Below are 56207 nucleotides of genomic sequence, written 5' to 3'. Positions count from 1 at the left end.
GACCCGCCTCGCCACCGGCCGCCATCGCGGCATGCATGGCTGCCAGCAAACGATCAGCCAATTGACCAGGCTCGGCCTCGAACGCCTCGACCATGGCCTCAATCACCCGTACGTCGCTGAGCAAATTACCCGCCGCAGCACAGTGCTCGCCTTTCACCGCGTTATGCACGCCCAGCGACTCCTTGCCGCTGAAGCAGGCAATGCGGCCAGATGCATCGATCACGGTAACTTGTCGGTATTGGCTCCAGCCATTGGACGTCAGCGCCTTGTCCAGCGCCGCCTCAGGCTCCAGATGCTGATGCTCCAACAGATCCAGTATCTGCGACCCTAAAGCCGGCAACGTAATGTTCTGCGTAGAGACCGCCCCGACCCCCGCCCGCGCCCAAGGGCAACGCGCACCCACTGCAATGCTTGAAGAGCTGATGGCAATACCGAGCTGCCCGGTTTCAGGGCAGCGCCCGATAATTGAGAACGTCATGGCTCACTCCTTGGGTTTGCTGTGCAGGTGGATGTGTATTCTGTTGATGCACGGGAAAGGGAGAAAGCAGGTTTTTTGTGGCTTTGGGGTAGGAAAAAACTGGGCAGTGCTGATCGGGCACCTGTAGGAACGAGCTTGCTCGCGATGAACCCGAGAACGCCGCGGGGTGTCAGGTTTCCAGCGTTATCGTTGGCGTCCATCGCGAGCAGAGCTCGCTCCTACAGTTTTTTGTTATTTGCGTGGTTTGATGCGGGCGGTAGCTTCAGCCACCAACGGGTCATCGGGCCAGTAATGTTTCGGATAACGGCCCTTAAGGTCCTTTTTCACCTCGGCGTAAGTGCTGCGCCAGAAGTTCGCCAGGTCCTGTGTCACCTGCACCGGCCGTCGCGCCGGCGACAGCAGGTGCAACTTGACCACTTGCCGGCCGCCGGCGATGCGCGGGGTTTCTGCCAGGCCGAACAGCTCCTGCAAGCGCACCGCCAGAATCGGTGGCTGCTCGCTGTAGTCCAGTCGAATTGATGAACCGGACGGCACGCTCAGGTGATGCGGTGCCAGTTCGTCGAGTCGTTGCGGCAGTGGCCATGGCAGCAGGTTATGGACAATGCTCGACAGGTCGAGATTGGCGAAATGGCTGAGCCGCGAGACCTTGCCCAGGTACGGCATCAGCCAGTGTTCGAGGGTTTTGAGCAGCGCGGCGTCGCTGACATCCGGCCACTCGCTGTCGCCTTTGCTGCTCAGGTCCAGCTGGCGCAATAACGCCACCCGCGCCTGCCATTGACGCAGTTCCGGGGTCCACGGCAACAGCTCCAGACCTTTGCGTCGCACCAGATTGACCAGTGCCTGGCTGCGGGCGGTTTCGTCGAGGCCGGTCAGCGGTTCGCGGCTGAGGATCAACTCGCCGACCTTGCGTTGGCGTTCAGCGCGCAGCACGCCTTCGCGTTCGTCCCAGTCCAGCTGATCGACGCAGCGCACCTGCTCGGCCAGCACCGAGTCGAACAGCGCCGGATCGAAATCCGCCGCCAGATAAATTCGTTCTTCACGCTGGCCCTGACGACTGCCGAGGTCAGCGATCACCAGCCATGGCTGTTTCATCAGGCTGTCGGCTTCGGCGAACAACGCGGCGCGTCCGTTGGCCAGGCGATACTCGGCGCCACCGGCACGGCGTTGCTGGGCGACGCGGTCGGGATAGGCCAGCGCCAGCAAAGCGCCGAGCCAGCGCGGATGATCGGGGTCGCTGACGGGTTCTGTCGCTTTGCCGCGCAGATAACCGCGATACTGCCGCGCCAGTTGCCGGGCCCGTTGCACGCCGCCCTGGGCACCGCGAGCGGCCCGCTCTTCGCCGGACAACAACACCAGCCGGCCGTGCAGATCCGCGCCGGCGCCGCGCAGGATATCGCGCTCGCCGAGCAACGCCGCGACGTCGCAGGCCATGTCCGCCAGCCCCAGCGCCTGCCCGCGCAACAGCAAATGGGCGATGCGCGGATGCGCCGGCAGTTCGGCCATGGCCTGGCCGTGACGGGTCAATGTCTCGCCGTCCAACGCGCCCAGGCGTTCGAGCAGATCCTGCGCCTGTGCATACGCGGCGGTCGGTGGCACATCGAGCCAGACCAACTGCCCGGGCGTCACACCCCAGCGGCCGAGCTGCAAGGCCAGTCCTGCGAGGTCTGCCGAGAGAATTTCCGCACTGCCGTACGCTGCCAGTTGTTCGTGCTGATCCTGCGACCACAAGCGATAACACACGCCAGGCTCCAGTCGCCCGGCACGGCCCGCGCGCTGGGTGGCGCTGGCCCTGGAAATCCGTTGCGTGTCGAGACGGGTCATGCCGCTGCCGGGATCGAAACGCGGCACCCGCGCCAGCCCGGCGTCGATCACCACCCGCACACCGTTGATGGTGAGGCTGGTTTCGGCGATGTTGGTCGCCAGCACCACTTTGCGTTTGCCATGCGGCGCCGGATCAATCGCTGCGCGTTGCGCGGCCAGGTCCAATTCACCGTGCAGCGGGCAGAGCAAAATCTGCGAGTTATCACCCAGCGCATCGGCCAATTGCTGATGGACGCGCCGGATTTCCGCCTGCCCCGGCAGGAACACCAGGACGCTGCCGGTTTCATCGTTCAAGGCTTCGAGCACGGTCTGCACCAGTCGCGGCTCGATGTATTCCCCTGCCTGAAACGGCCGGCCCCAACGCATCGCCACCGGGTACATGCGACCTTCGCTGCGCAGGATCGGCGCATCGTCGAGCAACCCGGCCAGGCGCTCGCCTTCCAGGGTCGCCGACATCAACAGGATTTTCAGCGGCTGGTCATCACGAAACAGTTCCCGGCCATTCAGGCTCAGGGCCAATGCCAGATCGGCGTCGAGGCTGCGTTCGTGGAATTCGTCGAAGATCAGCAAACCTACGCCTTCCAGCGCCGGGTCGTCCTGCAAGCGCCGGGTAAGGATGCCTTCGGTGACGACTTCGATCCGGGTGTTGGGGCCAACCTTGCTGTCCAGCCGAATGCGATAACCCACGGTTTCGCCGACCTTCTCCCCCAGTTCACTGGCCAACCGTTCCGCCGCCGCCCGCGCGGCCAGGCGTCGCGGTTCAAGCATCAGGATGGTTTGCCCGGCCAGCCATGGCTCATCGAGCAAGGCCAGGGGCACACGGGTGGTTTTACCGGCACCGGGCGGTGCTTCGAGCACGGCTTCGTGGCGTGTAGCGAGGGCTTCACGCAGGGCGGGTAAAACTTCATCGATCGGCAAAGAAATCATGCTGGCTCCCAAACAGAGCGGCGAGTATAACGGCGAACTGCGCAGTGTTCGTTGCGGTCTTAATTCATACCGACGATGCTTCGTTTTGAGATGACCAAGGAGATTTCATATGCGTGTTCCCTTTCGCCTGATTGGCGGTGTATTGATCGCGACCCTGCTGACCCAGGTCACCGCGTGCGGTTCGATTTTCTACCCCGATCGCCGCGGTCAGATCGACGGCAAGATCGACCCCGCCATCGCCGTGCTCGATGCCGTGGGCCTGCTGTTCTACATCATCCCCGGCCTGATCGCGTTTGCCGTGGACTTCGCCACTGGCGCGATTTACTTCGCACCCGGCGAACACGCCCAAGTGGCCCCGGAAAAACTCAAGGAAGCCATCGGTGCCGACGGCAAAGTCGATAACCACAAGTTGCAGACTATTCTGGAGCGTGAACTGGGCCGCAGCTTCCCGCTGGACGACCCACGCCTGATCCAGCACAAGGGCAGCACCCAGCAACTGGCCTTGCTGGGCCTGCAACCGGCCGCATAATCGCGTAAGGAAAAGCCGCACCTATGATCTCCAGCTCCGAACACGCCCGCCTGCTGCGGCTGGCGACCCGTGCCTCGGTGGCAGTGGCCTGCACGCTGATCGTCGCCAAAGCCATCGCCTGGTGGTTGAGCGGTTCGGTGAGCATGCTCGCCGGGTTGACCGACTCGGCACTCGACGGCGTGACATCGCTGCTCAACCTGCTGGCCGTGCACTACGCCCTGCGCCCGGCCGATGACGATCATCGCTACGGCCATGGCAAGGCTGAGTCGCTGGCCGGTATGGCGCAAGCGTTGTTCATTGGCGGTAGTGCGGTGCTGATTGCGTTGCAGGCCATCGATCGGCTCAAACATCCGGAACCGGTGGGCGCGCCGTGGATCAGCATTGGGGTGATTGTGTTCTCGCTGGGCCTGACCCTGGCGCTGCTGATGTTGCAGCATCGGGTGGTCAAGGCCACCGGCTCCAACGCGGTGCGCGCCGACTCCCTGCATTACCGCTCGGACATGTTGCTCAACGGCAGCATTCTGGTGGCGCTGGTGCTGGCCGGGCTTGGCTGGCATCAGGTCGATGCCTGGTTCGGCCTGGGGATTGCCGCCTACATCCTCTGGAGCGCAGTGCAGATCGCCCGGGAGAGCTTTGCGGTGTTGATGGATGAAGAGTTGCCGCCGGATGTCAGCCAGCACATGCTGGAGCTGGCCTGCAGCGTACCGGGCGTTTTAGGTGCACATGACTTGCGCACGCGGATTTCCGGCAGTCAGTGGTTCGTACAATTGCACCTGGAATTACCCGGTGAACTGACCTTGTCAGTCGCCCATGGCATCAGCGATCAAGCCGCCGATGCGATTCACGCCGCCTATCCGCGGGCCGAAGTGCTGGTGCACGCCGACCCGCAGGAAGTGGTGAAAGCTGCCAAGGCTCAGAAACTCACCTGATAGCCGCGACTGCTCAGGCAATTGCCCTGTGCCTGGCGGTAGGTTTGTACAACCGACGGGTCCGGTTGATAGGTCGCGGTTCGCGGGTCGAAGCCACTCTGCTGCACCGCGTATTGATAGCACTCATAGCCATCCCGATTGACCTGATCCTGCGACTGCCCGTTGGCCGGATACGCCACTACGTCATAACCGTTGCTGGCCGGTTGTGGCTGCTGTTGCGGCTGCATAGTGCCAAGCGGTGGCTCGACCACTTCGTAATCCTGAGTGCTTTCCTGATACGCGTAGTACGAACCGGCCGCGAGGAACAGCACTGATCCGCCGATCAAGACTTGCTCAGCGTAATCCGGCAAATAGCGGACCCGAATCCCGCGCGGCGGTTCGACCACCACATAGCGTGGGCCCAATGGGCGATACCAGTAACCGCCGGAATAGTAGTAATCCATGCCACGGTAAGGCACGCGATCGTTGCGTTCCGGGAAGCGGTCGATCACATGACCCGGCCGATACTGCGGCCCGGGCCCCCAACCATTGCCATGCCCAGTCGGGCGACCTTGCCAATGATTGTCGTTGGTCGGGGCGCCTATGTAACCGTTCCAGTGCTGGTTGGGATCGTTGCGTCGCGGCTCGTCCTGATAGTAACCACGTCGCGGCTGTTGAGTCTGTTGCACGGTGTCTGGCCGGCCCTGGATCGGCAAGTCATTGGCGGGCAGTTGCGGCGGTGGCGGTGGCGGCCGAACCGGGCTGTTGAAATCGGGCTGTGGACGGCTCTGCCATTGGCCGCCGTTCTGGTGCTGGCCGTTGTGCTCGAACTGGCGGCTGTTGTCGCCACGAATGATGTCGTTGTTCTGCTGGTGCGGCTGGTTTTGTTGCTGACCATTATTCTGCGGATGCGGCTGATTATTGCCGCCATGGCCCTGATTGTTGCCCTGATGTTCCCCGTGCTGCCCGCCTTCGGGGCCCCGGCTCTGCGGCTCATCGGCCAGCGATTGCGCAGTGACACTGACACACAGCAAACCAACACCGGCCAAACGCCAGATGCGCGACTTCATGCTTTTCCTCACTGCGGGTTAGGGCCTGTATGTAAGACTGGGAAAGCCAAGGCCGGTTCTGCAACAGGTTATCAGTCGCGCAACTTTTTTATTGAGGGCCGATGCCAAATTCCAGGCAAGAAAAAGGGGAGACCCGTCGGCCTCCCCTTGAGAACTTCGTCCGTGCTCGACGCTTTTGACGTCGGCTCACCTCACGCCGTCTTCTGGACAGTGTGTAGCTCGGGGGCCGGCACATCCCCTGTGGGGGTGGCGACCGCAGCTGGCCTGTTTGGGCGAGCCGCACTGGACTGTTTGTCCGAGCAGTGATTCTGGTGATAAGAATAGGCTCGGAGGGCCGGCAGAGGATTGCGAAGATTGCTGAAATAAACATTACTTGCGCAATTTTTAACCATGGATAGATAATCTTCCGCAATAGATACGACAAGGGACCGTTTGATGAGCAAACTCGACCGTTACGACCTGAGCATTTTGGCTGAATTGCAGCGCGATGCGCGCATCTCCAATCAGGAGCTGGCCGAACGTATCGGCCTGTCGCCTTCACCCTGCTCCCGTCGGGTCAAGCAGTTGGAAGACGACGGTTACATTTCCCGCCAGGTCGCACTGCTCGACCGCAAGATGCTCGGCCTGAGCCTGACCGCCTATGTGCTGATCGGCATGGATCGACACACCCCGGAGCGTTTCGAGAACTTCGAAGCCGCCATTCGCACCTTGCCGCAAGTGCTGGAATGCAGCCTGGTGACCGGAATGGATGCGGACTATCAGCTCAAGGTCGTGGTACCGGACATGGACCACTATCAGAAGCTGCTGCTGGGGCACCTGACGCGGATTGAAGGGGTGACCAGTGTGCGGTCGAGTTTTGTGTTGAACCAGGTGTTGAACAGCACCGAGTTGCCGCTGACTCATCTGCGTAGCTGAGGACGCCTTCGCTGGCAAGCCAGCTCCTACAGGGTTTTGTGTTGATCGCCATATTGCGGCTGACGCAGAACCTGTGGGAGCTGGCTTGCCAGCGAAGAGGCCAGCACAAGCGACGAATAGCTGCGACACACCGCCGCAGGCCCGCACTGCGCGTAACCGTCATGCCTTATACTCCAGCGCCCTTTTAGCCCCGCCCGCGCTGGAGATGTCCGATGGATCCTGCAGTATTCGAAGAGTGGATGATGACTGGACTTGTCAGCATCCTGATCATTTTCATGGGTTTCATCGTCTGGGATCTGGCGAAGAAGTCCAAGGCCGGCCGCTTTGGTTCCTTCATCCTGTTCTTCGTGCTCGGGCTGGGTGTCGCTGCATTTGTGATCAAAAGCGTGGTGATCGGCCTGATCGAAACCGGCACGTTATAAACGCGCCGGCACTTCCTTCCACTGGCCCTGATCGAGCCCTTCGAGGGTCCAGTCGCCGATCCTGACCCGCACCAGCCGCAACGTCGGCAACCCGACCGCCGCCGTCATGCGCCGCACCTGCCGATTCCGGCCTTCGCGAATCACCAGTTCCAGCCAACTCGTCGGCACGCTTTTGCGAAAGCGTACCGGCGGATTGCGCGGCCACAACGCGGGCTCCTCCAGTTGCCGCGCCTCGGCGGGCAAGGTCATGCCGTCATTCAATTCGACACCGTCACGCAAACGCTGCAACTGATCGGCGCTCGGCTCGCCCTCGACCTGTACCCAATAGGTCTTGGCCAGTTTGTGTTTCGGGTCGGCGATTCGCGCCTGCAACTGACCATCGTTGGTCAACAGCAACAATCCCTCGCTGTCGCGGTCCAGTCGCCCTGCCGGATAAATTCCGGGAATCTCGATGAAATCCTTGAGCGTCGCACGCCCCTCGCCGTCGCTGAATTGCGTCAGCACATCGAACGGCTTGTTGAACAGGATCAGCTTCGGCTCGGCCGGTGGCGCCTTGGCGACACGACGCGGGGCTGAAGAAGGAGGCTTCGCGCCGGGATGGCGGGAAACGGGACGTTGGGGACGGGACATGGCAAAGGGCGCATCTAACGGTCAGGGCTCACTATGCTAGTGGCCTGACCATCAAATGACCATGACAACCGTTAGCGGAACGGCGGCTCGTCGAAACTGCGCAGTTTGCGCGAGTGCAGCGAGTTGAGTTCGGTGCGCAAAAGATCCACCGCTTCAATACCGATTTTCAGGTGCTGGCTGACCGCGCGCTCATAGAAGGCGTTGGCCGAACCCGGCAACTTGATTTCGCTGTGCAGCGGTTTGTCCGATACGCAGAGCAATGTGCCGTAAGGCACTCGCAAGCGATAACCTTGCGCGGCGATGGTGCCGCTTTCCATGTCCACCGCCACGGCGCGGGACAGATTGATCAATGGACGCTCCTGGGCCCAGCGCAGTTCCCAGTTGCGGTCATCGTAGGTCAGCACGGTGCCGGTGCGCAGGCGCTTCTTCAGTTCGTCGCCCTTCTCGCCGGTGATGTTGGCCGCCGCCTGCTGAAGCGCAAGCTGCACCTCGGCCAGGGCCGGTATCGGAATGTTGGGTGGCACCACCCGGTCGAGAATCCCGTCGCGGCGCATGTAAGCGTGAGCCAGCACGTAGTCGCCGATGGTCTGCGACTGACGCAAGCCGCCGCAATGGCCGATCATCAGCCAGCAATGCGGACGCAGCACCGCCAGGTGATCGGTGATGTTCTTGGCGTTGGACGGACCCACGCCGATGTTCACCAGCGTCACGCCGTGACCGTCGCTGGCGATCAGGTGATAGGCCGGCATCTGGTAACGGTGCCAGACTACACCGGCGGCGATCGCCGAGGCCTCGCCGTGATCCATGCCCTTTTCAATGATCACGTTGCCCGGCAACACCATGCGCACGAAACGCGGGTCGCTGCGCAACTGCTCCAGCCCGTGGACGATGAACTGGTCGACGTAACGGTGATAGTTGGTCAGCAGGATCCACGGCTGTACATGACGCCAGTCACTGCCGGTGTAATGCACCAACCGACGCAGGGAGAAATCCACCCGTGCCGCGTCGAAAAGCGCCAGCGGCAGCGGATCGGTGTTTTCCCAATCGTAGAGGCCATCGGCAATGCCGTCGCTCGCTGCCGACAGGTCGGTACTGGGGAATACCCGCGCCAGCACGGCGGCGGTGACGCCGGAGCCGGCCAGCTCATCGCCCTGCTCGACCACGTACGGATAAGGAATGTTCTGCTCACTGACACCGACTTCCACGGTCACGGTGAAGTCGTGCATCAGCGGCACCAACTGTTCCAGCAGGTACTTACGGAAAGCCGAGGGATGAGTGACAGTGACGCTGTAGGTGCCCGGCAACTGGACCTTGGCGTAGGCACGGGTGGTCTGCGGGACTTCGCCCTGGCAGTGATAGGTCAGGCGCAGTTCGGGATAACGAAACATCGCCCGCTGCTCGGCGTCTGGCTCGACGCGATCCTTGAGATAGCGTTTGAGCGCCTGACTCAACGCGGTGGTTGCACGATGGTGCAAGAGCGCAAGCCGGTCCACGGCTTGCTCGGCGGTTTGAACGACAATAAAAGCTTCGGTCACGATCAGCATCCTGTGTTCTGACTTGCAGGGTTTCATCTTGCCTGCATCGACGCCTCACGGGAACAGTTACACAAATACTGGATTCACTAAAGATCAATTGTAGGAGTGAGCCTGCTCGCGAATGCGGTGGCACATTCAACATCAATGTGGCTGAAACACCGCTATCGCGAGCAGGCTCACTCCTACAGTTAGTCGGTGTCATTCAGAAGCCTTGCGGGGTGGAGCGGGCGACGATCGCTTCGACGTCCAGCCCACGCGGCAACGCCCCGTAAACCCGGCCACCGCCATTCAGACGACTGGCAATAAACGCATCACTCACCACTGCATTGCCGGCCTCCAGCAACAGCTTCGCCTGAAGCCCAAGGGCAACGTCTTCAGTCAATTGCCGCGCCCGGTACTGAATGTCGCTGGTGTCCTTGAACGCCGCCTGCAATTGATTGATATGCGCAGTCAGGCGCTTGTCACCATGGCCGTCACCCAATTCGTTGAACAACGCATCCAGCACACCCGGCTCCTTCGACAGGGCCCGCAGCACGTCGAGGCATTGCACATTGCCGGAGCCCTCCCACGTTGAATTCACCGGAGCCTCGCGGTAAAGCCTTGGCAGGATGCTGTCCTCCACATAACCGGCACCGCCCATGCATTCGGCGGCTTCATTGATCATGGCCGGCGCTCGTTTGCAGATCCAGTACTTGCCTACGGCGGTCACCAGTCGGGCGAATTTCGCTTCCTGCGAATCATCCAGATGATCCAGCGCGCGCCCCATGCGCAGGCTCAAGGCCAGCGCCGCTTCGCTTTCCAGCGCCAGGTCGGCCAGTACGTTTTGCATCAAGGGTTGTTCGCTGAGCAATTTTCCGCCGACCCTGCGATGGGCGCAGTGATGGCTGGCCTGGGTCAGTGCCTGGCGCATCAGGGCACTTGAGCCGACCATGCAATCGAAACGGGTCATGGCCACCATCTCGATAATGGTCGGAACGCCTCGGCCTTCTTCCCCGACCATCCACGCCAGTGCGCCACGGAACTCTACTTCGCTGGAGGCGTTGGAGCAGTTGCCGAGTTTGTTCTTCAGGCGCTGGATGTAGAACTGATTGCGCGTGTCATCCGGCCGATGGCGCGGCAGCAGGAAACAAGTCAAACCTTTATCCGTCTGCGCCAGGGTCAGGAAGGCATCGCACATCGGCGCCGAACAGAACCACTTGTGCCCTACCAGTTCATAAGCCTGGCCAGGGCCGCTGGCCCCCACCGGATAGGCCTTGGTGGTGTTGGCCCGCACATCGGTGCCGCCCTGTTTTTCGGTCATGGCCATACCGATGGTGACACCCGCCTTGTGGGCCATGCCGACATTGCGCGGGTCGTATTCGGTGGCGAGGATCTTCGGCAGCCATTTATCCGCCAGGTCCGGTTGCAGGCGCATCGCCGGGACGCTGGCGAAGGTCATGGTCAACGGGCAGCCGCTGCCGGCTTCGGCCTGGCTGTGCAAATACGTCATGGACGCGCGGGCGACATGGGCGCCGTCCTGCGGATGAGCCCAAGGCAGCGAGGTCAAGCCATGCTCGATCGCCGTGCGCATCAGTTGGTGGTAGGCCGGATGAAACTCCACCAGGTCGATACGGTGACCATAGCGGTCGTGACTGTTGAATACCGGTTTGTTCTGATTGGCCAGGAATCCCGCTTCCATCAGCGGCCCGCCGGCCAATGCGCCGTAAGCCTCGATCCGCGACTCGGCCCAACCAGCCCCGAAATGCCGCGACCACTCCTGCAATGGCAAGTCGATGCGATACAGGTTGGCGCCGTCCAGTGAAGGCGGCTGGTTGGTGACTTCGTGGGTTTCGGCGAACTGATGCAGGTTCATGACGGGGCTCCTTTGGTCAGCCAAGGGATTTCAGTTAAGCACCGCCCCTTGGCCGATCAAAGTGTCATATCCGCCTAATTGTCGGCGCTTTCGCCCTGCTTCGGACAGAGCACCCGCCGATAGAGTGCAGCCTGCAAGTCTTCGAATTTCACCGGTTTGCTCAGGTAATCGATCAGCGCGCCGGTGGGACAGCGCTCTCGATCCACACCCTGGGCGATCATGAACACCGGCAACTCGGCACAACCTGGCAATTCCCGGATCTGGCAGCAGACGGACACGCCCTCCATCGGCGGCACCTGACCATCGAGCAATACGGCATCAAAGGACTCACCCTGCAAGAAGTCGAGTGCGGCGATACCGGTGTCAGCGGTGCGCACCCGGAACCCGAGCTTCAGCAACATACCGCGCATCACCAATTGATTGATGCTGTTGTCGTCCACCAACAGCACGGTGCAATCCTGTGGCAGCCGCAGGCGTGGGAAGTCCCGCGTCATGAAGGACACTGACGGGGGCTCGACCGCCGGGAATTCGAACTCGACGTCGAGCTGGAAGCGACTGCCACGCCCAGGCTCGGAACGGTGCGTCAGGCGACCGCCGAGCAATTCGACCAGTTGCCGGCAAATCGCCAGGCCGACCCCCAGACCGCCGTACTCCCGGGTCATCGAACCATCGAGCTGGAAGAATCGCTGATACATCGTCGCTTCACCCAGATCGGTGAAACCGATACCGGTGTCGATCACCGCGAATGACAGTGCCATTCGATCAGGGTTGACGGTTTTGCCGGTCACCCGCAGCGCCAGCCCACCGACCCGGGTGAACTTGATCGCGTTATCCAGCAGGCATTCCAGGCATTGCGCCAACTTGGCACTGTCACCGTGCAAGCGATCCGGCACGCCGGGGGCCACATCGACCTTAAAGTCCAGCGACTTGCTGGAAGCATTGCCGTCAAACTGCATGCGCAATGCTTCAACGACGCCGCGCAGGCTGAAGGTCGATGGGGAAGCCTTGAGCTTGCCGGCCTGCAATTCGGTCAGCGTGAGGATGCCGTTGACCATGCGCATCATGTCCCGCGCCGAACCCGCGGCCGTTTGCTGGTATTGCTCCAGTTCCGGGTCCATTTCAACGGTCTGCATCAGTTCCAGCGAGCCGATCACGCCATTCATGGGCGTGCGTAGCTCATGGGTCAGGGTCGCGAGGAATTCGTCCTTGAGTTGGTTACTGCGCGCCAGTTGCTGGTTGAGGACTTCCAGCTTTTGTCCCGCGTCGAACAGGGTTTGTGCCTGTTGCTCGCGCATGGCATTGATGCGGTCGGCCAGGGCAAGGGACAGCAGCGCCACCTCGATGGCCGAACCGATCTGGCTGGAATACATGGTCAGGAACACGTTCGGCAGATAACCCAGCACCATCAGGGTATTGATGATGCCGCCGAGCAAAAACGCCGACCAGGCAATGATGAAATAGCGCGCGACCCGCAGCCCGCGCAGCCAGGCGAAAATGCCCGCGGCAAAAATCACTACCGTGAAGATCAGCGCCAATGCCGTCGCCAGGCGCAGGGCCAGGGCATAACTGGTCATCAGCGATAACCCGACCACCAGTGCACTAAATACCACCAACGCCAACAATAAACGGTCAAGCCAGCGGCTGTGGGTGGCCGTCTGCAGGAAACGGCGGGCGAACTGACTGCCGAACAGCCCGGCACAGCCAATGAAGAACGGCGTCGCCGCGTTGGCCCACCAGGGATTGTCCGGCCAGAAGTACTGCACGGCCGCACCGTTCACCGACAGCTGATACAAACCGAACGAGGCGATATAGAAAATGTAATAGAGGTAGCTGGTGTCGCGCACGCTGAGGTAGATGAACAGGTTGTAAACCAGCATTCCCAGCAACACACCGTAGATCAGTCCCAACACGTAAAGCCTGACCGGCTGTGCTTCGAGGTACGCGGTGCTCGACCACAGCGTGACCGGTGCCTGTATCGAGCCCTGGCTCTGCAGGCGCAGATAGACGGTTTGTGTTTGGTCGGGGGTGAAATCCAGGTTGAACAGGAAGTTATTCTGACGAATCTCGCGACTGGCGAACGGCAAGGCATCGCCGGTCTGGCGAACCAATTGATAGTTGCCGGCCGCATCGGGCAAGTACAAATCAAGGTGATCGAGGGGCGGATAGGCCAGTTCGAGCAGCCAGGTACGCTGCGCCGCCGGGTTGGTCGGACGGTATTGCAAGTCGATTTTCAGCCAGAACACCGAACGCGAGTAACCCGCGTTGAGGGTGGCTTTGTCATGGGCTTTGAAGTTGCCGGCCGCCGCTTGAGCAAGCACATCCGCGATGGTCGCCTGACCAGCGGCGTCTTCAAGTACTTGCAAGGTTCGGCCCAGGGGGAGGCTTTGAGTGAACTCATCGAATTCGACGGCGTTCGCCAGGAGGGGCAAACACAATAGCAACATCAGCAAATAGCGCATTTATGCCCCAGCGTGGCCTGTCCGGTTCTGTCAGGAAGCCCCCCCATTCCCTTTGAGCAGACGTAAAACCGGTGTTACCTGTTATTGGTTTGGATCCACTCTAGCATAGCCGTTGGTGGCCATTGAGCACTACTGAAATTTTTCCTACAAAGGCTCTAGCACGGGCGTTCCAGCGAAGATAATTGAGATAGAGCTGTTTGATCGATCAAACCCCTGTCTGTAGGAGCGAGCTTGCTCCGGGCGGCGTTCCGACGATGAACTCATAGTCGCCGCGTTTATCCCGTAACCCCGCGTCATCATTGACGACCATCGCGAGCAATCGAGCGTCGGCCGGCTGCTCCTACGGGGACCGTCATGACTCGTCGGTCGACTGGTGGTAAGCTCGCGCACCATGAATATCTACAGCTCTCGCCCCGTTGTCCTCTGTCTCTCCGGCCACGACCCAAGTGGTGGCGCCGGCTTGCAGGCAGATATCGAAGCCCTGCTCGCTCAGGGTTGCCATGCGGCTCCGGCCGTCACCGCCCTGACCGTGCAAGACACGGTCAATGTCACTGATTTCCGCGTCCTCGACCGTGAGTGGGTGCTGGCCCAGGCCAATGCCGTGCTCAACGACTCTGAAGTCGCAGCGGTCAAACTGGGCATGCTCGGTTCACTGGAAATGGTCGACACCGTTGTCGAACTGCTTTCGGCGCACCCGCATTTGCCAGTGGTCTGCGACCCGGTGTTGCGCGCCGGCGGCGGCGGACGACTGGGCAAGGACGAAGTCGGCTACGCCATGCGCGAACGCCTGCTGCCCCTGTCGATTATCGCCACCCCCAACCTTCCCGAAGCCCGGATCCTCGCCGAACTGCCTGAAGGCACCGCGGATGAGTGCGCTGAAAAACTCCTGCCATTCGTCAAACACCTGCTGATCACCGGCGGTCATGGCGACGAAACCGAAATCCACAATCGCCTCTACAGCCGCGATGGCCTGCGCGAAACCTACACCTGCCAGCGCTTGCCTGGCAGCTATCACGGTTCCGGCTGCACACTGGCCAGCGCCCTCGCCGGCCGTCTGGCCCAAGGTGAAAACCTCGCCAGTGCCGTTCAGACCGCGCTTAACTACACGTGGCGCACCCTGCGTGACGCCGAGCAACTGGGTAAAGGCCAGTTCGTGCCACGCCGCCTGCCACTGGACTTCTGTTCGTAACGCCATGAGGGCTGTCCGATGAAATTACGTGGCCTGTACGCCATTACCGACAGCCATCTACTGGACGGTAAATTGCTCGAGTACGTGGAGGCGGCGCTGCAAGGCGGCGTCACCCTGTTGCAATACCGCGACAAGAGCAGTGACGAAGCCCGTCGTCTGCGTGAAGCCGAAGCCTTGCGTGACTTGTGCGAACGCTACAACACCCGGTTGATCATCAATGATGACGCTGAACTGGCCGCACGCCTGAACGTCGGCGTGCACCTGGGACAGACCGACGGCCCGCTGACCCCGGCCCGTGCGCTGCTCGGCTCCAGGGCCATCATCGGATCGACTTGCCACGCGCAACTCGAACTCGCCGAACAGGCCGCCAAAGAAGGCGCCAGTTACGTCGCCTTCGGCCGCTTCTTCAATTCCAACACCAAGCCCGGCGCCCCGACCTGCAGCCTCGAACTGCTCGACCAGGCCCGCCAGCAGCTGCACCTGCCGATATGCGCGATTGGCGGCATCACCCTGGACAATGCCGCCCCGCTGGTGGCTCACGGGGTCGATCTGCTGGCCGTGGTGCATGGCCTGTTTGGCGCCCAGAGCGCGGCTGAGGTGACCCGCCGCGCCCGTGCATTCAATGAATTATTAAAAGTCTGAGAGCCCGATCATGTCTCGTTCCGAAACGCTGTTTGCCAATGCCCAGAAACACATTCCCGGTGGCGTGAACTCGCCGGTTCGCGCGTTCAAGAGCGTCGGCGGCACGCCGTTGTTCTTCAAGCACGCCGAAGGCGCCTACGTCACTGACGAGGACGACAAGCGCTATGTGGATTACGTCGGGTCCTGGGGCCCGATGATCCTCGGTCACAGCCATCCGGATGTGCTGGACGCCGTGCGCAAACAGCTTGAGCACGGACTGTCCTACGGCGCACCGACCGAGATGGAAACCCAGATGGCTGATCTGGTTTGCTCGCTGGTGCCGTCGATGGAAATGGTGCGCATGGTCAGCTCCGGCACCGAAGCGACCATGAGCGCCATCCGCCTGGCCCGTGGTTTCACCGGCCGCGACAGCATCATCAAGTTCGAAGGCTGCTACCACGGCCACTCCGACAGCCTACTGGTCAAGGCCGGCTCCGGCGCACTGACTCAAGGCGTCCCGAGCTCGGCCGGCGTACCGGCGGCCTTCGCCAAACACACCCTGACCCTGCCGTTCAACGACATCGACGCCGTTGAAAGCATGCTTGCCGAAGTCGGCCAGGACGTGGCTTGCATCATCGTCGAGCCAGTAGCCGGCAACATGAACTGCGTACCACCGGCCCCCGGTTTCCTCGAAGGCTTGCGCACTTTGTGCGACAAGCATGGCGTGGTACTGATCTTCGACGAAGTGATGACCGGTTTCCGTGTCGCCCTCGGCGGCGCCCAGGCGCACTACGGCGTGACGCCGGACCTGACCACCTTCGGCAAGATCATCGGTGGCGGTATGCCGGTGGGCTGCTTCGGCGGCAAGCGCGAAATCATGTCGCGCATTGCTCCGCTCGGCCCGGTTTACCAGGCCGGCACACTGTCGGGTAACCCGCTGGCAATGGCCGCCGGCCTCACCACTCTGCGCCTGATCAGCCGTCCGGGCTTCCACGCCGAATTGACCGACTACACCACACGCCTGCTCGACGGCCTGCAAGTGCGTGCCGATGCGGCGGGCATTCCGTTCGTGACCACCCAGGCCGGTGGCATGTTCGGTCTGTACTTCAGCGGTGCCGACGACATCGTGACTTTCGATGACGTCATGGCCAGTGACGCCGCCCTGTTCGGCCGTTTCTTCCACCTGATGCTGGAAGGGGGTGTGTACCTGGCACCGAGCGCCTTCGAAGCCGGCTTCACCTCGATCGCCCACGGCGAAGCCGAACTGAAACTGACCCTGGATGCCGCCGAGCGCGCATTCGCTGCCTTGAAATAATGCTGCAGCGCTGACGTTGGCCATCGCCAGCGTCAGCTTTCACCTACACCCCAGCGCTTTTTCCTACTCATCTGCCAATAATCTCCAGCAAAGTGGGCGATATATTTCCCGTGCAGCAGAAAAACGAGTAAAGACTTTGTAAGGTTGGCCCTGCTTATTTCATAATGCGCGCTTATTGGATCCCCTCGATGGGTCCGCGCGCCCTTCAGAGGTAAGTCGATTCCCATGAACCGCACCGGCCGCGCCCTTTCACTGGGCTGCCTGTTGCTCCTTCAGCCCCTGCTCGCGCTCGCACAAGCAGGCGGTAACTCGTTGTTAATCCCAGCGATGGGTCGCTGCACCCTCAATACCCAGCCGCAAGACCTGGCACAGGCGTTGGCCGCCTGTCAGAAAGCGTCGGATGAAGGGGATGCGCAAGCGCAATACGAGTTGGGTGAGTTCTACTACGAAGGCAAAAACGCGCCGCGCGACCTCAATCAAGCCCTGAGCTACTTCGAAAAGGCCTCGCTGCAAGGCCATGCCCAGGCGCAATTCAAACTCGGCACCATGTTCTTCCACGGCGAAGGAGTCCCGGCCAATAACGTCCAGGCGTACATCCTGTTGAAAATGGCCGCGGTCAACGGCGCTGAAGATGCGCTGGACACCGCCGACGAAGTCACCGAGAAAATGCCCCGCGAAGAGCTCGAAGTCGCCACCCAGGTGCTTGGGCAAATTTTCCGCAAATACCTGATGGAACTGCAGAGCGCCGATGGGCGTACGCCGTTTTCGCCTCTTCCCTAGTTTTTTACCAACCTTTCTGACGCCATCGCGAGCAAGCTTTGCTCCTACAGAGGAGTAACACCGTCCTGTGGGAGCAAAGCTTGCTCGCGATTGGGTCGACTCGGTCTTGAGCCCTATTTCTCAGGCATCGGCATCGGAAACGGCATCACATTGCCGACCGCACCGCGGGCTTCGCTGATTTTCGGGGTGCCCAGGCGCTCGACTTCATCGATGCGCACGATCGAATGCATCGGTACGAAACTGCGCACGACACCTTCGAATTGCGCCTTGAGCTTCTCTTCGCTCGGATCGACGACCACTTGCGTGCGCTCGCCAAAGACGAACTCTTCCACTTCCAGGAAGCCCCACAGATCACTCTGATAGATCTGCTTGGCGTACATTTCGAACACCTGGCCCTGGTTGAGGAAAATCACCTTGTAGATTGGAGCTTCGCGTTTGGTCATGGCGGGCGGACAACACATCGGGGTAAAAATGAGGGCGCGAACTATAGCATAGCCACCGGACGCACAGCGGTAGGAACCTGGGAACATGTTCCCTATAATGCGCGGTTCTTCGAATCACGTGATGACCCTTTTCCATGGCCAAGAAGCTTTACATCGAAACCCACGGTTGCCAGATGAACGAGTACGACAGCTCGCGCATGGTCGATCTGCTGGGCGAACACCAGGCCCTGGAAGTCACTGCTCGGGCAGAAGATGCCGACGTGATCCTGCTCAACACCTGCTCGATCCGCGAGCGCGCCCAGGATCGCGTCTACTCGCAGCTCGGCCGCTGGCGCGAACTGAAACTGGCCAATCCGGACATGGTGATTGCCGTCGGCGGTTGCGTGGCCAGCCAGGAAGGCGCCGCCATCCGCGATCGCGCGCCCTATGTCGACGTGGTGTTCGGCCCGCAAACCCTGCACCGCTTGCCGGAAATGATCGACGCCGCGCGCACCAGCAAGTTGCCGCAGGTCGATGTTTCGTTCCCGGAAATCGAAAAATTCGACCACTTGCCCGAGCCGCGCATCGACGGCCCGAGTGCCTACGTGTCGGTGATGGAAGGTTGCAGCAAGTACTGCACCTTCTGCGTGGTGCCCTATACCCGAGGCGAAGAAGTCAGCCGCCCGTTCGACGATGTGATCGCCGAGATCATTCACCTGGCCGAAAATGGCGTGCGCGAAGTGACGCTGCTGGGTCAGAACGTCAATGGTTATCGCGGCACCACCCATGACGGTCGCCTGGCCGATCTGGCCGAGCTGATCCGGGTGGTCGCGGCCATCGATGGCATCGACCGCATCCGCTACACCACTTCGCACCCGCTGGAATTCTCCGACAGCCTGATCCAGGCCCATGCCGAGGTCCCCGAACTGGTGAAACACCTGCACTTGCCGGTGCAATCGGGTTCGGACCGGATCCTGGCCGCGATGAAGCGCAACCACACCGCACTTGAGTACAAATCCAAACTGCGCAAGCTGCGGGCCGCCGTGCCTGGCATTTGCATCAGCTCGGATTTCATCGTCGGCTTCCCGGGTGAGACCGAAAAAGACTTCGAACAGACCATGAAGCTTATCCAGGACGTCGGCTTCGACTTCTCCTACTCGTTCGTCTACAGCCAGCGTCCCGGAACACCGGCTGCCGATCTGGCCGATGACACGCCGGAAGCGTTGAAAAAAGAACGCCTGAATGCCCTGCAACATCGCTTGAACCAGCAAGGTTTCGAAATCAGCCGACAAATGGTCGGTTCGATCCAGCGCATCCTGGTCACCGACTACTCGAAAAAAGACCCCGGCGAGTTGCAAGGCCGCACCGAAAATAACCGTATCGTCAACTTCCGCTGCGACAATCCGACCTTGATCGGCCAGTTCGCCGATGTGCACATTGATGCCGCGCAGCCACATTCGTTGCGGGGCTCGCTGATCCAATAACACCGTACCTCCCCTGTAGGAGCAAAGCTTGCTCGCGATTGCCACGCCGCGGTCCGCCGGACAGATGGCGTTATCGTTCATCGCGAGCAAGCTTTGCTCCTACAGGAATATTTAAGAGCTTTCGCACCCAGGCCACTGGCGTTATCCTTGATTTCATCACTATTGCCCCAGGGCGGCTAAATACGACCTTGAACGCACCCATCGAACCACATCGTTTCATCCTCGAGCCTTTTGAGGCTCGCCGTTTCGCCAATCTGTGCGGGCAATTCGACGAGCACTTGCGCTTGATCGAACAGCGCCTGACCATCGAGATCCGCAATCGCGGCAACCAGTTCGAACTGATCGGCGAGCGTAAACACACCACCTCCGCGGAAAACCTCCTGCGCCGCCTGTACCGGGAAACCAAGGGTACCGAGCTGTCGCCGGACATGGTTCACCTGTTCCTGCAGGAATCCGCTGTCGAAGAGCTGGACAACCATTCGCCCGCCGACGCCTCCGTCGCCCTGCGCACCAAAAAAGGCATGATTCGCCCACGCGGCGTGAATCAGCAGCGCTACGTGAAGGAAATCCTCGGTAACGACATCAACTTCGGCATTGGCCCGGCCGGTACCGGCAAGACCTATCTGGCTGTTGCCTGCGCGGTGGACGCCCTGGAACGCGAGCAGATCCGTCGCATCCTGCTGGTGCGCCCGGCTGTCGAAGCGGGAGAAAAACTCGGCTTCCTGCCTGGCGACCTGTCCCAGAAAATCGATCCGTACCTGCGCCCGCTCTACGATGCGCTCTACGAAATGCTCGGTTTCGAACATGTGGCCAAGCTGATCGAGCGCCAGGTCATCGAAGTCGCGCCGCTGGCCTACATGCGTGGTCGTACGCTGAACAACAGTTTCATCATCCTCGACGAAAGCCAGAACACCACCGTCGAGCAAATGAAGATGTTCCTGACCCGGATCGGCTTCGGCTCAACGGCCGTCATCACCGGTGACATCACCCAGGTCGACCTGCCACGAGGCACCAAATCCGGTTTGCATCACGTGATCGAAGTGTTGAAAGACGTGCCAGGCATCAGTTTCACCCACTTCCAGCCCAAGGACGTCGTGCGCCATCCGTTGGTGCAGCGCATTGTCGAAGCCTATGAGCGCTTCGAAAATCGTGTGGCTGATGAAGCACCAAAGGACAACCGCCGCGATGCTTGAGCTTGACCTGCAAATCGCGACCGAAGCACCCGCCCCCAGCGAAGCCGATTTCCGCCAGTGGTGTGAACTGGCCCTGCGCCAGCGCACCGCCGACTCCGAAATGACCATTCGACTGGTCGACGAAGCCGAAGGCCGCGAGCTGAACCACACCTGGCGGCAGAAGGATTATGCCACTAACGTATTGTCATTCCCTGCCGATGTGCCGGACGAGTTTCTCGACATCCCGTTGCTGGGCGACCTGGTGATCTGCGTCGCCGTGGTCGAGCGCGAAGCTGCCGAACAGGGCAAGGAACTCAAGGCCCATTGGGCACACCTGGTGATTCACGGCTGCTTGCATCTACTCGGTTACGACCACATAGATGATGAGGAAGCCGAAGAAATGGAAGCACTGGAACGGGCATTGCTTGCAGAACTGGGCTATCCCGATCCGTACGCGGACGACGAAACCGAAACCTCCCCAACCGCCACAACAAAGGATTCAGAGTAATCGCTATGAGCGAAGATCGATCGAGCAACGGGCAGAAGTCCTGGCTGGGTAAGCTCACCCAGGCTTTTGCCCACGAGCCGAAGAACCGCCAGGAGCTGCTGGAGCTGCTGCGCGATGCACACCAGAACAAACTGCTGGACAGCGAAGCGCTGGCCATCGTCGAAGGCGCCATTCAGGTGGCTGACCTGCAGGTACGGGACATCATGGTCCCGCGCTCGCAGATGATCAGCATCAAGGCGACCCAGACACCCCGCGAGTTCCTGCCTGCCGTCGTCGACTCGGCCCACTCCCGCTACCCGGTGATCGGCGAAAGCCACGATGACGTGATGGGCGTGTTGCTGGCCAAGGACTTGCTGCCGCTGATCCTCAAGGAGAACGGCGACCACTTCAACATCAAGGATCTGCTGCGCCCGGCCACCTTCGTGCCGGAATCCAAGCGCCTGAACGTGTTGCTGCGCGAGTTCCGCGCCAACCACAACCACATGGCCATCGTCATCGATGAGTACGGCGGCGTGGCAGGCCTGGTGACCATTGAAGACGTGCTGGAGCAGATCGTCGGCGACATCGAAGACGAGCACGACGTCGAAGAAGACAGCTACATCAAGCCGCTGCCCAGCGGTGATTTCCTGATCAAGGCCCTGACACCGATCGAAAACTTCAACGAATTCTTCGACAGCGAATTCTCTGACGATGAGTTCGACACCGTTGGCGGCCTGGTGATGAGCGCATTCGGACACTTGCCAAAGCGTAACGAAATCACTGAAATCGGCACCTATCGTTTCCGCATCCTCAATGCGGACAGTCGCCGAATTCATTTGCTGCGCCTGACGCCTATCGCCCGGTAAAAACTAAGGATTGAAATGCGCTGGATAACCCGCCCCGGCTGGCCCGGTAACCTGCTGGCCGTGGCGGCCGGTGCAATCACCACCCTGGCCCTGGCGCCGTTTAATATCTGGCCATTGGCCTTGCTGGCCGTCGGGTTGTTCTATGCCGGCCTGCGTGAACTGAGCCCGCGTCAGGCCCTGGGTCGGGGCTGGTGCTTCGGCTTCGGCCTGTTCGGCGCCGGAACCAGCTGGATCTACTACAGCATCCACCATTTCGGCGGCGCCTCGGTCCTGCTGGCCGGGTTCCTGATGCTGATATTCACCGCGGCAATTGCCTGGTTCTTCGCCCTCCCGGCCTGGCTCTGGGCGCGTTGGCTACGGCGCAACGAAGCGCCACTGGCCGACGCCTTGGCTTTCGCGGCACTCTGGGTTGGCCAGGAAGCGTTCCGTGGCTGGTTCCTGACCGGTTTCCCATGGCTTTATTCCGGTTACAGCCAGCTCGACGGCCCCTTGACCGGGCTTGCCCCCGTCGGCGGCATGTGGCTGATTTCCTTCACGCTGGCCCTGACCGCCGCGCTGGTTTACAACGGTTTGCGCCTGGTCCGCAGTGGCCGCAAAGGTTTCATCGTACTCGGCGCCCTGCTGCTGGTCGGCCCATGGGTGGCCGGCATGGCGCTCAAGCATCATGCATGGACCAGCCCGGCGGGCGCGCCGCTGAGCGTCGCGGCCATTCAGGGCAACATCGAACAGAGCATGAAATGGGACCCGGCCCAGCTCAATGCCCAGTTGGCGCTGTACCGCGACATGAGCTTCAGCTCCAAGCGTGTAGACCTGTTGATCTGGCCGGAAACCGCGATCCCGGTGCTCAAGGAGTCAGCTGAAGGCTACCTGGACATGATGGGCAAATTCGCCGCCGAACGGGATTCGGCAATGATTACCGGTGTACCGATCAGGGAAGTCGTTCGTCATGAGAAACGCTTCTTCAACGGCATAACCGTGGTAGGTGAAGGCGATGGCACCTACCTCAAACAGAAACTGGTGCCGTTCGGCGAGTACGTTCCACTGCAAGATGTGTTGCGGGGATTGATTGCGTTCTTCGACCTGCCAATGTCGGACTTCGCTCGCGGCCCCGCCGATCAGGCCATGTTGCAAGCCAAGGGCTACCAGATCGCACCGTTCATCTGCTACGAAGTGGTGTATCCGGAGTTTGCCGCCGGCCTCGCCGCACAAAGCGAACTGCTGCTGACCATCAGTAATGACACCTGGTTTGGTACGTCCATCGGTCCATTGCAACATTTGCAAATGGCACAGATGCGCGCATTGGAAGCCGGCCGCTGGATGATCCGGGCCACCAATAACGGCGTAACCGGCCTGATCAACCCGTTCGGCCAGATCACGGCGCAGATCCCGCAATTCGAACGCGGCATCCTGTACGGTGACGTCGTGCCGATGCACAACCTGACGCCTTACCTACAATGGCGTTCGTGGCCATTGATCATTGTCTGCGTGTTGTTGTTTGGCTGGGCGCTGGTGGCGAACCGGATGGCCAAAACCGTCTGAACCGATGATGCATGAGACGTGTAGGAGCTGGCTTGTCGGATCGCCGCACCGCAGCGAAGGCGCCACCCCTTTCGCCGGCAAGCCGGCTCCTACAGAAAGACCGTAATCATTGGATTATCAATAAAACAACGAATACCCCACCTGTCCCACCGCCTCGTTTATCAACTGCCCGCTACGCCAGATCGCGTTGATTTCCGGCATCCAGCCGCCCAGTGGCTTGCCGTTGTCGTCGGTACCCAGAAATCCCATTGGCGCAGGCACCACTTCAAACCCGGCCTTGCGAAAACTCCAGACCGCTCGCGGCATGTGCCAGGCCTGAGTCACGAGCACCACACGCTTGATGCCTTCGGGCAATAACACCTCGGCACTGAGCTGCGCATTCTCCCAGGTCGTGCGGCTACGCCCCTCCTGCCAACGCACGGAAACGCCGAAATCATCGCGCAACGAATCAGCCATCAATTTTGCTTCGGTTGGCGGAGTGCCGTAATGCAGGCCGCCGCTGGTCAGAATCGGCAAGCCCGAGGCCTTGGCCAGACGTGCTGCATAGCGCTGACGCTCCAGGCCCAGGCCCGTTGGCTGATCTTCACCCCACGCCAGATCGCCCCGCTCGCGGCCCGAACCCAGCACCACGATCGCATCCGCGTGCTGCCCCAACGTCACCCACTCCTCGAGCGCCAACGGCGGTTCACGCTCCAGTAGTGCGGCGCTCCATTGCACCACAATCGGCAGGCTCATCAGCCAGAAACCGCCCAACCCGAGGGCAAAGCAGACGCTGGCAAGCCGTGGTCTTGAGCGGCGCAAGTACCAGGCAAGCAAAAGCAGCAGCAACAGAATGCCTGGCGGCAAGAGAAGTTGTTTCACGAAATAACGAAAAGGCATCAGGCATCCCCTTGAAGATGCCCGAAGCCTATGTGGAATGACACAATGCGACAATCAATACGGAAGGACTATGCTTCAGAAAATCATGGAGCATGGCTCTGTGCCCTATTTGCACTGCAGCGACCGGACCTTTACCGCGTCTCTGCCGGGTGCCTTGTCCTTGAGCCAGATGATCTTGGCCGAACGTGGTGCGTCGAGTTGCTTCACTGCTTCAGACAAGCATCCGTGCGTCTCACGTTCACTGCGATCCAGATACGCCTTGACCAGAGCAAACTCTGCGGGGCTCAGGCCGCGCAGCTCCAGTTCCAGTGGGCGTTCGTCGCGCAGCCGACCAGCGGTTTTTGCCGCTTCCAGGGCCATGCCCAGACGATCGATCAGTCTTTCGTACAGCTCCGGTTTTGTAGCTTTTTGCCGTGACTCAACCATCCCTCACCTCATTGGAAGATAAGACCTACTCCCCAGTTAGAGCTTAGCCTCCATGCACAAACCGGCTGAACGCCGCGACCAACGGCCCTCGCAGCGGTTTTGGCGAGACGCGTGGCAGTAATCAGGGTTTCCCTCGGTCGAGTGCGGTCATGTATGCTACGACGCTTCCTGTAACTCCACTTCCAGCTCGCCTGGACACCGAAACGCCGAATTGGCGCCTTCATCGTCCAGCGTTGCATTGAAGAGGATTAGGCCACCCCTATTCAGTTCAAAAGTAGCCATGCACGAACAATATCAGCCCCGTGAAATCGAAGCCGCCGCCCAGTCGTTCTGGGACGAGCAAAAGTCCTTTGAAGTCAGTGAACAGCCAGGCAAGGAGACTTACTACTGCCTGTCGATGTTCCCTTACCCCAGCGGCAAGCTACACATGGGGCACGTGCGCAACTACACCATCGGCGACGTGATCTCCCGCTATCAGCGCATGCAAGGCAAGAACGTCCTGCAACCCATGGGTTGGGACGCCTTCGGCATGCCGGCGGAAAACGCCGCGATGAAGAACAACGTAGCGCCCGCCAAGTGGACCTACGAAAACATCGCCTACATGAAAACCCAGCTGCGCAGCCTGGGCCTGGCGGTGGACTGGTCGCGCGAAGTGACCACCTGCAAGCCTGACTACTATCGCTGGGAACAATGGCTGTTCACTCGCCTGTTCGAAAAAGGCGTGATTTACAAAAAAAGCGGCACCGTGAACTGGGACCCGGTCGACCAGACCGTTCTGGCCAACGAGCAGGTAATCGACGGACGCGGCTGGCGTTCCGGCGCGCTGATCGAAAAGCGCGAAATCCCGATGTACTACTTCAAGATCACCGCCTACGCGGATGAGCTGCTGGAGAGCCTCGACGAGTTGACTGGCTGGCCTGAACAGGTCAAGACCATGCAGCGCAACTGGATCGGCAAGTCCCGCGGCATGGAAGTGCAGTTCCCGTACAACGTCGATTCCATTGGCGAAACCGGTACGATGAAGGTCTTCACCACCCGTCCGGATACCCTGATGGGCGCAACCTACGTCGCCGTGGCCGCCGAACACCACCTGGCCACCCTGGCTGCCCGGAACAATCCTGAGCTGCAAGCGTTCATCGCCGAATGCAAAAGCGGCAGCGTCGCCGAAGCCGACGTCGCCACCCAGGAGAAAAAAGGCCTGCCGACCGGCCTGTTCGTCGAGCACCCGCTGACCGGCGAAAAGCTGCCGGTATGGGTCGCCAACTACGTGCTGATGCACTACGGCGATGGCGCGGTCATGGCGGTTCCGGCGCACGATGAGCGTGATTTCGAATTCGCCACCAAATACAACCTGCCGGTCAAGTCCGTGGTACGCACCAGCTCCGGTGAGACCAACCCGGCACCGTGGCAGGACGCCTACGGCGAGCACGGTACGCTGATCAACTCCGGCGAATTCGACGGCCTCGACTTCGCCGGCGCTTTCGACGCCATCGAAGTGGCGCTGATCAAGAAGAACCTTGGCGCTTCTCGCACCCAGTTCCGCCTGCGCGACTGGGGCATCAGCCGTCAACGCTACTGGGGCTGCCCGATCCCGATCATCCACTGCAAAACCTGCGGTGACGTGCCGGTGCCGGAAGATCAACTGCCGGTCGTGCTGCCGGAAGACGTCGTGCCCGATGGCGCCGGTTCGCCACTGGCGCGCATGCCCGAGTTCTACGAATGCAGCTGCCCGAAATGCGGCCAGCCTGCCAAGCGTGAAACCGACACCATGGACACCTTCGTCGAGTCCTCCTGGTACTACGCGCGCTATGCCTCGCCGCGCTATGAAGGCGGCCTGGTGGAAAAATCGGCAGCCGACCACTGGTTGCCGGTGGACCAATACATCGGCGGCATCGAACACGCCATCCTTCACCTGCTTTACGCACGTTTCTTCCACAAACTGATGCGTGACGAAGGCCTGGTGAGCTCCAACGAGCCCTTCAAGAACCTGCTGACCCAGGGCATGGTGATCGCCGAGACTTACTATCGTCGCGAAGCCAATGGTGCCTACACCTGGTTCAACCCGGCGGACGTCGAACTCGAGCGCGACAGCAAGGCCAAGGTCATCAGCGCCAAGCTGATCGCCGACGGCCTGCCGGTTGAAATCGGCGGCACCGAGAAGATGGCCAAGTCGAAGAACAACGGCGTCGACCCACAGTCGATGATCGACCAGTTCGGTGCTGATACCTGCCGCCTGTTCATGATGTTCGCCTCGCCACCTGACATGAGCGCGGAATGGTCCGACTCCGGCGTGGAAGGTTCGCACCGTTTCCTCAAGCGCGTCTGGCGCCTGGCTCAAGCGCACGTCACTCAGGGCCTGCCGGGCAAACTGGACGTTGCCAGCCTGAACGACGAGCAGAAAGCCATTCGCCGCTCGATCCACCAGGCCATCAAGCAAGCCAGCCACGACGTCGGCCAGAACCACAAGTTCAACACCGCCATCGCCCAGGTGATGACGCTGATGAACGTGCTGGAAAAAGCCGCACAGAGCACCGAACAGGATCGCGCGCTGGTTCAGGAAGGTCTGGAAACCGTGACGTTGCTGCTGGCACCGATCACCCCGCACATCAGCCACGAACTGTGGAGCCGACTGGGTCACGCCGATCCGGTGATCGACGCCGCCTGGCCAGTGCTGGACGAAAGCGCACTGGTACAGGACAGCCTGCAACTGGTGATTCAGGTCAACGGCAAGCTGCGCGGCCACATCGAAATGCCGGCCAGCGCCAGCCGCGAAGAAGTCGAAGCCGCCGCACGGGCCAACGAGAACGTGCTGCGTTTCGTGGACGGTCTGACCATTCGCAAAGTGATTGTGGTACCCGGAAAACTGGTCAATATCGTCGCCAGCTAATGGGATCAGGCGCCAGGTCAAGCCTGGCGCCGCGTTAAACCTTTCGGGCCGCAAGATCGGCCCACATGGTTTCAAGGGGAGCAACACAATGATCAAACGCAACTTGCTGGTGATGGGCCTTGCGGTCCTGCTGAGCGCCTGCGGTTTCCAGCTGCGCGGCACCGGCACCACCGAACTGGCGATCAAGGAAATCGACCTGAGCGCCCGCAACGCCTATGGCGAAACTGTGACGCAACTGCGTCAGGTACTCGATAGCAGCGGCGTCAAGGTCTATTCCGGCGCACCGTACAAGCTTGTGCTGACGGATGAGCAGGAAACCCAGCGTATCCTCAGCTACGCGGGTGCCGGTCGTACTGGCGAATATCAAATGAACACCGTGCTTAACTACAGCATCCTCAGCCACGGCAACCTGACCCTGATGGCTGACAAGCTTGAAGTCGGGAAGGTCTTCATTCATGACGGCAACAACCTGGTGGGTTCCGACCAGGAGGCTGCCGATGCCCGCCGGGAAATGCATCGCGAGCTGGTACAGCGCATGATGCTGCGCCTGCAACAGATCACTCCAACTCAATTGGAGCAGTTGCAGCAGACTGCCGAGGCCAAAGCCAAGGCAGATGCCGCAGCACTGGAAGCGGCGCGCAAGGCTGAAGCGGATACACCGCGCCAGTCGCCTATCGAACTGCCGCGGCAGTAAGACTTACGGGGCGTTCAGGCGCCCCGTTCGCCCTCTCTTATGAAGCTCGCTCCCGCCCAACTCGGCAAACACCTGCAAGGTGCCCTCGCGCCGGTCTATGTGATCAGTGGCGATGACCCCTTGCTGTGTCAGGAAGCCGCCGACGCCATCCGCGCCGCCGCCCGTCAACAGGGCTTCGATGAGCGCCAGGTTTTTGCCGCCGACGCCAGTTTCGACTGGGGTACGTTGCTGCAGGCCGGTGCCAGCATGTCGCTGTTCGCTGAGAAGCGCTTGCTTGAACTGCGCCTGCCCTCGGGCAAACCGGGTGACAAAGGTGCCGCCGCGCTCATTGAATACTGCTCGCGACCGGCCGAAGACACGGTGTTGCTGATCAGCCTGCCAAAGCTCGATGGCAGCGCACAGAAAACCAAGTGGGGCAAGGCGCTGGTCGAAGGCCAGCAGACACAGTTCGTGCAGATATGGCCGGTGGATGTCAGCCAGTTGCCGAGCTGGATCCGCCAACGTTTGTCCCAGGCCGGACTGTCCGCCACACAGGATGCCGTCGAACTGATCGCCGCCCGGGTCGAGGGCAACCTGTTGGCTGCCGCCCAGGAAATCGAAAAGCTCAAGCTGATGGCCGAAGAAGGCCAGATCACTGTCGAAACCGTGCAGGCTGCGGTGGCTGACAGCGCGCGCTTCGATGTCTTCGGACTGACCGATGCGATCCTCAACGGTGAAGCCGCCCACGCCCTGCGTATGCTCGAAGGGCTGCGCGGTGAAGGTGTCGAACCACCGGTGATTCTCTGGGCGCTGGCCAGGGAGCTGCGTCTGCTGGCCAATATTTCCCTGCAATACAGCCAGGGCACGCCGCTGGACAAAGCCTTCAGTCAGGCCAGGCCACCCGTCTGGGACAAGCGCAAACCGCTGATGAGCAAAGCCCTGCAACGCTATTCGGCGCAACGCTGGGCGCAATTGCTGCTCGAAGCGCAGCGCATCGATGCGCAGATCAAGGGGCAAGCAGCCGGTTCGCCGTGGATGAGCTTGAGCCGGTTGACGCTGTTGATGGCTGGCCAGCGGTTGTCGTTGCCCGCCGAGTAAGGCTCTTCAATTGCATAACGGCCATTCGCGGGCAAGCCTCGCTCCCACAGGTCCGCGCAACTTCTGTGGGAGCGGGCTTGCCCGCGAACGTCAGAAAGGTCCTACACAATGTGGGGACTAGACAGAACCCCAGCTTCGGCCGATGATTCGCCCCGCAATATCCACTCACTCGCGAGAAACCATCATGAGCAAAAAGCCATCCAAACATGGCCCAAACAAGGCCAAATCCATCATCGCCCAGCCACTGTTCCGCAGCCGCCAGGAACGAGCCGGCAAGGGCAAAGGCAGCTACCGCCGCGAAGCCTTCCAGTCTAATAGCTGGGAGGCTTCTTACTTTCTGGCCGCCTGAAAAGGCAAGCATCCGCTCAACATGTTAAGGTCTGTACCTGATTCGTTTTCCCTGGACCCGTGCATGCCCCTTAGTCTTTCCCGTCGTTGGCCCCTGCGCCAATTGATCGCTGCCTCCAGCCTCATTTTGCTAGTCGCCTGCGCGGAAAAGCCCACCGCCGCCGACGCACAGCCGCTTCAGACACCCCCTGTCGCCACCGCCCCTGCCGTCGTTGCGCCCGTGGTGCCGAGCGACGAAAACCTCGATATCCAGCCGACCCAGACCTTTGCCGAATGGCAGGCGGGCTTTCGAAAGGATGCCCTGGCCGCCGGTATTCGTGCCGATTTGTTTGATCGGGCCTTCGCCAATGTCAGCTTCGACCCCAGCGTGATTCGTGCCGATCGCAGCCAGCCGGAATTCGCCCGGCCGGTGTGGGAATACCTCGACGGTGCCCTGTCGCCGCTGCGGGTACGCAAAGGTCAGTCGTTGGTCAGCGAGAACGCCGCCATCCTGCAAAGCATCGAGCAACGCTACGGCGTCGACCGCGAGGCATTGGTCGCGGTGTGGGGCATGGAAAGTAATTTCGGCCAGTTCCAGGGCAACAAGTCAGTGATCAACTCGCTGGCCACCCTGGCCTACGAAGGCCGGCGCCCGGCTTTCGCCCATGCGCAATTGATCGCCGCGCTGCAGATTCTGCAACAGGGTGATATCGAACCCGAGAAAATGCTCGGCTCCTGGGCCGGCGCCATGGGCCAGACCCAATTCATCCCGACCACCTACAACACCCACGCCGTGGACTTCGATGGCGATGGTCGTCGCGACATCTGGGGCAGCTCAACCGACGCCCTGGCCTCGACTGCGCACTACCTGCAAAGCTCTGGCTGGCAGAAGGGCCAGCCGTGGGGTTTCGAAGTTCAGCTGCCGGGCAATTTCAACTATATGTTGGCCGACGGTACTATTCGCAAGAGCGTCGCCGAATGGCGGCAAATCGGTGTCATGCTGCCCAACGGCAGCCAGGTTCCGGCGGGCTCCGAGCAATTGTCTGCGGCGTTGCTGCTGCCGGCCGGTTATCGCGGTCCGGCGTTCCTGGTACTCGATAACTTCCGTGCGATCCTCAAGTACAACAACTCGTCGTCCTACGCATTGGCGGTCGGCTTGTTGTCCGAGCGCTTCCATGGTGCGGGCTTGATTAGCGGGACGTGGCCCAAAGATGATTTGCCGTTGAGCCGCACCGAACGTATCGAACTGCAAAACCTGTTGAGTGCGCAGAACTACGATGCGGGCACCGCGGACGGCATTATCGGCGCCAATACACGCAAAGCGATCCGCAGCGCACAACAGTCGTTTGGCTGGCCGGCGGACGGTTATCCGACGCACAAGTTGCTCGAAGGCCTGCGTAACCGTTAAGAAGCTTCGCTGGCAAGCCAGCTCCTACAGGAATGCGCGCCCCCTGTAGGAGCTGGCTTGCCAGCGAAGGCTGACTGTCAGACAACCAAGCGTTAAGACTTGATCACCACATCCTGCTCCAACACCAACTCCTTGCTCCCCGCATCCAGCCTGACCAGCGCCCCCATAGGCAATGTCAGGTTCGGGTCACAATGCCCGCTGCGCCACCCGGACAACACCGGAATCCGCAACGGCTCGAATGTCTCTTTGAGCAATCGTTCAAGCGCAGGCACCTCAACCCCGGCCATGTCCCCCACCAGCACACCACGCAACTTGCCCAGCGTGCCGGCCAGCCGCAGGTGAGTCAGCAATCGATCGATTCGATACAGCGGCTCATTGATGTCCTCGATAAACAGGATGACACCCTCGGCATCGAGTTCGTAAGGCGTGCCCATGGTCGCGGCGATTATCGACAGATTACCGCCCAGCAAGCGCCCGTGGGCGATGCCTGGTTCGATCGTCGTCAGTGGATAGGCCATGGGGTGTGCCAACACACTGCCCGCCTTCAACTGCCCGCGCAGCATGTTGAAAAACGAAGATTCGGTGGGTTTTTGCTTGTCCCCCAGCAGGTCCGCATTGAGTAGTGGACCATGGAAAGTCACGAAGCCTGCATAACGACTGATCGCCAGATGCAGCGCAGTGATGTCGCTGTAGCCAATGAACGGCTTGGCGTTGTTGCGCAGCAGTTCGAAATCAATGCGATCGAGTAACCTCGGAGTGCCGTAACCACCTCGCAGGCAAATGATGGCATCGACCTCGCAGTCGGCGAACGCGGCATGCAGATCATTGAGCCGCACCTCGTCACTGCCAGCCAGGTAGCCATTCTTCTCGTAGACGCCAGGAAAAATCTTCAGTGAATAACCCCGCGCGCGCATCCATTGCACCGCTTTATCGGTGTCCAGCGGCGCGGGACCGGCCGGCGCGATGACACCGATCAGCCCCTGCGACGGCAAGGCCGGAACCGGAGTGTGAGGACAAAGGGTGTGGGACGGTCGAACGGTCATCCATGAATCTCCCTGGTTGAATACTTCAACACACAGTAGTCAGGAACGGGGACAAACAGAAGAGGGTTTGTCGCCCTGATGGTTGCAGGAAACGGCGGTCATTGCCGTAGGCAATGCAAAAAAATGCCCGCAAGACTGAAAGCCTTGCGGGCGTTTTTCATGACTGGCAATCGATCAGGACGACATCAGCTCGGCCTTGACCAGTTTTGCCTGCTCATCAGCATGGTACGAGGAACGCACCAGCGGACCGGAAGCGACGTTCTTGAAGCCCATCTTGTAACCTTCCTCGGCGAACCAGGCGAAGGTGTCCGGGTGCACGAAGCGTTGCACCGGCAAGTGGCTGCGGGATGGCTGCAAGTACTGGCCCAGGGTCAGCATGTCGATGTCGTGCTCGCGCATACGCTTCATGACTTCGATGACTTCGTCGTCGGTCTCGCCCAGACCCAGCATCAGGCCGGACTTGGTTGGAATGTGCGGCATCATCTGCTTGAAGCGTTGCAGCAGGGTCAGCGACCACTGGTAGTCCGAACCCGGACGCGCAGCCTTGTACAGGCGTGGCACGGTTTCCAGGTTGTGGTTGAACACATCCGGCGGCTCGGCGGCGGTGATTTCCAGGGCGATGTCCATGCGGCCACGGTAGTCCGGAACCAGGGTTTCGAGCTGCACGTTCGGCGACAGTTTGCGGATTTCACGGATGCAGTCGGCGAAATGCTGGGCACCGCCGTCGCGCAGGTCGTCGCGGTCCACCGAGGTGATGACCACGTACTTCAGGCGCAGGTCGGCGATGGCGATGGCCAGGCTCTCCGGCTCGTTGACGTCCAGTGGCTTCGGACGGCCGTGGCCGACGTCGCAGAACGGGCAGCGACGGGTGCAGATGTCGCCCATGATCATGAAGGTCGCGGTGCCGCCGGAGAAGCACTCGCCCAGGTTCGGGCAGGAGGCCTCTTCGCACACGCTGTGCAGCTTGTGTTTGCGCAACAGCGCCTTGATGCGGTCGACTTCCGGAGAGACCGGAATGCGCACTCGAATCCAGTCAGGCTTTTTCGGCAGCTCAGTGGTCGGAATGATCTTTACCGGGATGCGTGCAACCTTCTCGGCGCCGCGCAGCTTTACGCCGGCTTCAACCTTGGGACGCGGGGCCGGGCGCTCGGACACATCGAGCGTCGGGATTACGGTTTGCACTGCATCAGTAGTCATATCAGTCGATTCCGCCCGTGAGGGTCGTCTGCTCAGCATAGTCGAGGTGTTTGACGAGCTGCGCACGCAGCCGGGCACTAACCTCGGCAAATTCAATCGATCCTGCGTGATCGCTCAGCTGGGTCATCGCCAGCCCGGCGTAGCCGCAGGGATTAATCCGTCGAAACGGTTCCAGGTTCATGTCCACGTTCAGGGCCAGGCCATGAAAGGAACAACCGTGGCGGATCCGCAGACCCAGAGACGCGATTTTCGCGCCGTTGACGTAGACACCCGGGGCATCCGGCTTGGCCGCGGCGGTCACGCCATAGCTGGCGAGCAGCTCGATCAGGCACGACTCCATGCGGGTGACCAGGTCACGTACGCCGAAACCCAGCTTGCGTACGTCCAGCAACAGGTAGGCCACCAATTGCCCGGGACCGTGATAGGTCACTTGGCCACCGCGATCGACCTGCACCACCGGGATATCTCCCGGCAGCAGCAAATGCTCGGCCTTGCCCGCCTGGCCCTGGGTAAACACCGGGGGGTGCTCGACCAGCCAGATCTCGTCGGCGGCATCGCTGCCGCGTTCGTTGGTGAAGCGCTGCATGGCATGCCAGACCGGCTCGTAAGCCATCTGGCCAAGTTCGCGAAAGCCCAGCGTGCCGGACATCACAGCACCATGTGCACGAAACCGGTAGCCCGCAGAAAGCTGTTTATGTTGTACAGCTGGTCCTGGTCGGTCGCGACGATGTGCAACTGAATGGTGGTGTACTTGCCGTTGCTGCTTTGACGCTCATCGACACGTGTATCGTTGATCGTCGCGTACTTCTTGACGATTTCGATGATCTTGTCCTTGTTGCCTGCGCCCGTATCGCAAATCACCTTAACCGGATAATCAGTCTGGGGAAATTCGATCTTTGGCGCCTTTACTTCGGTATCGGTCATGGCGTAACGGCCTCGTAAGCGTAAGCCGTGGCGACGGGCATGGCCCCGAGCCGGATCAGCGCGGAGGCCATGCAGGTGCACACTATCAGTTGAACAAGCCGTAGAAGAATAGACGGATGCTATCCCACATGCGACGGAAGATACCACCCTCTTCGACGGCATCCAGAGCGATCAGGTTAGCGCTGTGCACCACCTTGTCGTCCAGTTTGACTTCGACTTTACCGATCACGTCGCCCTTGGCGATTGGCGCAACCAGTTGCGGGTTCATGGTCATGCTCGCGGCGAGCTTTTTCAGCTGGCCTTTTGGCAGGGTCATGGTCAGGTCTTCAGCCAGACCGGCCTTGACCTGGTTGGTAGCGCCCTTCCAGACAGGTGCCTGAGCCAGCTCGGTGCCTTTCTGATAGAAGGTCTGGGTTTCGAAGAAACGGAAGCCATAAGTCAGCAGCTTTTGGGTTTCAGCGGCGCGAGCCACTTCGCTGTTGGTGCCGAACACCACCGCGATCAGGCGCATGCCATCACGTACGGCCGAAGACACCATGCAGTAGCCCGCTTCGTCGGTGTGACCGGTTTTCAGGCCATCGACCGTCTTGTCGCGCCACAGCAGCAGGTTGCGGTTCGGTTGCTTGATGCCGTTCCAGAAGAACTCTTTCTGCGAGTAGATCGCGTAGTGAGCCGGATCTTCGTGGATGATCGCGCGAGCCAGCACGGCCATGTCATGAGCCGACGAGTAGTGCTCAGGGTTCGGCAGACCGGTCGGGTTCATGAAGTGGGTGTTGGTCATGCCCAGGTCGGCAACGGTTTTGTTCATCAGGTCGGCGAACGCGTCTTCGCTGCCGGCGATGTGCTCGGCAACTGCCACACTGGCGTCGTTGCCCGACTGGATGATGATGCCGTGCAGCAAGTCGCTGACGGTCACCTGCGAGCCGACCTTGATGAACATCCGCGAACCGCCGGTGCGCCAGGCGTTTTCGCTGATGGTCACCGGATCGTTTTCACCGATCTGGCCGCGACGGATTTCCAGGGTCGCGATGTACGCTGTCATCAGCTTGGTCAGGCTGGCTGGCGGCAGACGCTGGTCACCATTGTTTTCGACCAGCACGTTGCCGCTGCTGGCGTCCATGAGCACGTAGGCCTTGGCGGCCAATTGCGGTGGCGACGGCATCATCTCGACCGCGAACGCGGCAGGTGAGAGCAGCAGCGGGACTAAAAGGCACAGGCGTTTGGCAAAGGTGGTGATGTTCATCCGTCTCTCGAAATCGCTAATGGAAACTTGCCCGATGGCAAAACTATTCAGACGGCCTTCTAACGGGCCATCGCGTATTCAGTTGCTCACTCTGTAACCCTTGCCGGGTTTTTGTTCTTCGACGAGCCAACAACCTGGTTCATCCCCCAAAACCGCAGATGAACCGTCAATCAAGTCCTACGTATTACTCGGTCACAACACTCGGCGAACCAAGGTTGGCCAGGCGCACACTGTTTTGCACTTGCTGGATTTCACCCGGCGAACCGATCGGTCCCAGGCGAACCCGATGCAGCGTTTGTTGATTGCGCACGATCGAACTGATGAACACCGGAGCGCTCACCATCCCGCTGAGCTTCGACCTCAGGAGTTCTGCAGCGTCCGGGTTGGCGAACGCGCCCACCTGCAGATACTGGCCAGAGGCTGGTGCAGAAGCGTTTTTTTTTGCGTCCGCAATTTGTACGGGGACAACGGCGGCGGCATGTTGCTGCGGCGGTGGCGTCCATTGCTCGACGGTACCGGCCGAGGCCGTCATCGCCGGGGCGCTATTCTGCGCGACTTGTGGCTCGTTGAGCATTAAAGGCGCCGGACGGCCCTTGGCCGCCCAATACGCTTGTGGATCGATACCCTCGACCTTGACCCGTGCGGTGCCGGTTTCGGCATAGCCGAGTTTCTTGGCAGCCGCGTAGGACAGGTCGATGATCCGGTCCGAATAGAACGGTCCACGGTCGTTGACTCGCAGGATCACGGTCCTGTTGTTGTCCAGGTTGGTCACCCGGACGTAACTCGGCAGCGGCAGGGTCTTGTGTGCGGCACTCATGCCATACAAGTCATAGACTTCGCCGTTGGCGGTGTTCTGGCCATGGAACTTGGTTCCGTACCAGGACGCCGTGCCCGACGCCACATAGGTCTTGGATTCCTGCAACGGGAAATAGGTTTTGCCCAGCACGGTGTACGGGTTGGCCTTGTACGGGCCGGTGTGCAAGGTTGGCGTGGCATCCGGGATGCGCGAAACGTCGACGTCCCACCAGGGTGCGCCATCTTTGTGGGCGCGGTTGATGTCCAGCCCCGGCGCCGAGCGCACGGCGGTGGAAGACTTCTGCGTCGGCGAGCGACTGGTCGAACAACTGGCGACCAGCACTGCCAACGCGGCAAATGCCATCAGCTTCAGGGGTTTATTCATAGGCAATGCCCGCATTACTTGACGCCCCGTGCTTGGACCAGCTGTTCAGACAGTTGATGTACGGCCATGGCGTACATCACGCTGCGGTTATAACGCGTGATTGCGTAAAAATTGCTCAGGCCCATCCAGTATTCAGGGCCATTGTCGCCTTCCAGGCGAAAAGCGGTAACCGGCATATCATCGCGCAGCGCATCATGACTTGACCAGCCCAGGGCCCGCAACTCTCCAACGGTTTTAGCCGGCTCTATACCGGTGGTCAAACCTTCGTCCACCTGATCACCGCGCACATCGGCGCGGCTGACCACCGGCTCGCCGGCGACCCAGCCATGACGCTTGAAATAACTGGCGACGCTGCCGATGGCATCGTCCGGGTTGTTCCAGATATTGATGTGGCCATCCCCGTCGAAATCCACTGCATAGGCACGGAAGCTACTGGGCATGAACTGCGGCAAGCCCATCGCCCCGGCATAGGAACCCTTGAGGGTCAACGGGTCAACCTGCTCTTCGCGGGCCAGCAGCAGGAACTCTCGCAATTCCTTGCGGAAAAATTCGGCACGGGGAGGATAGTCGAAACCCAGCGTCGACAAAGCATCAATTACGCGGAAATTACCGGTGTTGCGGCCGAAAAAGGTCTCAACGCCGATGATCGAGACGATGACCTGCGCCGGCACGCCGTATTCCTGTTCGGCACGAGCCAGTACGGCCTCATGCTGTCGCCAGAAGTCCACGCCGCGGGCGATGCGTGCATCGGTGATGAACATCGGGCGATATTCATTCCACTGCTTGACCCGCTCGGCGGGCTTCGAAATCGCATCCAGGATCGACTGTTTACGCTCGGCTTCGCGGAACACGCCCATCAACTGTTCGCCGGCGAAACCATAATCGCGGGTCATTTCACCGACGAACTCGGCCACCTGGGGTGAGCCTTCGTAATCGCCGGCCAACGCTTCCTGCGCGATGCCAATGATGCCTACCAGGCCGACCCACGGCGCATGTCGAGTCGCCCAGCCACGCATTACTTGCATTGAACTCTTCACCTTATTCAAACCTGCGCGATCCACTTGCGATGGGTATGGATCGACATCAAAACCCCAAACGCTGACAGCAGCGTCACCAGCGAAGTTCCTCCGTAGCTAATGAACGGCAACGGCACCCCCACCACCGGCAACAGGCCACTGACCATACCGATGTTGACGAACACATAGACAAAAAACGTCATGGTCAGGCTGCCCGCGAGCAACTTGCCGAACAAGGTTTGGGCCTGGGCGGTAATCACCAGCCCACGACCGATCAGCAACAGGTAGATCAGCAACAGTGCGCAAATACCCACCAGGCCGAACTCTTCACCCATGACCGCAATAATGAAGTCGGTATGGCTTTCCGGAAGGAAATCCAGGTGCGACTGGGTACCCAGCAACCAGCCCTTGCCGAACACACCACCGGAACCGATGGCGGCCTTGGACTGAATGATGTTCCAGCCGGTGCCCAGCGGATCGCTTTCAGGGTCGAGGAACGTCAGGATCCGCTGCTTCTGGTAGTCGTGCATGATAAAGAACCACATGGCGACTGCCACGGGCACAGCGGCGGCAAGCACGCTGAGAATCCAGCGCCAGCGCAACCCACCCATGAACAGCACGAACGCACCACCGGCCAGGATCAGCAGCGACGTGCCAAGGTCCGGCTGACGCACAATCAGAATGAACGGCAAACCAATCAGAAACAGACTGACACCGACATGCTTGAGCTGCGGCGGCAAGGTGCGCTTGGACAGGTACCAGGCGATGGTCGCCGGCATCAGGATCTTCATGAACTCCGAAGGCTGGAAGCGGATCACCCCGGGAATGTTGATCCAGCGTGTGGCGCCCATGGCGTTGTGGCCCATGACGTCCACCACCACCAGCAACAGCACACCGATCACATAGCCGACCGGCACCCAGCGGGCCATGAAGCGCGGTTCGAACTGGGCGATGACGATCATCGACACCAGGCCGATGCCGAACGAAGTGGCCTGTTTGGCCAACAGGTCCCAGCTTTTGCCACTGGCCGAATAGAGCACGAACAGGCTGCCGGCGGCGAGGGTCAGCAGCAGGATCAGCAGCGGGCCGTCGATGTGCAGGCGCTGCAACAGCGTCGCGCGACGCCGCATCACATCCTCGCTGGAGAGCATGCGATCAAAATTATTCATCATGGGCCGTAGCCTCCACGCTAGTAGGGCCGGCGTATTCGGCTTTGAGATGACCGTTCTGATCCAGCAGCCAGGCGTCCATGACTTGACGCACCACTGGCGCGGCCACGCCGGAGCCGGACTCACCGTTTTCGACCATCACCGACACCACGATTTTCGGATCGTCGGCCGGCGCGAAGCCCACGAACAAGGCGTGGTCGCGATGACGCTCCTGCACCTTGGAGCGGTCGTACTTCTCGCCCTGCTTGATCGCGACCACCTGGGCCGTACCACTCTTGCCGGCGATCCGGTACTGCGCACCGATCGAGGCCTTGCGCGCCGTACCGCGGGCGCCGTGCATCACCTGTTGCATGCCGTGGTTGACCTTGGTCCAGTCAGACGGGTCGCGCAGGATGATGTCCGGCATCGGGTTCTGATCCACCGGCTTCTCGCCCTCGATGGTCTTGGCCAGATGCGGACGGTTCCAGACACCTTTGTTGGCCACCAATGCCGTGGCCTGGGCCAGTTGCAGCGGCGTCGACTGCATGTAGCCCTGACCGATACCAAGAATCAGCGTTTCACCCGGGAACCATGCCTGACGGCGCGTCGCACGCTTCCACTCGCGGGTCGGCATCAACCCCGGCGACTCTTCGAACATGTCCAAAGACACCTTCTGACCAATGCCGAATTTGCTCAGGTACGACGACAATCGATCGATCCCCAGCTTGTGGGCCAGGTCATAGAAGTAGGTGTCGTTGGAACGCATGATCGCCGTGTCGAGGTCGACGAAGCCATCACCGGTGCGGTTCCAGTTGCGGTACTTGTGATCGTAGTTGGGCAGCATGTAGTAGCCGGGGTCGAACACCCGGCTCGAGGCCGTCACCACGCCCGCGTCCAGGCCGGCGATCGCCACCGCCGGCTTGATGGTCGAACCCGGCGGATACAGACCACGCAACACGCGGTTGAACAGCGGCCGGTCGATGGAGTCGCGCAGTTCGGAATAGGCCTTGAAGCTGATGCCGGTGACGAACAGGTTCGGGTCGAAACTCGGCTGGCTGACCATTGCCAGCACTTCACCGGTTTTCGGGTCCAGCGCCACCACCGCGCCACGACGACCACCGAGCGCAGCTTCGGCGGCTTCCTGCAATTTGATGTCCAGGCTCAGGACGATGTCCTTGCCGGGAATCGGATCGGTACGCTTGAGCACGCGCAATACGCGGCCCCGGGCGTTGGTCTCGACTTCCTCGTAACCCACCTGGCCGTGCAATTCAGGCTCGTAGAAGCGCTCAATGCCGGTTTTGCCAATTTGATGGGTGCCGCTGTAGCTCACCGGGTCCAGAGACTTCAGCTCTTTCTCGTTGATCCGCCCCATGTAACCCACCGAATGCGCAAAATGCGCGCCCTGCGGGTAGTGACGGACCAGCTGCGCGACCACTTCCACCCCAGGCAGGCGGAACTGGTTCACAGCGATCCTGGCGATCTGCTCTTCGGTCAATTCGAACATGATCGGCACCGGCTCGAACGGCCGACGCCCCTGGCGCATGCGCTTCTCGAAAATCACCCGGTCCTCGGGCGTGAGTTCCAGCACCTGAACGATCACATCGAGCACCTGCTGCCAGTCGCCAGAGCGCTCGCGAGTCATGCTCAGGCTGAAGCTGGGCCGGTTGTCGGCAATCACTACACCGTTGCGGTCGTAAATCAATCCGCGGGGCGGCGGAATCGGCTGCACATGGACCCGATTGTTTTCCGACAGGGTCGAGTGGTACTCGTACTGGATGACCTGCAGAAAATACAGGCGCGCAATCAGCACGCCGATCAATGTCACGACCGCAATTGCCCCGAACACGACGCGGCCACGCACCAGACGGGCGTCTTTTTCGTGGTCCTTGATGCGGATCGGCTGGGTCATGAGAGCGAAAAACTACTTGTGGTAAGGGTGGCCGGACAGCACGGTCCAGGCACGATACAGCTGTTCGCCGATCAGGATGCGCACCAGCGGGTGCGGCAACGTCAACGGCGAGAGCGACCAGCGCTGATCGGCACGGGCACAGACTTCCGGCGCCAGCCCTTCGGGGCCGCCGACCATGAAATTCACCGTGCGCGAGTCCAGCCGCCAGCGATCGAGTTCGACCGCCAGTTGCTCGGTGCTCCAGGGCTTGCCGTGGACTTCGAGGGTGACAACACGCTCGTTCGGCCCGACCTTGGCCAGCATGGCTTCGCCTTCCTGACGGATGAAGCGCGCCACGTCGGCGTTCTTGCCACGGGTGTTGAGCGGTATTTCCACCAGTTCCAGCGCCAGCTCGGAAGGAAGACGCTTGGCATATTCATGCCAGCCTTCTTCCACCCATTTGGGCATGCGTGAACCGACGGCGATCAGTCGCAGTCGCACAGCCGTTCCTTATTCCTGGTCTTTGTTGAGCTTGTTGAAATGCTCGTGACCAACTTCAGGGCTGTGGTGTTTGCCATCGGCGGCACGGCTCTGCTCGGCACCTTTCCACAGGCGCTCCAGGTCGTAGAACTGACGGGCGTTGGAGGTCATCATGTGGACGATCACGTCGTCCATGTCCAGCAACACCCAGTCGCTGTCGCCCTTGCCTTCTTCACCCAGTGGCTTGATACCCAGGGCCTTGACGGCTTCGCGGACCTTGTCCAGCATCGCGCCGATCTGGCGGTTGGACGTACCGGTGGCGATGATCATGTAGTCGGTGATGCTCTGCTTGTCACGGACATCAATCACCAGCACGTCCTGGGCCTTGACGTCTTCCAGGGCCGCTACGGCGATCTTGACCAGCTCATCGCCTTTAGGCGGCTCGGCAGCGAGGACCTTTTCAGGCAGCGGGGCACTCTTGAACGTGCCTTTGCGCTTAACTTTGTTTACGTCGTTGTTCGTCATATAAAACTCGTTTTGCTCGTATGTTCGGGCGCTTCAATACACGTTGTTGCCACGTGCCTTGAGGCACTCCTCTTCAGTTCGACGCACGGTAGAGTCCGTGCGCATCGATGTAGGCCAGGACCGCGTCGGGCACCAGGAAACGTACCGACTTACCGCTGGCCAGCAGTTGACGGATCTGGGTGGCGGATACCGCGAGCGGTGTCTGCCAGACGAATGCAATCTGTCCGCTCGGCCCTTTGAGGGCCAGCGGGTCGCTCACCGAGCGCGCTGCCAGCAGGTTGCGCAAGGCATCCGGCGGTTCGCTGTCGGCATCCGGGCGTTGCAACACCAGGATATGGCAATGCTGGAGCAACTCTTCCCAGCGGTGCCAAGTGGGCAGGCCGCAAAATGCGTCCCAGCCCAAAAGCAGAAAAACCTGGGTCTCGTCGGCCATTTCGGCGCGCATCGACTCCAGGGTATCGATGGTGTAGGACGGTTTATCCCGCTGCAATTCGCGGGCGTCCACCACCAACGGTGCCACACCGGCCACCGCGCACTCGACCATCGCCAGACGGTCTTTCGCCGACACTTGCGGCGTATCCCGATGAGGCGGCCTGGCACTCGGCACCAAGCGCAGCTCATCGAGCGCCAGCGATTCGGCGACTTCCAGCGCACCGCGCAAATGGCCGACGTGCACCGGGTCAAAGGTTCCACCCAGAACGCCGATGCGTCTGGAAGGCGCGCTGGCGGTTACCGGGACTGACGGGTCGAGGTCGCCCAAGTCAGACCGGCTCCTGTCCGCGCAACTGGCCATCACCGACCACGACATACTTCTCGCAGGTCAATCCTTCGAGACCGACCGGGCCGCGGGCGTGCAGCTTATCAGTAGAAATGCCGATCTCCGCACCCAATCCGTATTCAAAACCATCGGCGAAGCAAGTCGGGGTGTTGATCATCACCGACGAGGAGTCGACTTCAGCCACAAAACGCCGGGTGTCGCCCTGGTGTTCGCTGACAATCGAATCGGTGTGATGAGAGCCGTAATGGTTGATGTGGTCGATGGCCTGTTCCAGCCCATCGACCACGCGGATCGACAGGATCGGCGCCAGGTATTCGGTACTCCAGTCTTCTTCGCTGGCCGCCAGTGCATCGATGATCGACCGGGTGCGTTCGCAGCCGCGCAGTTCGACGCCTTTTTCGCGGAACTGGGCAGCCATCGCCGGCAGGAAATCCTTGGCAACGATTTGATCGACCAGCAGCGTTTCCATCGCACCACAGATGCCATAGCGATACGTCTTGGCATTGAATGCGATGCGCTGGGCTTTTGGCAGGTCGGCATGGGCACTGACGTAAACGTGGCAGATGCCGTCCAGGTGCTTGATCACCGGCACACGGGCATCGCGACTGACGCGTTCGATCAAGCCACGGCCACCGCGGGGCACGATGACATCGACGTACTCCGGCATGGTGATCAGCGCGCCAACGGCAGCGCGGTCGGTGGTCTCGACCACTTGCACCACGGCAGCCGGCAGATCGGCCTCGGCCAGGCCGCGCTGGATGCAGGCGGCGATGGCGCGGTTGGAATGTATGGCTTCGGAGCCGCCACGCAGGATGGTCGCGTTGCCGGATTTAAGGCACAGGCTGGCGGCGTCAATGGTCACGTTGGGCCGCGACTCGTAAATGATCCCGATCACACCCAGCGGTACGCGCATCTTGCCGACCTGAATCCCCGATGGCCGATAGCTCATGTCACGGATCGCGCCGACAGGGTCCGGCAGCGCGGCCACCTGGCGCAACCCTACGATCATGCCGTCGATACGTGCCGGGGTCAGCGCCAGGCGCTCGAGCAGCGCCGGCTCCAGACCATTGGCGCGGCCGGCTGCCAGGTCCAGCTCATTGGCGGCGGTCAGCTCGGCGCGGGCAGCGTCCAGCGCATTGGCGGCAGCCTGCAGCGCGCGATTTTTCTGCGCAGTGCTGGCACGGCCGATGACGCGGGAAGCCTCGCGGGCAGCGCGACCCAGGCGGGTCATATAGTCAAGAACGGACTCAGTCATAGTCTGGCGTGGTCTTTGATAAGGTCTTGGTAAAGAGTAAAGCGGCAGATTATAGCTGTCGTGTCTCCCGACTAACAGCGGTGACGGGCGGATGGTCGAAATGGAGGGCAATTTGCCGATGTTCAGGCGGGATTAAGCTGCAAATTGTTATCATCACGCCCCCATCAGCCCTGATAAACGCCGTTCATCATGTCCAATCTGACTGATCGAGCGTCCGCAATGAGCCCGCCCAAGGGCCTCCCGGACGCGTTTTTCGACCGCGACGCGCAAATTCTTGCCCGGGATTTACTGGGGAAAGTCATTCGCCATCGGATCGGCGACCTGTGGCTCAGCGCCCGAATCATCGAGACAGAAGCGTATTACTGTGCCGAAAAAGGCAGCCACGCATCCCTCGGCTACACAGAAAAGCGTAAGGCTTTGTTTCTGGATGGCGGCCACATCTATATGTACTACGCCCGCGGCGGCGACTCCCTGAACTTCAGCGCCCAGGGCCCGGGCAATGCGGTATTGATCAAGTCCGGCTACCCGTGGGTCGACGAACTGAGCGGACCGGCGAGCCTGGCGCAAATGCTGTTGAACAACCCCGACGCCCAGGGCCGCCCTCGCCCATCGCAAAAGCTCTGCGCCGGGCAAACCTTGTTGTGCAAGTCGCTGGGCTTGAAGGTACCGGTCTGGGACGCCAAGCGCTTCGATCATGAAGTGCTGCTGGTGGAAGACGTCGGCCAGACGCCTGCCCATGTCATCCAGGCCACGCGGCTGGGCATTCCCCATGGTCGCGATGAACACCTGATGTACCGCTTCGTCGACGCGTCCTACGCGGCCTACTGCACGCGGAACCCGCTGCGACGGGGGCAGGTCGAAGGTCGCGATTACGTTGTGCTGTTCTGACCTGGACTTGAAGCAGAAGGAGTTACCTGTGGGAGCGAGCCTGCTCGCGATGACGGCGGCACATCAGGCATCAATGTGACTGACACACCGCAATCGCGAGCAGGCTCGCTCCCACAAGGTTTCAGTGTTGTTTAGAGATTTGTGTTTTGCCCCTGGAATCAATTGAACATTCAATGGAGTTGTATTTATGGGCCCATGGCTCGATAGCGTGACCGGCTGGTTGACGGTCAACCCGCAATGGCTGGCGGCAGCGGTGTTCATCGTGGCCTTCGTCGAATGCCTGGCAATTGCCGGGCTGATCGTGCCCGGCACGGTGTTGTTGTTCGCCGTGGCGGTACTGGCCGGCAGCGGAGCGCTGTCGCTGGGTGAAACGTTGCTGCTGGGCTTTCTCGCCGGGGTGCTCGGCGATGTGGTTTCGTATTTCCTGGGGCGTCATTTCCATCAGAACATCCGCCGTCTGCCAGGCCTGCGCCATCACCCGCAATGGATTGCCGGAGCCGAGGTGTACTTCCAGCGCTATGGCATCGCCAGCCTGTTGGTCGGGCGTTTTATCGGACCCTTGCGCCCCATGCTGCCGATGGTGGCCGGGATGTTCGATATGCCGTTCCCGCGTTTCTTCGCCGTCAGCCTGCTGGCCGCTGCAGGTTGGTCAGTGGCCTACCTGTTGCCGGGCTGGGCCACCGGCGCGGCGATTCGCTTGCCGCTACCCGATGGCTTCTGGCCCCAGGCCGGGGTCGTCGCCGGCAGCATTGCGCTGATGGTCGGCTTGAGCGCCACCAGCAGTCTGCGCAAGCATCGCAAGGCCACAATGTTCATTACCGGAATGAGCTTTCTGATTCTGGCGGCGCTGTTTATCGGTTACTCGCACCTGAGCGCGCTCGACCAGGGGCTGATGACCCTGGTGCAGGAACATCGCAGCCCGATGCTCGATGAAGTGGCCGTGGTGTTCACGCTGATCGGTGAGTTCCACAACATGTTGGTGTTCAGTGCCTTGCTGGTCGTACTGCTGCTGATGACCCGGCAATGGCGCCAGGCAATCTTCGCGTGCGGCACATTGCTGTTCACCGCGCTGGGCAACACCGCGACCAAGAACTTCTTCGCCCGCGTGCGTCCGGAAGTGTTGAGCGACCCATTGACCAGCTACAGCATGCCTAGCGGTCATGCCTCGGGCGCCTTCGCGCTGTTCCTGACGCTCGCCGTCCTCGCCGGTCGCGGGCAACCGCCACGGATGCGCCTGACCTGGCTGCTGGTGGGCTGCCTGCCGGCGCTGGCAATCGCACTGTCACGGGTCTATCTCGGCGCGCACTGGCCGACGGATGTCCTGGCAGGTGCGATGTTGGCGGCCTGTGTCTGCGCAGCCAGCCTGTGGCTGTGTCAGCGCCGGGCTCCGCTCAACGCCATGCCGCCCAAGGTCTGGTGGCTGGTGCTGCCATCGTTGGTGGCACTGTTCGGATTCTTCGTGTTGCGGCACTTGCCGGATACGATGTTGCGTTACGCCTATTAACAAGGCTCAGGCAAACAACTCACCCTGCAACTCATCCAGCAACGCCTGAATCGCATCCAGTCGTTGCTGCGGATCGTCGAGCTGCAGCAGGTCGATCTTGTCCAGTTCGGCGAATGGCAATAAATAGGCAAGCTGATTGGCCAGCGACTGTTGCCCGGTCGCTTCGGTGCCCATGTTCAGCGCTTCGACCATCGGGTGTTCGGCCAGGGCCTTGAGCAGGGCCACCAGATCGGCGTCCTCATCCTGCAGCGGTTGCTCGGGCTCTTCGCCCAGCCACTCGACCTCGGCCACGATCAACTGATCACGCTGCACTTCGGTACGCAGCACGTGAAAGCGCCGGCCACCCTGCACCCGGATGCCCAACAGGCCATTGTCCTGCTGCTTGAAATCGGTGATCAGCGCTTCGCACCCGACCAATGCATAACCGGCCGGGGCGATGCCGACCTCTTCGCCGTCAAGGATGCACACCACGCCAAAGCCGCCACCCTGCTTCATGCAGCGACCGATCATGTCCAGATAGCGCGCCTCGAAAATCTGCAGGTCGAGGATGCAACCTGGAAACAGCACCGTGTTCAGCGGAAAAAGCGGCAAGCTCATAGATATGTCCTTCACACCATCATCGACACCGCCAATGGCAGCAACACCGCCGTGGCCACGCCCATCAAACTCATCGCCAGCGCCGCGAAGGCGCCGCACTCTTCATTTTCCTGCATCGCCACCGCCGTGCCGACCGCGTGAGCCGTCATGCCCAACGCCATGCCGCGGGCCTCGGGACTGTGCACGCCAAGCCGGTTCAGCAGGCTCGGTCCGAAGATCGCACCGATCACCCCGGTGATCAACACGAACACCGCCGCCAGCGCCGCGACGCCCCCGATCTGTTCGGCCACCAACATGGCAATCGGCGACGTCACCGACTTCGGCGCCATGGTCATCAGGATCATGTGTTCAGCGCCGAACCACCAGCCCAGCAACACGCCCATGCCCGTGGCAACCACACCGCCTATCACCAGCGTAGTAAATATCGGCCAGAACAACTGCCGAATCCGCCGCAGGTTGAGGTACAGCGGCACGGCCAGTGCGACGGTGGCCGGGCCCAGCAGGATGCTGAGGATCTCGGTGCTCTTGCGGTACTCGGCGTAACTCAAGCCACAGCCTACCAGCACGCCGATGACCAGCAACATGGAGACCAGTACCGGTTGCAAAAAGATCCAGCGGGTTTTCTCGAAAGCCGCCAGCACCAGCTGATAGGCGCCGAGGGTAATGCCGATACCGAACAACGGATGATGAATCACTGACGTCCAGGCGCCCTGCCAGTCAAGGATCATTGGCTGTCCTCACGAGGGTGGGCATGACGCTTGATCAGGCGCTGCATCAGCACGCCCGCGAACGCCATGGACAGCACCAGCGACAACACCAGCGCACCGACAATGGCCCAGAAATCCGCCGCGATGTCTCTGGCGTAAACCATCACACCCACCGCGGGCGGCACCAGAAGCAATGGCAGATAACGCAGCAGGCTGCTGGCTGCCAGGTTCAGCGGCTCACCCACCTGGCCACGGCTGATCAAAAACACCAGCAGTAGCAGCAAACCAATGATCGGCCCCGGCAGCACCGGTAGAAACAAATGGTTGATGGCTGTGCCGAGCAATTGGAACAGCACCAGCCAGGTCAAGCCTCGTAATAACATCCCTCTTCTCCCGCAAAACCCCTCACCCGCAATGACGGGCCGGGCATTATAAGCACGGCTGCCGTATACATCGGCATTCGCCAATAGCATGGTCGGTTGACCGCAGCGATTTGCCATGTTGATCTAAAGTGGTAAGCCGGGAGGTCAAATCCCCCCAAACTCAAAACTATAAAACCGATGAACCCAAGGAGAGTCTCAATGCCCTTTGTTCCAGTTGCAGAGCTCAAAGATTATGTCGGCAAGGAACTTGGACGTTCCGAATGGCTCACGATCGATCAGGAGCGCATCAACCTGTTCGCCGAAGCTACAGGGGACTATCAGTTCATCCATGTCGATCCGGTCAAAGCCGCGCAAACGCCATTTGGCAGCACTATTGCTCACGGATTCCTGTCGCTGTCGCTGATCCCGAAATTGATGGAAGACATCCTCGTCATGCCCGAAGGCTTGAAGATGGTGGTCAATTACGGCCTGGACAGCGTGCGTTTCATTCAGCCAGTCAAGGTCAACTCCAGGGTGCGGCTCAAGGTCGATCTGACCGAAGTCATCGAAAAGAAACCCGGCCAATGGCTGCTCAAGGCCACTACCACCCTGGAAATCGAAGGCTCCGACAAACCGGCGTATATCGCTGAGCCCTTGTCGCTCTGCTTCGTGTAAACCTTCCCGGGTGCGAAGCAGCTCACGCTGTTTCGCACCCGCTGCTTTCATACCGGCTGTATAAGGACACATAGCTGCGGCATACTCGGTCGCCTAATTGCCCGGAACCCGCTATGCGCTCACTTGCACTCCTTGCCTTGACCCTGATGCTCACCGCTTGCGGCAACGGCGAATCGCCATTGCCTCCCGACGCCCGCCTGCCGGACGGCGGACGCTATCGTGGCGCCCTGGTCGATGGGTTGCTGCAAGGCCAGGGCCGTATCGATTACCCGAACGGCAGTTGGTATGCCGGCGAGTTCGACAAGGGTCAATGGCACGGCCAGGGCGAGTGGCACGGCAGCAACGGCGAGGTCTACCGCGGACAGTTCAACCAGGGACTGTTCGACGGCCAGGGCAGCCTGAGCACCAACGGCAGCAGCTACAACGGCCGCTTCAAACTCGGCCGGCGTGATGGCGAGGGCACCCTCAAAGAAAACGGCATGACGTACCGTGGCGAATTCAAGTCTGATCAGTATTCAGGGCTCGGTCATCTGGAGCTTGAAGACGGCAGCACCTACCAGGGCCAGTTCGCCCATGGCAAACCCAACGGCGAAGGCCAGCGCGGCGATGGCAGCGGCAATCAATTCACCGGGCATTTCGTCGACGGTCAGCTGGAAGGCAACGGGACATTCAACAGCGCTGACGGCGATATTTACGTCGGCGGTTTCAAGAACAATCAACTGCACGGCAAGGGTCGTTACGAAAACGCTGACGGCGATGTCTGGCTGGGTCAGTTCAAGGAAGGCTCGCTCAATGGCAAGGGCGAGTTGATCGGTGCCGACGGCAGCCATTATATCGGCCACTTCAACGACTGGCGCTTCAGTGGTCAAGGCCGCTTGAACCTGGCCGACGGCAGCTTCTACATCGGCCAGTTCGACGGCGATGCCTATTCCGGTCGCGGCACCCTGGTACTGACCGATGGTGCAGTGCTCAGCGGCACCTGGATCAACGGCCAGCGTGTGCGTGATGCCGATGGCAAGTTGCTGCCCGACACCCTCGAACTCGGTCTATTGGCCCAGGGGCGACTGCTCGAAGACGCGCTAAGCAACGTGCCGGCCTCGACCCCGGCGGTAGAGCTATACACCCTGACGGTGGGTGGCGACGGCAAGCAAAGCGTGTTCCTGCGAGAATCCGACTACGTCGCGAACATGCTCACCAGTCGCTTTGGTGCCTTCGGTCAGATCCGCCTGGTGAACCATCGCGACCACCTCAGCGACCGACCAATGGCTACCCGGGAAAACCTGCGCCGCGCGGCAGCGACCCTCGCCGAACGTAGCGGCCCTGAGGATTTGATTTTCATTTACCTGACCAGTCACGGCACCAGTGAGCACGAACTGGTGCTGGACCAGCCACGCATGGAACTGGCCGATCTGCCGGCCGACGAACTGGCCGCGGTGCTCGCCCCCTTGAAAAACCGCGATAAAATCATCGTGATTTCATCCTGCTACTCCGGTGGATTCATTCCCGCCCTCAAGGACGAACGCACCCTGATCATGACCGCCTCGCGGGCCGACCGTGTGTCGTTTGGCTGTTCGGAAGAAGCCAATTTCACCTACTTTGGCGACGCCTTGTTCGCCCAGGCCTTGAACCAGACCGATGATCTGGAACAAGCCTTCAAGCGGGCCAAGGCCACCGTGGCGGAGCGTGAGCTGGCCGACAGCTACGAAGCCTCCGAGCCGCAGATCTGGGCACCGAAAACCGTGCTTTCGCACTGGCAGCTGTTACGCAAACAGCAGGCACGCAAAGCGCTGCAAAGTGTGTTGATTGACGGCAAGGATGCAAAGACCAACTAAGCTGATGAGTATCAAGGGAGAAACACTATGTACTTGACGCCTCAGCACGTATTGCTTGCCGGAGCCACCGGTTTGACCGGTGAACACCTGCTCGATCGATTGCTCAATGAGCCAACGATTACGCGGGTACTGGCTCCCTCACGCCGACCGCTGGCCAGGCATCCCCACCTGGAAAACCCGGTCGGCGACCCGGCGATGTTCCTGCCGCAATTGAGCGGTCGCATCGACATCGCCTATTGCTGCCTGGGCACCACCATCAAACAGGCGGGCTCGGAAGAGGCGTTTCGCGCGGTGGATCTGGACATGGTGGTGGCGTTCGCCAAACGTGCCCGGGAGATGGGCGCGCGACACTTGATCGTGATCAGCGCATTGGGGGCCGATCGCAGATCGCCGAATTTCTACAACCGGGTCAAAGGCGAGATGGAATACGCATTGCGCGCGCAGGACTGGCCACAACTGACCATTTGCCGACCCTCGTTGCTGCTGGGCGAACGCATTGAGCCGCGCCTGGCGGAGAAAGTCGCCGGGCCGCTGTCACGGCTGATTCCCGGCAAGTACCACGGCATCGAAGCCTGCCAAATGGCCCGCGCCATGTGGCGCCTGGCGCTGGAAGAGCAGGAGGGAGTGCGGATTGTCGAGTCGGATGAGTTGAGGAAGCTGGGCAAATAGTTTCTAGCGTCTGACAGGACGCAATCGCGAGCAGGCTCGCTCCCACATTTGATCCGGGTCGTTCACAAATCCAATGTAGGAGCGAGCCTGCTCGCGAAGGGAGCGACACCGATTCAATGCCGAACGCTACAACCCACCCGTCGCCTGGAAATTAACTCCCAACACCGTCAACAACGACAACGGCAACAGCAGCGTGTCGAGCAACGCACTGGCGGGCAGGTCAACCCCCGGATAGCCCGGCGCCTCAGCGCCGAAACGATCCTTGGCGCAACAGCCGCCATTCATCGCGTACAGATCCAGCCGCGTCCCCGCATACACCACCGGCGCCCCCGGTTTGGCGGCATCCAGCGTTCGCGCCGTAGCACAGCCGGCCAACTGCATGACCAGCAGCACCACCAACAGCTTATTCATCGCTGCTCAAATGGTGCTCGCCCCATCGCGGCAACATGTCCTGGGGAATGCCCAGCAGATTGAGTATCCGCGCCACCACGAAATCGATCAGGTCGTCGATGGTTTGTGGCTGATGATAGAAGCCTGGCGATGCAGGCAGAATCGTCACACCCATGTTCGACAACTTGAGCATGTGTTCCAGGTGAATGCTCGAATACGGCGATTCCCGCGGCACCAGAATCAGCTGGCGGCGCTCCTTCAACGTCACATCCGCGGCACGTTCGATCAGATTGTTGCAAGCGCCGGTCGCGATGGCGGACAAAGTCCCCGTGGAACACGGCACGACCACCATCGCCGCCGGCGCGCCGGAACCCGAGGCCACCGGCGACATCCAGTCTTCCTTGCCATACACGCGGATCTGTCCGGCGGCAGCACCGGTGTATTCGGTGAGGAAGGCTTGCATCATTTGCGGCTTGGCGGGCAGCGTGACATCGGTTTCAGTTGCCATCACCAGTTGCGCGGCCTTGGAAATCAGGAAATGCACTTCGCGGTCTTCGCGCACCAGGCAGTCGAGCAGGCGCAAGCCGTACTGGGCGCCGGAAGCGCCAGTCATCGCCAGCGTGATGCGGTCCGGGCCGTTGTTCATTTGAGCGCCTCGGCGAGTTTGCCGTGCAGGCCGCCGAATCCGCCATTACTCATGATCACCACGTGGGTGCCCGGTTGAGCCTGACTTTTCACGCGGTCGATGATGCCTTCGAGCGAGTCGCTGACAATCGACGGCACAGTGCACAGCGCTGCAGTGGCCGCCAGGTCCCAACCGAGATTGGCCGGCGCGTACCAGATCACCTGATCGGCATCGACCACGCTTTCCGGCAACCCATCGCGGTGCGCGCCGAGCTTCATGGAGTTGGAACGCGGTTCGATGATCGCGATCAACGGCGCATCGCCAATGCGCTTGCGCAGGCCGTCGAGCGTGGTGGCGATGGCGGTCGGGTGGTGAGCGAAGTCGTCATAAATGGTGATGCCACGCACGTCCGCGACTTTCTCCATCCGCCGCTTGACGCTTTTGAAAGCGCTCAATGCAGCGATGCCCATCGACGGCACCACACCCACATGCCGCGCCGCAGCCAGGGTCGCCAGCGCGTTGGCAACGTTGTGCTGTCCGGTCATGTCCCACTCGACCACGCCCTGGGAAACCCCTTCGAACATCACTTCGAAGGCCGAACCGTCGTCACTGAGCAACTTGACCTGCCACTGTCCGCCGGCACCGGTGGTTTGCACCGGGGTCCAGCACCCCATTTCGATGACGCGCCGCAAAGCCGGTTCAGTGGTCGGATGAATCACCAGGCCTTCGCTCGGGATGGTCCGCACCAGGTGGTGGAATTGCCGCTCGATGGCGGGCAAGTCCGGGAAGATATCGGCGTGATCGAATTCCAGGTTATTCAGGATCGCCGTGCGCGGGCGGTAATGAACGAACTTGGAGCGCTTGTCGAAAAAGGCGCTGTCGTATTCATCGGCTTCGATCACGAAAAACGGGGTACCGCCCAAACGCGCCGACACCGAGAAGTTCTGCGGTACACCACCGATCAGGAAGCCCGGGCTCATGCCCGCGTGCTCCAGGACCCAGGCGAGCATGCTGCTGGTGGTGGTCTTGCCGTGGGTGCCGGCAACCGCCAGCACCCAGCGACCTTGCAATACGTGATCGGCCAGCCATTGCGGGCCGGAGACGTAAGGCAGGCCTTTGTTCAGGACATATTCCACCGCCGGGTTGCCGCGGGACATGGCATTGCCGATCACCACCAGGTCGGGTGCCGGATCGAGTTGCGCCGGGTCGTAGCCTTGGGTCAACTCAATGCCCTGAGCCTCAAGCTGCGTACTCATCGGCGGGTAGACGTTGGCATCGGAGCCGGTCACGTGATGGCCGAGTTCCTTGGCCAGAACCGCCATCGAACCCATGAAAGTGCCGCAGATACCAAGAATATGAATGTGCATAGTCGACCTCGTAAAACATGGCCGCAGGTTAGCCTAGGGAGGGGAAAATCGCACCTTGTGTTTCAAGATCACCGCCGCTCCCACAGGTTTCGGTGGTGTTTACCTGGCAATACCGTGCTTACGCAGCTTTCGGTAGAGGGTATTGCGACTCACGCCCAACTGTTCAGCCGTATGCGTCATATGCCAGCGCGTCTGCTCCAGCGCATTCAATAACGCCAGCCGCTCGGCATCCTCCAGCGGATGCTCGGACGGCTCTTCAAGCGTCTGCATGGTCACCGGCCGCGCCTGTCGGATCATCGCCGGCAAATCCTCCAGCCCTACCCGCCCGCCGTCACACAACGCCGCCAGCGTGCGCAGCACATTGCGCAATTGCCGAACGTTGCCCGGCCAGGCAAACCCCAGCAATGCCTCCCGCGCCGGCCCATCGATCAACACTGCTTCCCCGCCCGCTTCTTCGGCCAGTAAAAAGTCGAGCAGCTGCGATTTGTCACTGCGATCACGCAATGCCGGCAGCGCTACCTCCAGCCCATTGAGCCGGTAATACAGGTCCTCGCGAAAACTGCCGTCCTCAACCCGCCCCAGCAAATTGCGGTGTGTGGCGCTGATGATCCGCACGTTGACCGGCTCCGGCTCGCCACCGATCGGCACCACCTGACGATCTTCCAGCACCCTTAACAGTCGCGTCTGCAAGGCCAGGGGCATGTCGCCGATTTCGTCGAGGAACAAGGTTCCGCCATCGGCCTGCTGTAATTTGCCGCGCATGCCTTCCTTGCGCGCCCCGGTGAAACTGCCGCCGCGATAGCCGAACAATTCGCTTTCGATCAGGCTTTCGGGAATGGCGGCGCAGTTCAGGGCGACGAATGCTTTTGTGGCCCGCTGACTGGCCTGATGGACGGCCTTGGCGAAGGCCTCCTTGCCCGACCCGGTTTCGCCGTTGATCAGCAAAGGGACGTCCCGTTCGTACACGCGCAAGGCCTTGCGGAAATCTGCCTGCAACGCGGCATCGCCCAGGCAGATGCCCGACAGCTGTGTGGGCTCTTCACGCACCGGACTGGGCACCAGCGGCACCGGCACGCGCCGCGGCTGGCCGCGCAACACGGCAAACAGGCTACGCCCGTCACGGGTGCGCAACGGCCAACTGGCGCTGGCGTTGGCGCTCGCGCGGCCGAGCAGCTCATCCAGGGCGCAGTCGAAAAACGCCTCCACCGGTTTGCCCAGCAAGCCGCCGCGGACATGCCCCAACAGGTTCAGTGCGCTCTGATTGACCGCGCAGATCCGCCCCTCTCCATCGAACGCCAGCAGGCCTTCACTGAACAACCCGACGGACTCTGCCTGCAGATGAAAACGCAGCAGCCATTGATTGTCGAAATAACGCAGGAAGTAGCAGCTCTCGATCATCTTCGCCGAAAGATTGACCAGGGCCATGGTGTGGAACTGACTCTGGCGCGAAACATCGGGGCGCGCCGAGGACACATCAAGCACCGCCAGCAGTTCGCCATGCGGGTCGAATACCGGACTCGCGGAGCACGTCAGGCCGGTATGTCGGCCGCGAAAATGTTCATCCTGGTGGATGGTCAGCGCCTGGCGCTCCACCAGGCAGGTGCCGATGCCATTGGTGCCTTCGCAGGCCTCACTCCAGTCGGCGCCGAGCCAGAGCCCGGCGCGCTCGAAAATCTTTCGTTCGGCGGGGGCCGTCACGCAGTTGAGGATCACGCCCCGTGCATCGGTCAACAGCACCGCATGCCCGGCACCGGAGAGCTGCTGATGCAGGCTGGTCATTTCGTTGCCGGCAATGTGCAGCACTTGCTGCAGGCGTTCGCGACTTTCAAGCACGCGCCCATGCTCCAGCACCGTCGGCGCCATGGTCAGGGCCGGATCGAGGTGATAGTCCTCAAGACAGCGCAGCCAGGAACGGGCGATGGACGGATCACTGCCAGGACCGTGCAGGTGGGCTTTGCCCTGGGTCACGGTCAATACCTGTTGGGCATGGCGACTCAAATGGTTGTCGTGCATTTCTTATTGTTCTCCCCGGGGCTCGGTGACCCGTGCTGAGGTGAAGCCCGAGCATCCTCCAGCCTAGCCTGCAATGCAATGCTGGCAAGACCGGGCAGTCACAGCCTGTGCCACAAACGGTACAAAGTGTCACCCAGCCTGTACCGAAAGCGTCACAGACGCCGTCCACCCGTCCGACAAAAAATGCGCAAGGCCTTGATTTGCCTGACCTGCAGGGCAGTGGCCCGACCTTTGCTCTACGCTTATACAAGCGCACATGCGCGTCTCTAATAAGTACAAAAGCCAAGGAGAAACCAATCATGCGTTACGCTCACCCCGGTACTGAAGGCGCTATCGTTTCGTTCAAAGCCAAATACGGTAACTACATCGGCGGCGAGTTCGTCGCGCCTGTCAAAGGTCAGTACTTCACCAATACCTCGCCAGTGAATGGCCAACCGATTGCCGAATTCCCCCGTTCCACGGCCGAAGACATCGACAAGGCCCTGGACGCTGCCCACGCGGCGGCCGATGCCTGGGGCGCCACGTCCGCCCAGGCGCGCTCCCTGGTCCTGTTGAAAATCGCCGATCGCATCGAACAGAACCTCGAAACCCTGGCAATCACCGAATCCTGGGACAACGGCAAGGCCGTGCGGGAAACCCTCAACGCCGATATCCCGCTGGCCGCCGACCACTTCCGTTACTTCGCCGGGTGCCTGCGCGCCCAAGAAGGCAGCGCCGCCGAAATCGACGGCAATACCGTGGCCTATCACATTCATGAACCGCTGGGCGTGGTCGGGCAGATC

Annotated in this window: 54 protein-coding genes (1 of these 54 running past the window's edge); 24 read left to right on the top strand and 30 right to left on the bottom strand. The window is 60.9% G+C overall.

The genetic code is table 11. The annotated features are described in order from the left end of the window. Positions 1 to 478, bottom strand: the 5' portion of a protein-coding gene (locus tag GPL81_RS21225; protein WP_160108321.1) for a DUF1028 domain-containing protein. It extends 200 nt beyond the left edge of the window; only the first 478 of its 678 coding nucleotides appear in the window; its start codon is at positions 476 to 478; its stop codon lies beyond the left edge, outside the window. 231 nt (positions 479 to 709) lie between these two features. Continuing rightward, positions 710 to 3226, bottom strand: coding sequence for an ATP-dependent helicase HrpB (hrpB, locus tag GPL81_RS21220; RefSeq protein ID WP_160108320.1), 2517 nt, complete (start codon positions 3224 to 3226; stop codon positions 710 to 712). Between the two features lie 109 nt (positions 3227 to 3335). Here hrpB and GPL81_RS21215 point away from each other — a divergent pair, with 109 nt between their 5' ends. Both GPL81_RS21215 and GPL81_RS21210 read left to right on the top strand, forming a co-directional pair. Next, a complete protein-coding gene (locus GPL81_RS21215) occupies positions 3336 to 3755 on the top strand; it encodes a polyribonucleotide nucleotidyltransferase (protein ID WP_096514940.1) in 420 nt (139 codons plus the stop codon). A gap of 23 nt (positions 3756 to 3778) precedes the next feature. Continuing rightward, the gene (locus GPL81_RS21210) at positions 3779 to 4684 is read left to right on the top strand and encodes a cation diffusion facilitator family transporter (protein ID WP_160108319.1); all 906 of its coding nucleotides are present in this window, start codon (positions 3779 to 3781) and stop codon (positions 4682 to 4684) included. Here GPL81_RS21210 and GPL81_RS21205 read toward each other — a convergent pair. Then, positions 4669 to 5733 carry a DUF6515 family protein gene (locus GPL81_RS21205; RefSeq protein ID WP_160108318.1) on the bottom strand — a complete coding sequence of 355 codons (1065 nt, stop codon included), beginning with the start codon at positions 5731 to 5733 and terminating at the stop codon, positions 4669 to 4671. The two genes, GPL81_RS21210 and GPL81_RS21205, sit on opposite strands and share 16 nt — an antisense overlap. Before the next feature lie 435 nt (positions 5734 to 6168). Here GPL81_RS21205 and GPL81_RS21200 point away from each other — a divergent pair, with 435 nt between their 5' ends. Both GPL81_RS21200 and GPL81_RS21195 read left to right on the top strand, forming a co-directional pair. Next, the gene (locus GPL81_RS21200; protein WP_007937367.1) at positions 6169 to 6648 is read left to right on the top strand and encodes an Lrp/AsnC family transcriptional regulator; all 480 of its coding nucleotides are present in this window, start codon (positions 6169 to 6171) and stop codon (positions 6646 to 6648) included. 212 nt (positions 6649 to 6860) lie between these two features. Then, a complete protein-coding gene (locus GPL81_RS21195; RefSeq protein ID WP_046815823.1) occupies positions 6861 to 7070 on the top strand; it encodes a DUF2788 domain-containing protein in 210 nt (69 codons plus the stop codon). On the opposite strand, the gene GPL81_RS21190 is transcribed toward GPL81_RS21195, so the two are convergent. From GPL81_RS21190 to GPL81_RS21175, 4 genes are all read right to left on the bottom strand, one after another. After that, entirely contained in the window at positions 7065 to 7700 is a 636-nt protein-coding gene (locus GPL81_RS21190; RefSeq protein ID WP_160108317.1) for a pseudouridine synthase, read from the bottom strand. The two genes, GPL81_RS21195 and GPL81_RS21190, sit on opposite strands and share 6 nt — an antisense overlap. A 71-nt stretch (positions 7701 to 7771) precedes the next feature. Further along, the gene (amn, locus tag GPL81_RS21185) at positions 7772 to 9271 is read right to left on the bottom strand and encodes an AMP nucleosidase (protein WP_178122617.1); all 1500 of its coding nucleotides are present in this window, start codon (positions 9269 to 9271) and stop codon (positions 7772 to 7774) included. 166 nt (positions 9272 to 9437) lie between these two features. After that, complete coding sequence (locus GPL81_RS21180; protein ID WP_160108316.1) at positions 9438 to 11087, bottom strand: acyl-CoA dehydrogenase family protein; 1650 nt, start codon at positions 11085 to 11087, stop codon at positions 9438 to 9440. A gap of 74 nt (positions 11088 to 11161) precedes the next feature. Beyond that, a complete protein-coding gene (locus GPL81_RS21175) occupies positions 11162 to 13546 on the bottom strand; it encodes a hybrid sensor histidine kinase/response regulator (RefSeq protein ID WP_160108315.1) in 2385 nt (794 codons plus the stop codon). A 391-nt stretch (positions 13547 to 13937) separates the two neighbouring features. Between GPL81_RS21175 and GPL81_RS21170 the strand changes: the two genes are divergently transcribed. The 4 genes from GPL81_RS21170 to GPL81_RS21155 all read left to right on the top strand — a co-directional run bounded on the left by GPL81_RS21170 (position 13938) and on the right by GPL81_RS21155 (position 17451). Continuing rightward, positions 13938 to 14735, top strand: a complete 798-nt coding sequence (locus GPL81_RS21170) for a hydroxymethylpyrimidine/phosphomethylpyrimidine kinase (RefSeq protein WP_008052407.1) — start codon at positions 13938 to 13940, stop codon at positions 14733 to 14735. Positions 14736 to 14753: 18 nt separating this feature from the next. Further along, positions 14754 to 15377 carry a thiamine phosphate synthase gene (thiE, locus tag GPL81_RS21165; protein ID WP_096514928.1) on the top strand — a complete coding sequence of 208 codons (624 nt, stop codon included), beginning with the start codon at positions 14754 to 14756 and terminating at the stop codon, positions 15375 to 15377. Between the two features lie 10 nt (positions 15378 to 15387). Beyond that, the gene (gene hemL / locus GPL81_RS21160) at positions 15388 to 16671 is read left to right on the top strand and encodes a glutamate-1-semialdehyde 2,1-aminomutase (RefSeq protein ID WP_160108314.1); all 1284 of its coding nucleotides are present in this window, start codon (positions 15388 to 15390) and stop codon (positions 16669 to 16671) included. 225 nt (positions 16672 to 16896) lie between these two features. Then, positions 16897 to 17451, top strand: a complete 555-nt coding sequence (locus GPL81_RS21155; RefSeq protein WP_096514924.1) for a tetratricopeptide repeat protein — start codon at positions 16897 to 16899, stop codon at positions 17449 to 17451. 113 nt (positions 17452 to 17564) lie between these two features. Here GPL81_RS21155 and GPL81_RS21150 read toward each other — a convergent pair whose 3' ends face one another. Next, positions 17565 to 17894, bottom strand: coding sequence for a DUF1820 family protein (locus GPL81_RS21150; RefSeq protein ID WP_003185742.1), 330 nt, complete (start codon positions 17892 to 17894; stop codon positions 17565 to 17567). A gap of 134 nt (positions 17895 to 18028) precedes the next feature. Between GPL81_RS21150 and miaB the strand changes: the two genes are divergently transcribed. The 5 genes from miaB (at position 18029) to lnt (ending at position 23421) form a co-directional block, all read left to right on the top strand. After that, entirely contained in the window at positions 18029 to 19357 is a 1329-nt protein-coding gene (miaB, locus tag GPL81_RS21145) for a tRNA (N6-isopentenyl adenosine(37)-C2)-methylthiotransferase MiaB (protein WP_160108313.1), read from the top strand. Positions 19358 to 19545: 188 nt separating this feature from the next. Then, complete coding sequence (locus GPL81_RS21140) at positions 19546 to 20550, top strand: PhoH family protein (protein ID WP_096514920.1); 1005 nt, start codon at positions 19546 to 19548, stop codon at positions 20548 to 20550. Next, positions 20543 to 21037: an rRNA maturation RNase YbeY gene (ybeY, locus tag GPL81_RS21135; RefSeq protein WP_160108312.1), complete on the top strand. Its 495-nt coding sequence runs from the start codon at positions 20543 to 20545 to the stop codon at positions 21035 to 21037. Before GPL81_RS21140 ends, ybeY begins: the two co-directional genes overlap by 8 nt. A gap of 5 nt (positions 21038 to 21042) precedes the next feature. Beyond that, entirely contained in the window at positions 21043 to 21882 is an 840-nt protein-coding gene (locus tag GPL81_RS21130; protein ID WP_095197255.1) for a CorC family transporter, read from the top strand. A 15-nt stretch (positions 21883 to 21897) separates the two neighbouring features. Then, positions 21898 to 23421, top strand: a complete 1524-nt coding sequence (gene lnt / locus GPL81_RS21125) for an apolipoprotein N-acyltransferase (protein WP_160108311.1) — start codon at positions 21898 to 21900, stop codon at positions 23419 to 23421. A gap of 117 nt (positions 23422 to 23538) precedes the next feature. On the opposite strand, the gene GPL81_RS21120 is transcribed toward lnt, so the two are convergent. Both GPL81_RS21120 and GPL81_RS21115 read right to left on the bottom strand, forming a co-directional pair. Further along, entirely contained in the window at positions 23539 to 24300 is a 762-nt protein-coding gene (locus GPL81_RS21120) for a YdcF family protein (protein WP_160108310.1), read from the bottom strand. 105 nt (positions 24301 to 24405) lie between these two features. After that, positions 24406 to 24726: a hypothetical protein gene (locus tag GPL81_RS21115; protein ID WP_096514910.1), complete on the bottom strand. Its 321-nt coding sequence runs from the start codon at positions 24724 to 24726 to the stop codon at positions 24406 to 24408. A 280-nt stretch (positions 24727 to 25006) separates the two neighbouring features. Here GPL81_RS21115 and leuS point away from each other — a divergent pair, with 280 nt between their 5' ends. From leuS to GPL81_RS21090, 5 genes are all read left to right on the top strand, one after another. Then, positions 25007 to 27613 carry a leucine--tRNA ligase gene (gene leuS / locus GPL81_RS21110; protein ID WP_160108309.1) on the top strand — a complete coding sequence of 869 codons (2607 nt, stop codon included), beginning with the start codon at positions 25007 to 25009 and terminating at the stop codon, positions 27611 to 27613. Positions 27614 to 27701: 88 nt separating this feature from the next. Beyond that, positions 27702 to 28307: an LPS-assembly lipoprotein LptE gene (locus GPL81_RS21105; protein WP_160108308.1), complete on the top strand. Its 606-nt coding sequence runs from the start codon at positions 27702 to 27704 to the stop codon at positions 28305 to 28307. A gap of 39 nt (positions 28308 to 28346) precedes the next feature. Further along, on the top strand, positions 28347 to 29384 hold the full coding sequence (gene holA / locus GPL81_RS21100) for a DNA polymerase III subunit delta (protein WP_096514906.1): 1038 nt from the start codon (positions 28347 to 28349) through the stop codon (positions 29382 to 29384). A gap of 184 nt (positions 29385 to 29568) precedes the next feature. After that, entirely contained in the window at positions 29569 to 29733 is a 165-nt protein-coding gene (arfA, locus tag GPL81_RS21095) for an alternative ribosome rescue factor ArfA (RefSeq protein WP_003176285.1), read from the top strand. 63 nt (positions 29734 to 29796) lie between these two features. Then, entirely contained in the window at positions 29797 to 31119 is a 1323-nt protein-coding gene (locus GPL81_RS21090; RefSeq protein WP_096514904.1) for a lytic murein transglycosylase, read from the top strand. A gap of 92 nt (positions 31120 to 31211) precedes the next feature. On the opposite strand, the gene GPL81_RS21085 is transcribed toward GPL81_RS21090, so the two are convergent. The 13 genes from GPL81_RS21085 to GPL81_RS21025 form a co-directional block, all read right to left on the bottom strand. Continuing rightward, positions 31212 to 32162, bottom strand: coding sequence for a S66 peptidase family protein (locus tag GPL81_RS21085; protein ID WP_160108307.1), 951 nt, complete (start codon positions 32160 to 32162; stop codon positions 31212 to 31214). Positions 32163 to 32336: 174 nt separating this feature from the next. Beyond that, positions 32337 to 33359, bottom strand: a complete 1023-nt coding sequence (lipA, locus tag GPL81_RS21080) for a lipoyl synthase (protein WP_121105785.1) — start codon at positions 33357 to 33359, stop codon at positions 32337 to 32339. A 1-nt stretch (position 33360) separates the two neighbouring features. Continuing rightward, positions 33361 to 34008, bottom strand: coding sequence for a lipoyl(octanoyl) transferase LipB (gene lipB / locus GPL81_RS21075; RefSeq protein ID WP_121105787.1), 648 nt, complete (start codon positions 34006 to 34008; stop codon positions 33361 to 33363). Beyond that, entirely contained in the window at positions 34008 to 34283 is a 276-nt protein-coding gene (locus GPL81_RS21070) for a DUF493 domain-containing protein (protein WP_093229879.1), read from the bottom strand. The genes lipB and GPL81_RS21070 overlap by 1 nt, the downstream gene beginning before the upstream one ends. A gap of 85 nt (positions 34284 to 34368) precedes the next feature. Next, positions 34369 to 35526, bottom strand: coding sequence for a D-alanyl-D-alanine carboxypeptidase family protein (locus tag GPL81_RS21065; RefSeq protein WP_160108306.1), 1158 nt, complete (start codon positions 35524 to 35526; stop codon positions 34369 to 34371). Between the two features lie 184 nt (positions 35527 to 35710). Continuing rightward, complete coding sequence (locus GPL81_RS21060; protein WP_096514896.1) at positions 35711 to 36721, bottom strand: septal ring lytic transglycosylase RlpA family protein; 1011 nt, start codon at positions 36719 to 36721, stop codon at positions 35711 to 35713. Further along, positions 36721 to 37731 carry a lytic murein transglycosylase B gene (gene mltB / locus GPL81_RS21055; RefSeq protein ID WP_160108305.1) on the bottom strand — a complete coding sequence of 337 codons (1011 nt, stop codon included), beginning with the start codon at positions 37729 to 37731 and terminating at the stop codon, positions 36721 to 36723. The genes GPL81_RS21060 and mltB overlap by 1 nt, the downstream gene beginning before the upstream one ends. Before the next feature lie 17 nt (positions 37732 to 37748). Then, positions 37749 to 38852, bottom strand: a complete 1104-nt coding sequence (gene rodA / locus GPL81_RS21050; protein WP_177435621.1) for a rod shape-determining protein RodA — start codon at positions 38850 to 38852, stop codon at positions 37749 to 37751. A 31-nt stretch (positions 38853 to 38883) separates the two neighbouring features. Continuing rightward, the gene (gene mrdA / locus GPL81_RS21045) at positions 38884 to 40779 is read right to left on the bottom strand and encodes a penicillin-binding protein 2 (RefSeq protein WP_160108304.1); all 1896 of its coding nucleotides are present in this window, start codon (positions 40777 to 40779) and stop codon (positions 38884 to 38886) included. A gap of 12 nt (positions 40780 to 40791) precedes the next feature. After that, entirely contained in the window at positions 40792 to 41259 is a 468-nt protein-coding gene (gene rlmH / locus GPL81_RS21040; RefSeq protein WP_007937439.1) for a 23S rRNA (pseudouridine(1915)-N(3))-methyltransferase RlmH, read from the bottom strand. Between the two features lie 9 nt (positions 41260 to 41268). After that, positions 41269 to 41763: a ribosome silencing factor gene (gene rsfS, locus GPL81_RS21035; protein WP_008022922.1), complete on the bottom strand. Its 495-nt coding sequence runs from the start codon at positions 41761 to 41763 to the stop codon at positions 41269 to 41271. Positions 41764 to 41836: 73 nt separating this feature from the next. Then, positions 41837 to 42556, bottom strand: a complete 720-nt coding sequence (nadD, locus tag GPL81_RS21030; RefSeq protein ID WP_160108303.1) for a nicotinate-nucleotide adenylyltransferase — start codon at positions 42554 to 42556, stop codon at positions 41837 to 41839. Further along, positions 42525 to 43796, bottom strand: a complete 1272-nt coding sequence (locus GPL81_RS21025) for a glutamate-5-semialdehyde dehydrogenase (RefSeq protein WP_160108302.1) — start codon at positions 43794 to 43796, stop codon at positions 42525 to 42527. The genes nadD and GPL81_RS21025 overlap by 32 nt, the downstream gene beginning before the upstream one ends. A 189-nt stretch (positions 43797 to 43985) precedes the next feature. Here GPL81_RS21025 and GPL81_RS21020 point away from each other — a divergent pair, with 189 nt between their 5' ends. Continuing rightward, positions 43986 to 44684, top strand: a complete 699-nt coding sequence (locus GPL81_RS21020; RefSeq protein WP_160108301.1) for a DNA-3-methyladenine glycosylase — start codon at positions 43986 to 43988, stop codon at positions 44682 to 44684. Positions 44685 to 44871: 187 nt separating this feature from the next. Then, positions 44872 to 46188, top strand: coding sequence for a bifunctional DedA family/phosphatase PAP2 family protein (locus GPL81_RS21015; RefSeq protein WP_160108300.1), 1317 nt, complete (start codon positions 44872 to 44874; stop codon positions 46186 to 46188). Between the two features lie 6 nt (positions 46189 to 46194). On the opposite strand, the gene GPL81_RS21010 is transcribed toward GPL81_RS21015, so the two are convergent. From GPL81_RS21010 to GPL81_RS21000, 3 genes are read right to left on the bottom strand one after another with little or no spacing between them, the layout of a single operon-like run. After that, the gene (locus GPL81_RS21010; RefSeq protein ID WP_160108299.1) at positions 46195 to 46785 is read right to left on the bottom strand and encodes an LON peptidase substrate-binding domain-containing protein; all 591 of its coding nucleotides are present in this window, start codon (positions 46783 to 46785) and stop codon (positions 46195 to 46197) included. Between the two features lie 11 nt (positions 46786 to 46796). Beyond that, the gene (locus GPL81_RS21005) at positions 46797 to 47513 is read right to left on the bottom strand and encodes an LrgB family protein (RefSeq protein ID WP_096514878.1); all 717 of its coding nucleotides are present in this window, start codon (positions 47511 to 47513) and stop codon (positions 46797 to 46799) included. Further along, positions 47510 to 47875 carry a CidA/LrgA family protein gene (locus GPL81_RS21000; protein WP_160108298.1) on the bottom strand — a complete coding sequence of 122 codons (366 nt, stop codon included), beginning with the start codon at positions 47873 to 47875 and terminating at the stop codon, positions 47510 to 47512. The genes GPL81_RS21005 and GPL81_RS21000 overlap by 4 nt, the downstream gene beginning before the upstream one ends. 198 nt (positions 47876 to 48073) lie before the next feature. On the opposite strand from GPL81_RS21000, the gene GPL81_RS20995 reads away from it, so the two are divergent. From GPL81_RS20995 to GPL81_RS20985, 3 genes are all read left to right on the top strand, one after another. Beyond that, the gene (locus GPL81_RS20995; protein ID WP_096514874.1) at positions 48074 to 48529 is read left to right on the top strand and encodes a MaoC family dehydratase; all 456 of its coding nucleotides are present in this window, start codon (positions 48074 to 48076) and stop codon (positions 48527 to 48529) included. A 113-nt stretch (positions 48530 to 48642) separates the two neighbouring features. Then, positions 48643 to 50361 carry a C13 family peptidase gene (locus tag GPL81_RS20990; RefSeq protein ID WP_160108297.1) on the top strand — a complete coding sequence of 573 codons (1719 nt, stop codon included), beginning with the start codon at positions 48643 to 48645 and terminating at the stop codon, positions 50359 to 50361. A gap of 27 nt (positions 50362 to 50388) precedes the next feature. Further along, complete coding sequence (locus tag GPL81_RS20985) at positions 50389 to 51030, top strand: oxidoreductase (RefSeq protein ID WP_160108296.1); 642 nt, start codon at positions 50389 to 50391, stop codon at positions 51028 to 51030. A gap of 126 nt (positions 51031 to 51156) precedes the next feature. Here the strand turns inward: GPL81_RS20985 and GPL81_RS20980 are convergent, their stop codons facing one another. From GPL81_RS20980 to GPL81_RS20965, 4 genes are all read right to left on the bottom strand, one after another. Next, positions 51157 to 51441: a YceK/YidQ family lipoprotein gene (locus tag GPL81_RS20980; protein ID WP_096514868.1), complete on the bottom strand. Its 285-nt coding sequence runs from the start codon at positions 51439 to 51441 to the stop codon at positions 51157 to 51159. After that, positions 51434 to 52066 (bottom strand): flavin prenyltransferase UbiX, encoded by a 633-nt coding sequence (ubiX, locus tag GPL81_RS20975; protein ID WP_160108295.1) that lies wholly within the window; start codon positions 52064 to 52066, stop codon positions 51434 to 51436. Before ubiX ends, GPL81_RS20980 begins: the two co-directional genes overlap by 8 nt. Continuing rightward, complete coding sequence (gene mpl / locus GPL81_RS20970; RefSeq protein ID WP_160108294.1) at positions 52063 to 53412, bottom strand: UDP-N-acetylmuramate:L-alanyl-gamma-D-glutamyl-meso-diaminopimelate ligase; 1350 nt, start codon at positions 53410 to 53412, stop codon at positions 52063 to 52065. The genes ubiX and mpl overlap by 4 nt, the downstream gene beginning before the upstream one ends. A 99-nt stretch (positions 53413 to 53511) precedes the next feature. After that, positions 53512 to 55425 (bottom strand): sigma-54-dependent Fis family transcriptional regulator, encoded by a 1914-nt coding sequence (locus GPL81_RS20965; RefSeq protein ID WP_160108293.1) that lies wholly within the window; start codon positions 55423 to 55425, stop codon positions 53512 to 53514. Between the two features lie 299 nt (positions 55426 to 55724). On the opposite strand from GPL81_RS20965, the gene GPL81_RS20960 reads away from it, so the two are divergent. Further along, positions 55725 to 56207: aldehyde dehydrogenase family protein (locus GPL81_RS20960; protein WP_160108292.1), on the top strand; the 483-nt coding region annotated here is incomplete at its 3' end.

The organism is Pseudomonas izuensis, from assembly GCF_009861505.1.
Lineage (GTDB): Bacteria > Pseudomonadota > Gammaproteobacteria > Pseudomonadales > Pseudomonadaceae > Aquipseudomonas > Aquipseudomonas izuensis.
Note: the sequence above shows the minus strand (reverse complement) of the source record. Positions and strands in the feature narration are given on the sequence as shown.

Excerpts from the sequence above, each read along its gene's own strand:
- lnt (WP_160108311.1), top strand. The coding sequence starts at position 21,898 with ATGCGCTGGATAACCCGCCCCGGCTGGCCCGGTAACCTGCTGGCCGTG.
- GPL81_RS21215 (WP_096514940.1), top strand. The coding sequence starts at position 3,336 with ATGCGTGTTCCCTTTCGCCTGATTGGCGGTGTATTGATCGCGACCCTG.
- GPL81_RS21190 (WP_160108317.1), bottom strand. The coding sequence starts at position 7,700 with ATGTCCCGTCCCCAACGTCCCGTTTCCCGCCATCCCGGCGCGAAGCCT.
- GPL81_RS21130 (WP_095197255.1), top strand. The coding sequence starts at position 21,043 with ATGAGCGAAGATCGATCGAGCAACGGGCAGAAGTCCTGGCTGGGTAAG.
- GPL81_RS21025 (WP_160108302.1), bottom strand. The coding sequence starts at position 43,796 with ATGACTGAGTCCGTTCTTGACTATATGACCCGCCTGGGTCGCGCTGCC.
- lipB (WP_121105787.1), bottom strand. The coding sequence starts at position 34,008 with ATGTCCGGCACGCTGGGCTTTCGCGAACTTGGCCAGATGGCTTACGAG.
- GPL81_RS20965 (WP_160108293.1), bottom strand. The coding sequence starts at position 55,425 with ATGCACGACAACCATTTGAGTCGCCATGCCCAACAGGTATTGACCGTG.
- lipA (WP_121105785.1), bottom strand. The coding sequence starts at position 33,359 with ATGACTACTGATGCAGTGCAAACCGTAATCCCGACGCTCGATGTGTCC.
- GPL81_RS20995 (WP_096514874.1), top strand. The coding sequence starts at position 48,074 with ATGCCCTTTGTTCCAGTTGCAGAGCTCAAAGATTATGTCGGCAAGGAA.
- GPL81_RS21175 (WP_160108315.1), bottom strand. The coding sequence starts at position 13,546 with ATGCGCTATTTGCTGATGTTGCTATTGTGTTTGCCCCTCCTGGCGAAC.
- mpl (WP_160108294.1), bottom strand. The coding sequence starts at position 53,412 with ATGCACATTCATATTCTTGGTATCTGCGGCACTTTCATGGGTTCGATG.
- miaB (WP_160108313.1), top strand. The coding sequence starts at position 18,029 with ATGGCCAAGAAGCTTTACATCGAAACCCACGGTTGCCAGATGAACGAG.
- amn (WP_178122617.1), bottom strand. The coding sequence starts at position 9,271 with ATGAAACCCTGCAAGTCAGAACACAGGATGCTGATCGTGACCGAAGCT.
- GPL81_RS21195 (WP_046815823.1), top strand. The coding sequence starts at position 6,861 with ATGGATCCTGCAGTATTCGAAGAGTGGATGATGACTGGACTTGTCAGC.
- ubiX (WP_160108295.1), bottom strand. The coding sequence starts at position 52,066 with ATGAACAACGGCCCGGACCGCATCACGCTGGCGATGACTGGCGCTTCC.
- GPL81_RS21180 (WP_160108316.1), bottom strand. The coding sequence starts at position 11,087 with ATGAACCTGCATCAGTTCGCCGAAACCCACGAAGTCACCAACCAGCCG.
- arfA (WP_003176285.1), top strand. The coding sequence starts at position 29,569 with ATGAGCAAAAAGCCATCCAAACATGGCCCAAACAAGGCCAAATCCATC.
- thiE (WP_096514928.1), top strand. The coding sequence starts at position 14,754 with ATGAAATTACGTGGCCTGTACGCCATTACCGACAGCCATCTACTGGAC.
- GPL81_RS21150 (WP_003185742.1), bottom strand. The coding sequence starts at position 17,894 with ATGACCAAACGCGAAGCTCCAATCTACAAGGTGATTTTCCTCAACCAG.
- rodA (WP_177435621.1), bottom strand. The coding sequence starts at position 38,852 with ATGCGGCGTCGCGCGACGCTGTTGCAGCGCCTGCACATCGACGGCCCG.
- GPL81_RS20990 (WP_160108297.1), top strand. The coding sequence starts at position 48,643 with ATGCGCTCACTTGCACTCCTTGCCTTGACCCTGATGCTCACCGCTTGC.
- GPL81_RS21205 (WP_160108318.1), bottom strand. The coding sequence starts at position 5,733 with ATGAAGTCGCGCATCTGGCGTTTGGCCGGTGTTGGTTTGCTGTGTGTC.
- leuS (WP_160108309.1), top strand. The coding sequence starts at position 25,007 with ATGCACGAACAATATCAGCCCCGTGAAATCGAAGCCGCCGCCCAGTCG.
- GPL81_RS21120 (WP_160108310.1), bottom strand. The coding sequence starts at position 24,300 with ATGCCTTTTCGTTATTTCGTGAAACAACTTCTCTTGCCGCCAGGCATT.
- holA (WP_096514906.1), top strand. The coding sequence starts at position 28,347 with ATGAAGCTCGCTCCCGCCCAACTCGGCAAACACCTGCAAGGTGCCCTC.
- GPL81_RS21115 (WP_096514910.1), bottom strand. The coding sequence starts at position 24,726 with ATGGTTGAGTCACGGCAAAAAGCTACAAAACCGGAGCTGTACGAAAGA.
- GPL81_RS21070 (WP_093229879.1), bottom strand. The coding sequence starts at position 34,283 with ATGACCGATACCGAAGTAAAGGCGCCAAAGATCGAATTTCCCCAGACT.
- GPL81_RS21005 (WP_096514878.1), bottom strand. The coding sequence starts at position 47,513 with ATGATCCTTGACTGGCAGGGCGCCTGGACGTCAGTGATTCATCATCCG.
- GPL81_RS21020 (WP_160108301.1), top strand. The coding sequence starts at position 43,986 with ATGTCCAATCTGACTGATCGAGCGTCCGCAATGAGCCCGCCCAAGGGC.
- GPL81_RS21065 (WP_160108306.1), bottom strand. The coding sequence starts at position 35,526 with ATGAACATCACCACCTTTGCCAAACGCCTGTGCCTTTTAGTCCCGCTG.
- GPL81_RS21155 (WP_096514924.1), top strand. The coding sequence starts at position 16,897 with ATGAACCGCACCGGCCGCGCCCTTTCACTGGGCTGCCTGTTGCTCCTT.
- GPL81_RS20985 (WP_160108296.1), top strand. The coding sequence starts at position 50,389 with ATGTACTTGACGCCTCAGCACGTATTGCTTGCCGGAGCCACCGGTTTG.
- nadD (WP_160108303.1), bottom strand. The coding sequence starts at position 42,556 with ATGGCCAGTTGCGCGGACAGGAGCCGGTCTGACTTGGGCGACCTCGAC.
- ybeY (WP_160108312.1), top strand. The coding sequence starts at position 20,543 with ATGCTTGAGCTTGACCTGCAAATCGCGACCGAAGCACCCGCCCCCAGC.
- GPL81_RS21085 (WP_160108307.1), bottom strand. The coding sequence starts at position 32,162 with ATGACCGTTCGACCGTCCCACACCCTTTGTCCTCACACTCCGGTTCCG.
- GPL81_RS21015 (WP_160108300.1), top strand. The coding sequence starts at position 44,872 with ATGGGCCCATGGCTCGATAGCGTGACCGGCTGGTTGACGGTCAACCCG.
- GPL81_RS21105 (WP_160108308.1), top strand. The coding sequence starts at position 27,702 with ATGATCAAACGCAACTTGCTGGTGATGGGCCTTGCGGTCCTGCTGAGC.
- GPL81_RS21200 (WP_007937367.1), top strand. The coding sequence starts at position 6,169 with ATGAGCAAACTCGACCGTTACGACCTGAGCATTTTGGCTGAATTGCAG.
- GPL81_RS21010 (WP_160108299.1), bottom strand. The coding sequence starts at position 46,785 with ATGAGCTTGCCGCTTTTTCCGCTGAACACGGTGCTGTTTCCAGGTTGC.
- hrpB (WP_160108320.1), bottom strand. The coding sequence starts at position 3,226 with ATGATTTCTTTGCCGATCGATGAAGTTTTACCCGCCCTGCGTGAAGCC.
- hemL (WP_160108314.1), top strand. The coding sequence starts at position 15,388 with ATGTCTCGTTCCGAAACGCTGTTTGCCAATGCCCAGAAACACATTCCC.
- GPL81_RS21090 (WP_096514904.1), top strand. The coding sequence starts at position 29,797 with ATGCCCCTTAGTCTTTCCCGTCGTTGGCCCCTGCGCCAATTGATCGCT.
- GPL81_RS21170 (WP_008052407.1), top strand. The coding sequence starts at position 13,938 with ATGAATATCTACAGCTCTCGCCCCGTTGTCCTCTGTCTCTCCGGCCAC.
- mltB (WP_160108305.1), bottom strand. The coding sequence starts at position 37,731 with ATGCAAGTAATGCGTGGCTGGGCGACTCGACATGCGCCGTGGGTCGGC.
- GPL81_RS21000 (WP_160108298.1), bottom strand. The coding sequence starts at position 47,875 with ATGTTATTACGAGGCTTGACCTGGCTGGTGCTGTTCCAATTGCTCGGC.
- GPL81_RS21060 (WP_096514896.1), bottom strand. The coding sequence starts at position 36,721 with ATGCGGGCATTGCCTATGAATAAACCCCTGAAGCTGATGGCATTTGCC.
- mrdA (WP_160108304.1), bottom strand. The coding sequence starts at position 40,779 with ATGACCCAGCCGATCCGCATCAAGGACCACGAAAAAGACGCCCGTCTG.
- GPL81_RS21210 (WP_160108319.1), top strand. The coding sequence starts at position 3,779 with ATGATCTCCAGCTCCGAACACGCCCGCCTGCTGCGGCTGGCGACCCGT.
- rsfS (WP_008022922.1), bottom strand. The coding sequence starts at position 41,763 with ATGACGAACAACGACGTAAACAAAGTTAAGCGCAAAGGCACGTTCAAG.
- GPL81_RS20980 (WP_096514868.1), bottom strand. The coding sequence starts at position 51,441 with ATGAATAAGCTGTTGGTGGTGCTGCTGGTCATGCAGTTGGCCGGCTGT.